48 protein-coding genes and 1 tRNA gene (1 of these 49 running past the window's edge) are annotated in these 57,671 nt (G+C 66.1%); 10 read left to right on the plus strand and 39 right to left on the minus strand.

Annotated elements, in window-relative coordinates; all coding sequences use genetic code 11:
* From nrfD to LB310_RS13235, 4 genes are all read right to left on the minus strand, one after another.
* Positions 1 to 783, minus strand: a 783-nt coding sequence (nrfD, locus tag LB310_RS13220; protein WP_301155169.1) for an NrfD/PsrC family molybdoenzyme membrane anchor subunit, incomplete at its 3' end; no start/stop codon positions are given.
* Between the two features lie 5 nt (positions 784 to 788).
* Positions 789 to 1,412, minus strand: a complete 624-nt coding sequence (locus LB310_RS13225; RefSeq protein WP_301155170.1) for a 4Fe-4S dicluster domain-containing protein — start codon at positions 1,410 to 1,412, stop codon at positions 789 to 791.
* Between the two features lie 15 nt (positions 1,413 to 1,427).
* Complete coding sequence (locus LB310_RS13230; protein ID WP_157006835.1) at positions 1,428 to 3,659, minus strand: molybdopterin dinucleotide binding domain-containing protein; 2,232 nt, start codon at positions 3,657 to 3,659, stop codon at positions 1,428 to 1,430.
* Between the two features lie 111 nt (positions 3,660 to 3,770).
* Entirely contained in the window at positions 3,771 to 4,544 is a 774-nt protein-coding gene (locus tag LB310_RS13235; RefSeq protein ID WP_087189707.1) for a hypothetical protein, read from the minus strand.
* 245 nt (positions 4,545 to 4,789) lie between these two features.
* On the opposite strand from LB310_RS13235, the gene LB310_RS13240 reads away from it, so the two are divergent.
* The 5 genes from LB310_RS13240 to LB310_RS13260 all read left to right on the plus strand — a co-directional run bounded on the left by LB310_RS13240 (position 4,790) and on the right by LB310_RS13260 (position 11,469).
* Entirely contained in the window at positions 4,790 to 6,298 is a 1,509-nt protein-coding gene (locus tag LB310_RS13240) for a response regulator transcription factor (RefSeq protein WP_301155171.1), read from the plus strand.
* A gap of 129 nt (positions 6,299 to 6,427) precedes the next feature.
* Positions 6,428 to 8,614, plus strand: a complete 2,187-nt coding sequence (locus LB310_RS13245; protein WP_301155172.1) for a lectin like domain-containing protein — start codon at positions 6,428 to 6,430, stop codon at positions 8,612 to 8,614.
* Positions 8,615 to 8,712: 98 nt separating this feature from the next.
* Positions 8,713 to 10,014, plus strand: a complete 1,302-nt coding sequence (locus tag LB310_RS13250) for a sensor histidine kinase (RefSeq protein ID WP_301155173.1) — start codon at positions 8,713 to 8,715, stop codon at positions 10,012 to 10,014.
* A gap of 2 nt (positions 10,015 to 10,016) precedes the next feature.
* Positions 10,017 to 10,805, plus strand: a complete 789-nt coding sequence (locus LB310_RS13255) for a response regulator (protein WP_301155232.1) — start codon at positions 10,017 to 10,019, stop codon at positions 10,803 to 10,805.
* Between the two features lie 418 nt (positions 10,806 to 11,223).
* A complete protein-coding gene (locus LB310_RS13260; RefSeq protein WP_301155174.1) occupies positions 11,224 to 11,469 on the plus strand; it encodes a hypothetical protein in 246 nt (81 codons plus the stop codon).
* Positions 11,470 to 11,733: 264 nt separating this feature from the next.
* On the opposite strand, the gene LB310_RS13265 is transcribed toward LB310_RS13260, so the two are convergent.
* The 14 genes from LB310_RS13265 to LB310_RS13330 form a co-directional block, all read right to left on the minus strand.
* The gene (locus LB310_RS13265) at positions 11,734 to 12,723 is read right to left on the minus strand and encodes a DUF559 domain-containing protein (protein WP_301155175.1); all 990 of its coding nucleotides are present in this window, start codon (positions 12,721 to 12,723) and stop codon (positions 11,734 to 11,736) included.
* Between the two features lie 434 nt (positions 12,724 to 13,157).
* Entirely contained in the window at positions 13,158 to 14,450 is a 1,293-nt protein-coding gene (locus LB310_RS13270) for a dihydroorotase (RefSeq protein WP_278806193.1), read from the minus strand.
* On the minus strand, positions 14,434 to 15,378 hold the full coding sequence (locus LB310_RS13275; RefSeq protein WP_087189704.1) for an aspartate carbamoyltransferase catalytic subunit: 945 nt from the start codon (positions 15,376 to 15,378) through the stop codon (positions 14,434 to 14,436). Before LB310_RS13275 ends, LB310_RS13270 begins: the two co-directional genes overlap by 17 nt.
* A 3-nt stretch (positions 15,379 to 15,381) precedes the next feature.
* Positions 15,382 to 15,969, minus strand: a complete 588-nt coding sequence (pyrR, locus tag LB310_RS13280) for a bifunctional pyr operon transcriptional regulator/uracil phosphoribosyltransferase PyrR (protein ID WP_301155176.1) — start codon at positions 15,967 to 15,969, stop codon at positions 15,382 to 15,384.
* Positions 15,970 to 16,328: 359 nt separating this feature from the next.
* Positions 16,329 to 17,036, minus strand: coding sequence for a hypothetical protein (locus tag LB310_RS13285; protein ID WP_301155177.1), 708 nt, complete (start codon positions 17,034 to 17,036; stop codon positions 16,329 to 16,331).
* 182 nt (positions 17,037 to 17,218) lie between these two features.
* The gene (locus LB310_RS13290) at positions 17,219 to 18,013 is read right to left on the minus strand and encodes a class B sortase (protein WP_301155178.1); all 795 of its coding nucleotides are present in this window, start codon (positions 18,011 to 18,013) and stop codon (positions 17,219 to 17,221) included.
* A gap of 534 nt (positions 18,014 to 18,547) precedes the next feature.
* Entirely contained in the window at positions 18,548 to 19,372 is an 825-nt protein-coding gene (locus LB310_RS13295) for a hypothetical protein (RefSeq protein WP_301155179.1), read from the minus strand.
* Between the two features lie 64 nt (positions 19,373 to 19,436).
* Positions 19,437 to 20,360, minus strand: coding sequence for an AmmeMemoRadiSam system radical SAM enzyme (amrS, locus tag LB310_RS13300; RefSeq protein ID WP_301155180.1), 924 nt, complete (start codon positions 20,358 to 20,360; stop codon positions 19,437 to 19,439).
* The gene (gene amrA, locus LB310_RS13305) at positions 20,353 to 21,780 is read right to left on the minus strand and encodes an AmmeMemoRadiSam system protein A (RefSeq protein WP_301155181.1); all 1,428 of its coding nucleotides are present in this window, start codon (positions 21,778 to 21,780) and stop codon (positions 20,353 to 20,355) included. The genes amrS and amrA overlap by 8 nt, the downstream gene beginning before the upstream one ends.
* A gap of 170 nt (positions 21,781 to 21,950) precedes the next feature.
* Positions 21,951 to 22,703 carry a formate dehydrogenase accessory sulfurtransferase FdhD gene (locus LB310_RS13310; protein ID WP_096226586.1) on the minus strand — a complete coding sequence of 251 codons (753 nt, stop codon included), beginning with the start codon at positions 22,701 to 22,703 and terminating at the stop codon, positions 21,951 to 21,953.
* A gap of 18 nt (positions 22,704 to 22,721) precedes the next feature.
* Positions 22,722 to 23,600 carry a formate dehydrogenase accessory protein FdhE gene (locus tag LB310_RS13315; RefSeq protein ID WP_301155182.1) on the minus strand — a complete coding sequence of 293 codons (879 nt, stop codon included), beginning with the start codon at positions 23,598 to 23,600 and terminating at the stop codon, positions 22,722 to 22,724.
* A 198-nt stretch (positions 23,601 to 23,798) separates the two neighbouring features.
* Positions 23,799 to 24,563 (minus strand): cytochrome b/b6 domain-containing protein, encoded by a 765-nt coding sequence (locus tag LB310_RS13320; RefSeq protein WP_301155183.1) that lies wholly within the window; start codon positions 24,561 to 24,563, stop codon positions 23,799 to 23,801.
* Positions 24,563 to 25,489, minus strand: a complete 927-nt coding sequence (locus LB310_RS13325) for a 4Fe-4S dicluster domain-containing protein (protein WP_224768066.1) — start codon at positions 25,487 to 25,489, stop codon at positions 24,563 to 24,565. The genes LB310_RS13320 and LB310_RS13325 overlap by 1 nt, the downstream gene beginning before the upstream one ends.
* 11 nt (positions 25,490 to 25,500) lie before the next feature.
* On the minus strand, positions 25,501 to 28,650 hold the full coding sequence (locus LB310_RS13330) for a molybdopterin-dependent oxidoreductase (protein WP_367316816.1): 3,150 nt from the start codon (positions 28,648 to 28,650) through the stop codon (positions 25,501 to 25,503).
* Between the two features lie 419 nt (positions 28,651 to 29,069).
* Between LB310_RS13330 and LB310_RS13340 the strand changes: the two genes are divergently transcribed.
* Both LB310_RS13340 and selD read left to right on the plus strand, forming a co-directional pair.
* Positions 29,070 to 30,398 (plus strand): Na+/H+ antiporter NhaC family protein, encoded by a 1,329-nt coding sequence (locus LB310_RS13340; RefSeq protein WP_087189693.1) that lies wholly within the window; start codon positions 29,070 to 29,072, stop codon positions 30,396 to 30,398.
* A gap of 232 nt (positions 30,399 to 30,630) precedes the next feature.
* Positions 30,631 to 31,746 carry a selenide, water dikinase SelD gene (selD, locus tag LB310_RS13345; RefSeq protein ID WP_301155185.1) on the plus strand — a complete coding sequence of 372 codons (1,116 nt, stop codon included), beginning with the start codon at positions 30,631 to 30,633 and terminating at the stop codon, positions 31,744 to 31,746.
* A gap of 259 nt (positions 31,747 to 32,005) precedes the next feature.
* Here selD and LB310_RS13350 read toward each other — a convergent pair whose 3' ends face one another.
* From LB310_RS13350 to LB310_RS13380, 7 genes are all read right to left on the minus strand, one after another.
* Positions 32,006 to 32,257 carry a putative Se/S carrier-like protein gene (locus LB310_RS13350; protein ID WP_157007517.1) on the minus strand — a complete coding sequence of 84 codons (252 nt, stop codon included), beginning with the start codon at positions 32,255 to 32,257 and terminating at the stop codon, positions 32,006 to 32,008.
* 11 nt (positions 32,258 to 32,268) lie between these two features.
* A complete protein-coding gene (yedF, locus tag LB310_RS13355; RefSeq protein WP_301155186.1) occupies positions 32,269 to 32,892 on the minus strand; it encodes a sulfurtransferase-like selenium metabolism protein YedF in 624 nt (207 codons plus the stop codon).
* Between the two features lie 199 nt (positions 32,893 to 33,091).
* Positions 33,092 to 34,237 carry an aminotransferase class V-fold PLP-dependent enzyme gene (locus LB310_RS13360; protein ID WP_301155187.1) on the minus strand — a complete coding sequence of 382 codons (1,146 nt, stop codon included), beginning with the start codon at positions 34,235 to 34,237 and terminating at the stop codon, positions 33,092 to 33,094.
* Between the two features lie 177 nt (positions 34,238 to 34,414).
* Entirely contained in the window at positions 34,415 to 35,197 is a 783-nt protein-coding gene (locus LB310_RS13365) for an acyl-CoA dehydratase activase (protein ID WP_301155188.1), read from the minus strand.
* 106 nt (positions 35,198 to 35,303) lie between these two features.
* Positions 35,304 to 35,687 carry a DUF3343 domain-containing protein gene (locus tag LB310_RS13370; RefSeq protein WP_301155189.1) on the minus strand — a complete coding sequence of 128 codons (384 nt, stop codon included), beginning with the start codon at positions 35,685 to 35,687 and terminating at the stop codon, positions 35,304 to 35,306.
* A gap of 4 nt (positions 35,688 to 35,691) precedes the next feature.
* A complete protein-coding gene (locus tag LB310_RS13375; RefSeq protein WP_301155190.1) occupies positions 35,692 to 36,969 on the minus strand; it encodes a double-cubane-cluster-containing anaerobic reductase in 1,278 nt (425 codons plus the stop codon).
* Between the two features lie 413 nt (positions 36,970 to 37,382).
* Complete coding sequence (locus LB310_RS13380) at positions 37,383 to 38,204, minus strand: formate/nitrite transporter family protein (RefSeq protein ID WP_301155233.1); 822 nt, start codon at positions 38,202 to 38,204, stop codon at positions 37,383 to 37,385.
* A gap of 467 nt (positions 38,205 to 38,671) precedes the next feature.
* On the opposite strand from LB310_RS13380, the gene selA reads away from it, so the two are divergent.
* The 3 genes from selA to LB310_RS13395 all read left to right on the plus strand — a co-directional run bounded on the left by selA (position 38,672) and on the right by LB310_RS13395 (position 42,702).
* Positions 38,672 to 40,216 (plus strand): L-seryl-tRNA(Sec) selenium transferase, encoded by a 1,545-nt coding sequence (selA, locus tag LB310_RS13385; RefSeq protein ID WP_301155191.1) that lies wholly within the window; start codon positions 38,672 to 38,674, stop codon positions 40,214 to 40,216.
* Positions 40,213 to 42,153 (plus strand): selenocysteine-specific translation elongation factor, encoded by a 1,941-nt coding sequence (gene selB, locus LB310_RS13390; RefSeq protein ID WP_301155192.1) that lies wholly within the window; start codon positions 40,213 to 40,215, stop codon positions 42,151 to 42,153. Before selA ends, selB begins: the two co-directional genes overlap by 4 nt.
* 452 nt (positions 42,154 to 42,605) lie before the next feature.
* Positions 42,606 to 42,702, plus strand: a tRNA-Sec gene (locus LB310_RS13395).
* Between the two features lie 158 nt (positions 42,703 to 42,860).
* Here LB310_RS13395 and LB310_RS13400 read toward each other — a convergent pair.
* The 14 genes from LB310_RS13400 to LB310_RS13465 form a co-directional block, all read right to left on the minus strand.
* On the minus strand, positions 42,861 to 44,102 hold the full coding sequence (locus LB310_RS13400) for a Coenzyme F420 hydrogenase/dehydrogenase, beta subunit C-terminal domain (protein WP_301155193.1): 1,242 nt from the start codon (positions 44,100 to 44,102) through the stop codon (positions 42,861 to 42,863).
* Between the two features lie 5 nt (positions 44,103 to 44,107).
* Positions 44,108 to 45,511 carry a lipopolysaccharide biosynthesis protein gene (locus tag LB310_RS13405; protein WP_301155194.1) on the minus strand — a complete coding sequence of 468 codons (1,404 nt, stop codon included), beginning with the start codon at positions 45,509 to 45,511 and terminating at the stop codon, positions 44,108 to 44,110.
* Positions 45,512 to 45,554: 43 nt separating this feature from the next.
* Positions 45,555 to 46,697, minus strand: a complete 1,143-nt coding sequence (locus LB310_RS13410) for a polysaccharide pyruvyl transferase family protein (protein ID WP_301155195.1) — start codon at positions 46,695 to 46,697, stop codon at positions 45,555 to 45,557.
* Between the two features lie 31 nt (positions 46,698 to 46,728).
* Complete coding sequence (locus LB310_RS13415; RefSeq protein ID WP_301155196.1) at positions 46,729 to 47,829, minus strand: EpsG family protein; 1,101 nt, start codon at positions 47,827 to 47,829, stop codon at positions 46,729 to 46,731.
* Between the two features lie 11 nt (positions 47,830 to 47,840).
* Positions 47,841 to 49,196 (minus strand): DUF362 domain-containing protein, encoded by a 1,356-nt coding sequence (locus LB310_RS13420; RefSeq protein ID WP_301155197.1) that lies wholly within the window; start codon positions 49,194 to 49,196, stop codon positions 47,841 to 47,843.
* 14 nt (positions 49,197 to 49,210) lie between these two features.
* Positions 49,211 to 50,260, minus strand: coding sequence for a glycosyltransferase (locus LB310_RS13425; protein ID WP_231897413.1), 1,050 nt, complete (start codon positions 50,258 to 50,260; stop codon positions 49,211 to 49,213).
* A 62-nt stretch (positions 50,261 to 50,322) separates the two neighbouring features.
* Entirely contained in the window at positions 50,323 to 51,258 is a 936-nt protein-coding gene (locus LB310_RS13430) for an ATP-grasp fold amidoligase family protein (RefSeq protein WP_301155198.1), read from the minus strand.
* Complete coding sequence (locus LB310_RS13435) at positions 51,259 to 52,524, minus strand: UDP binding domain-containing protein (RefSeq protein ID WP_096226606.1); 1,266 nt, start codon at positions 52,522 to 52,524, stop codon at positions 51,259 to 51,261.
* Positions 52,525 to 52,575: 51 nt separating this feature from the next.
* Complete coding sequence (locus LB310_RS13440) at positions 52,576 to 53,490, minus strand: glycosyltransferase (protein WP_301155199.1); 915 nt, start codon at positions 53,488 to 53,490, stop codon at positions 52,576 to 52,578.
* Between the two features lie 2 nt (positions 53,491 to 53,492).
* Complete coding sequence (locus tag LB310_RS13445; RefSeq protein ID WP_301155200.1) at positions 53,493 to 54,227, minus strand: sugar transferase; 735 nt, start codon at positions 54,225 to 54,227, stop codon at positions 53,493 to 53,495.
* A 6-nt stretch (positions 54,228 to 54,233) separates the two neighbouring features.
* Positions 54,234 to 55,103: a sugar transferase gene (locus tag LB310_RS13450; RefSeq protein ID WP_301155201.1), complete on the minus strand. Its 870-nt coding sequence runs from the start codon at positions 55,101 to 55,103 to the stop codon at positions 54,234 to 54,236.
* 11 nt (positions 55,104 to 55,114) lie between these two features.
* Entirely contained in the window at positions 55,115 to 55,558 is a 444-nt protein-coding gene (locus tag LB310_RS13455) for a hypothetical protein (protein WP_301155202.1), read from the minus strand.
* Positions 55,559 to 55,962: 404 nt separating this feature from the next.
* Positions 55,963 to 56,583: a recombinase family protein gene (locus tag LB310_RS13460; protein WP_301155203.1), complete on the minus strand. Its 621-nt coding sequence runs from the start codon at positions 56,581 to 56,583 to the stop codon at positions 55,963 to 55,965.
* A gap of 250 nt (positions 56,584 to 56,833) precedes the next feature.
* A protein-coding gene (locus LB310_RS13465) for a putative ABC transporter permease (RefSeq protein ID WP_301155204.1) crosses the window boundary here: on the minus strand, positions 56,834 to 57,671 show its 3' portion. The gene runs 341 nt beyond the window's last position; only the last 838 of its 1,179 coding nucleotides appear in the window; its start codon lies beyond the right edge, outside the window; the stop codon is at positions 56,834 to 56,836.

Consider the following 57,671-nt stretch of genomic DNA (forward strand, 5'->3'; position numbering starts at 1 on the left):
GGCGGCCGCGGCTGCCTTCGGCGCCCGGGCGCCGCGGTGCGCCGCGAGCTCCAGCGCGAACGGCAGCACCAGGCCCACTCCCACGAACCCGAGCCAGAACGGCACGGCGTAGGCGCCGGACACGAGGCTCGCCACCGAGGCGGCGCCGGCGGCGGCGCCCGATCCCGACGTGCCGGCCGTCACGCCCAGCAGCACCGCCACCAGCACCAGCTCGAGCACCGGCAGGACAAGCCCGGCCTTGGAGAGCAGCGGCAGCGCCCCGGCCTCCTCGGGGGCCGCGAGGCGCGTGGCCAGCAGCACCGCGGCGATGCCCGTCGAGGCGGCCGACACCACGAACAGCACCGGCAGCACGGCCATGTTCCACAGCGGGAACGCGAGGCCCGCGTCGCCCAGCAGCACGCCGGTGTAGGCGGCCACGCACACGGCCAGCACCATGCCTGCGATGTCGAGCGCCTTCGGGGTGCGCTTCTTCACCAGCAGCAGCACCAAGTCGACGATGCTCACCGCCAAGAACACGCTCAAGATGATGACGCCCCAGGCCATGACGGAGTTCAGGTTGGACACCAGCATGAAGAAGCGCAACGGGTTGGCGAACCCGGCCTTCGCGTCGATCACCAGCACGAGCGTGCCCACGGCCACGGCCACCGGCGCGATGATGAACGCGATCCTCTTCATGCGCGCCGCCGGCTTCTTCGCCCAGTTCGTAAGCGCGCCTAAGACGAACGCCCCCGCGCCCAAACCGGCCAGGAACAGGTAAATTGCTATGAATGCATCCCAAACCATCTCGATCACCCCTCGTACGGCTTCATGACGTTGCCGCCGCGGTGGATGGCGGACGCGACCGGCATGGCCTCGGTTTCCTTGAGTCCGATATAGTACAGCGAGGGGTTGAGCCCCAGGTCCTCGTACAGGACGTCGCCGCCGTCCGCCTCGGCCAGGCGCTTCGCGATGTCGCTCTCCGGGTCGTTCAGGTCGCCGAAGGTGCGGGCGTAGCCCACGCACGTGCCCACGCAGGCCGGCAGCAGGCCGACGCTCGTGCGGTGGTGGCAGAACGTGCACTTCTGCACCTCGCCGGACTCCACCTGGTAGCGCACCTGGTACGGGCACGCCGCCATGCAGTACTTGCACCCTATGCACTTGTCCTGGTCGATCTGCACCGTGCCGTCCTCGGCGCGGTAGCTCGCGCCCGTGGGGCACACCTGCACGCAGGGCGCGTCGGCGCAGTGGTTGCACTGCTTGGGAACGTTCGCCCGGGCGATGCGCCCGTCGGGCCGCTCCACGTCGAAGCTCTCGATCCAGGTGTTGAACGCGCCCAGGGGCACGTCGTTCTCGCGCTTGCAGGCCACGGTGCACGCGTTGCAGCCGATGCACAGGGATAGGTCAATCAGCATGCCAAGCTTTCTCTCACTCATGATCGCTTACCCCCTTCATGCCTTCTCGATTTTGAACATGCCGCCGCAACGGCCGGGCGAGGCCGCGTCGTTCTCCGCGATGATGCTGATGACGTCGTCGCCGGTGACGCCCGTGACCGTGGGATCGAGCATCTGGTGGATGCGCACGCCCGCGGCGATGGCCGGGTCGCCCTTGGTGGTTTGGCCGTCCACCTCGATATCCTGGGCGCCGTAGTTCTGGTGCTCGTAGCCGAACGCGAGCGCGAACGCGCCTTTCGTCTGTCCGGCGCGCACCATGGCGATGCCCTCGCTCACGTCGCCGAGCGGCGTGATGGCGCGCACCTTGTCGCCGTCCTTGATGCCCAGCTCGGCCGCGTCCTCACGGTTGAGCTCGATGTAGTTGTGGCTGCAGAGGTCGCGCATGACCGGGCTGTTCGACAGCATGGAGATGGAGCGGAAGCGCGGCTTGTGCTCCGAGGCGCCGAACGGGTACTCCTCGCGCGAGAAGTGGTCCTCCATGGGAGAGAGGTCGGTGAACGTCTCGGGGTTGTAGCGCAGCGTGCCGGGCAGCTGCTTGCCCGAGTAGCAGTTCTTGTTCGTCGCGCGCTTCTCGCTGTAGAAATATGCCTGGTTCTCGTCCTTGTACCCGCGGCTGCGACGGCCGTCGGCGTCGTGCACGTAGGACATGGGCCAGTAGCGCCCGCCGCGCGACAGCACGTTCTGCACCTTGGGCCACTCCTCGTCGGACACGGCCGCCTTGAAGCTGTCGGGCAGCTCGTCGAGGCCCTGGAGCTGCGCTTCCCGTGCGTCGATGTCGGCCACCGGCTCCTCGGCGTAGGCCAGGTTCGCAACCGCCTTCAGATAGAAGTCGGCGGCGTCGCGCAGCGGCCACGCCTTGCCATCCACGTCCTTGATGGCGCCCTCGCCCCATCCGGGCAGCCCGCACGCCTCGGCCACGTCGGCCAGGAAGGTTTCCCAGCTGGCATGGCGGCCGTCGTCCAGCTTCATGCTCTCCGGCTCCTTCACCTGCCAGCGCACGGTGGTGCCGTAGCCGGTGAACGTGGTGCCCGTAGTAGGCAGGCCGAAGCTCTCGTAGGGGGTGACGTCGGGCACGATGTAGTCGGCGTACTGGGCGTGCTCGCCCACGAACACGTCGCACACGATATGCAGCGGCAGCACCTCGGGGTCGCACAGGCGCTCCACGACCTCGTCGCGCATGGCGCCCGGCGTGGCCTGGATCGTGTTGCACATGAAGGAGGTGAGTATCTTAGCCTGGTAGGGATACTTGTTCACGATGGAGAGCAGCGCCTGGCTGTCAGAGGCCGCGCCGTTGGCGAACCAGGGCATGAGCGGCTTGGGGTCCTTCTCGCCGGCCGCCACGCGGTTCTTGTACTCGTCGGTCTTCTCCCAGGCCTTCACCGTGCGCGAGATGTAGCACGCGTTCTTCGTGGAGACGTCGGGCTTGCCCTCGATGGCGCCCAGCTTGTAGCGCGCTCCGTTGCCGGCAGTGGCGGGAGCCGGGCTGTTGGGCGCGTTGCCGCCGATCATCTGGTTCGCACCCACGATGGCATGGAGCACCGCGGCGCCCATGACCGTGTCGATGCCGTTGACCGAGGCGGCCGAGCCGCCCTTGTGGCAGATGCCCACGCGGGTGCCGTGAGAGGTGTACTCCTTGGCAATGCGCTCCAGGTCCTCCACGGGCACGCCGGTGATCTCGGCGTACTCGTCCATGGTGTACTCGTTCACCGTCTCCGTGAGGAGCGAGAAGCCCGTGCGCACCTTCACGCCGTTCACCTCGCCCTCGTACTCGAGCGTGCCCTTGCTGCACGCGGAGTGCAGCGCCGGCTGCCCGGTGGCGGCGTCGATGACCACGTACTGCTCGACGGCCTTGCCGTCCTTGTCCTTCTCCTCGGGCGCATCGATGCCGGCGTCGGCCGCGCGCATGAGCTTGCGGTAGTTCGGATGGTTCTCGTCGACGATGACCAGGTACGTGGCGTTCGTATAGGCGCCGTACCCTCCCTCGACAGCCGCCTTCTGGGTGGTGAAGGAGATGGCGTCGGCGTTGTAGGTCTTGTCGGCGATGATCTTCTGCACGAGCGCAGCGCAGAACGCAGCGTTCGTTGCGGGCTTGATGGGGATCCAGTTGATGCCCGGGATGGTGGGCGTCACGGAACCGTTGGCGAGCGTGCAGTCGAGCACGTCGATCTTGAGCTTCCCGGCTGCGAGGTTCTTGAGCGTGCGCTTGCCGGAGCTCTGGAAGTTGATCATGCTGCCGCCTGGGAAGGCGCCCAGCCAGATTGCGTACTCGGCCTCCTCCGGCTCGGGGGTGAGGCCGTTCTTACCTGCTTGTGCCAGCGAACTCGCTGAATTGGCGACCGCTCAACTGCTGGCGTGCCCGTAGGCGTTGATCGTGCCGAACGTCGAGGCGAAGCGGCTGGAGAAGTTGCCGCGGCCGTCCGAGCGGCTGCCCAGCATAACCAGCTGGTTGGACACGGGGCCGAGGCCCGGCTCGTCGGGGTTCATCGGCGTTTTCGTGTCATGCAGCTCTTTGAAGCCCATGATCTCGCGGTCCTCGCCGATCTCGGCGAACAGCTTGCCGCCCTCCGTGACCTCCTTGATGAGCTGGTCCCAGCCGATGGCCTTCCACTTGCCCTCGCCGCGCTTGCCGGCGCGCTTGAGCGGCACGGTGATGCGGTCGGGCTGGGTATAGCCGTCCAACGTGCCGTTGCCGCGGCCGCATACGGTGCCGCGCAGCTGGTTGCCCTTGCCGTTGGCGTAGCTCAAGGACTGGTACGCCTCGGTGAGGGGCGCCTCGAAGTCCAGGAACGGGTACGCGTCGGCGGGGTTGTAGGGGTTGCCGCCCACGCCCAGCACGCTGCCCGTCTCGCGGTCGAGCTTCACGCGGTTGCCGCACGAGCAGTAGCACCCCACGCAGCCCGAATAGCGCACGACCACGTCCTCGTTGACGGTCACGTCCCCGGTCTTCGGGTCGACGCTCGCCTCGACGGGCTTGCCCTTGCCCGGCGCCGGGAACGCCGACTCGGCCGCGACGGCCGCGGTCGGCTGGCCGCCGAGCGCGGCGCCGGCTACCGACAGCGCGCCCAGGGCGCCCATCGCGCCGACGAACGTGCGTCGGTCGATGCTCTTTCCCATACTCTCCTCCTCCTTATGCCAGAGAACGAACACAACAGCCTTCGAGTCTAGGCGGGAGGGCGGCGCGCTTCATCACCTGATCGAGGCGTTTTGGCGGGACAATCCCGCATAAACCCCTCACCTGATCCAGGTGAAGTTTGCATTTTACCTGTTCATACTCTAGTTAGGTGGAGTGGCAGTCGGTAGGTTGCACGCAGGGCGCAGGCGCACCTATACTATAATCAGCCGCTGGGAGGTGAGGGCGTTTGAGAGAGTACTATCGGCGGAACCTTCCGCTGTACCGGCGCGAGACCATCGGCTTCGCGCTTTTTCTGGGATGGGTGTTCTGCACGCTGTTCGGCTGCGGGCTGGCCACCCACGATGCCGCCATCGACGGCACGCTGACGAACTACAACCTGGAGCGCATCTGGATGGTGAGCGGCCTGTTCGAGGGACTCGGCGGGCTGGGCGGCATCGTGGCGGCGAGGTTCGCGGCCGATCCCGCGCGGTTCGTGCGGCGGCGCGCCTTCGGGGCCATGGCTCTTGCATGCGCCGTGGCCGGCAACGTGCTCACCTGGCTCGCCTGGACCGACCGCTTCGGCGCCGTGTGGGCATTCCACGTGCCGGGCGGCGCTCTCACGGGCATCGCCGTGGCGCTGTTCGCCATGCTGTGGAGCGACCGCCTGGGATCCTACGACGAGGCGCACGTCGAATTCGCCATACCCCTCTCGTTCACGGTGGCCTTCGCGCTGTACTTCGTGTTGCTGCTGACGAAGCGGGGGTCCATCCCCTTCCTCGTGCTGTTGCTGGCCATGATAGCCCTCTCGTTCTGGCTCGCCTGCCGCCACGGCGGCGAGGGACGCCCTCCTGCCGCCGCGTCGCGGCCGGGGCCGCGCACGCACCGCGGGCTGCTGTCGTTCGGCGTGCTCGCATGCGTGTCGTGGGTGCAGGTGGCGTTCTTCCGCGTGGTGGCCACGCCGGAGATCATGGGCGACCGCATCGCCCACTTCCTCATACCGTTCACGTGCGCCTGCGTGCTTTCCCTGGTCATGTTGGCGCTCTGCCTGCGCTTGTCGCGCTACCTGAACATATCGCTCGCCTACCGGTGGAGCCTGCCGCTGTTCATGTTGAGCTACGTGCCCATCTTCATCGACTACGGCAACCCCACGCTGCGCCTCGCCGCCTACGCCATCAACTTCCTCGGCATGTTCGGCGTGCAGTTCGGCTGCTGGCTCGGCGCGTGCAAGTACCTGCGGCGCACCGGCTCGCCTGCGCTCACCGTGTTCGGCGTGTACGCGCTCGGGGAGGGGCTCGGCGTCTTCGCAGGCTGCCTCGTGGGGCTCTACGCCGTGCTGTCGCTTGACGTGAAGGGACTCATGGTGTTGTCATCGGTGCTGCTCACGGCCGTGGCGTTCGCCATCATGGTCACGGGCTTCAACCCGCAGTGGGTGTTCAACCGCACCCGCGACCGCAGCGAGCGGGACACGCCGGGCAGGCCGGGCGCGAACGGCGGCGGGCCCGACCTGGACGCCCTGTTCGAGCAGGAGGCCCGCGCGCTCCAGGCGACCTTCGACCTGACGAGCCGCGAGACGGATGTGGCGGCGCTGCTGTTGGCGGGCCGCAGCCGTCCATACATCCGCGACGAGCTCACCGTGTCCATCAACACGGTGAGCTCGCATGTGCGCAGCATCTTCTCCAAATGCGGCGTGCACTCCCAGCAGGAGCTCATCGACCTCGCCCGCAAGGGCGCCGGTACGACCTGCGAGAAGGTGTAGCGGCGTTCCGCGTGCACTACGGCGAAAGGGGCCGGAGGGCGCATGCCCGGCGCGTCTTGTTGCACTTTTGTTGTTGAGTAGCGGTTACGCTGGTTCGATGGTATAAACCAATCGAACCAGGAGGCTTCCGTGAGAAGAACGCTCTTTGTGCGGCTCGCCTGCTGCGCTGTCGCCTGTGCGCTGGCGATGGGCCTCGTCCCCGCCGTCGCCTTTGCCAACGAGGCGCCGGCCGAGCGCGGCGTCGTCGAGCTATTCGCCGACAAGGCCGCCGAGGCGTCAGCGCGCTACGCGGCCACCGGCAACCGCGACGACCTGCACGACGCCTCGGCCTACGAAAGCGGCGCGGATAGCGTCGCGGCGCTCGCGAACAAGGCGTTTCCCAAGACGTACGACTTGCGCGACGAAGGCGTGGTCACGCCCGTGAAATCCCAGAACCCCTGGGGCACGTGCTGGAGCTTCGGCGCCATCGCCGCCTGCGAGACCAGCATCATGTCGGATTTGGGCTGGACCGTGGACGCCGGCCAGACGGTGGATCTCTCCGAACTGCAGGTAGCTTGGTTCGCCTACCGGCCTCTGCCCGACGGATCTGGATCGCAAGCGGGCGAAGGCCGGCACTCGACCGATCCCAACCCCAACGCCATACTCGATCTGGGGGCTATGCCGTACACGGTCACCTCGGTGCTGTCCTCCGGCATCGGCCCTGTAGCGGAGTCCGATGCTCCCTATCGCAACAAAGAGGGCATCATCGCGAAAGACCAGTCCGGCAACCCGGTATGCTACGCGCCTGTGGGCGATTGGTCGGTCGACGAGCGCCTGCGGTTCCGTCAGGCCGTCGAGCTGGAGGAAAGCTCCGTCTTACCCTCTCCCGCGGGCAAGGACGAGGATGGATCGTATCACTACCAGCAAGCCGGCACCGACGCCATCAAGGAGAATCTCCTCGCCGGCCGCGCCGTCGAGATCGGCTTCGCGGCCGACACTTCGCGCCCCGGCCAGACCGGCCCCGCGAAGTACATCAACACCGATACGTGGGCGCACTACACCTACGACGAGGACGCCGAAGTCACCCATGCGGTGGCCATCGTCGGCTGGGACGACTCCTACTCCAAGGACAACTTTCTTGAAGGCCACCGACCCGAACGCGACGGCGCCTGGATCGTGAAGAACAGCTGGGGCTCCGTCACCGAGGAGTTCCCGAACAAGTTCGCGTGGGGAGAGAACGGCGAGGGGTACTTCCACCTCTCCTACGAGGACAAGAGCCTCTCCCTGCCCGAGTCGTTCGACTTCTACACCGAAACCTACGGTCAAACCGCCGACTACTACCTCATCAACCAATACGACTATCTGCCATCCGACGGCGTGACCTCCGTGCAGAAGAACAAAGAGGCCGCGATGGCGAACGTGTTCGAGGCCGAGGAGGGCCAGCGCGTGCGCTCGCTTTCCTGCGAGACGTCGAAGCCGAACACCACGGCGACCTACGAGCTGTACCGGCTGCGCGATGGGTTCGCGAACCCGCGCGACGGCGAGCTGCTGGCCGCCGCGACCAAGACCTATGAATACGGCGGCTACCACCGCATCGAGCTGGACGAAGGCTTCCCGATGGAGCAAGGAGAGCGCTTCTCGGTCGTGGTGACCGAGCGCTGCGGCGACGCCTACGAGGTGCTCACCGACAAGGCGGTCAACAAGAACGGCATGGTGGAAGGCGATACCATCTACTCCATCGGTGTGGTGAACCCTGGCGAGAGCTATCTTCTTGAGAATGGCGAGTGGTCTGATTGGTCCGATGACGTCGCGGCTATCAAGGAGGCAGCCGCCGCGACCCCGGAGGGCGACATCTTCGATTACGACAACTTCGCGATCAAGGCTTATTCCGATCCTATGGGCGCTCCGCCCATCCACGAGGCGACGAGCGTGCCCGATCTAGCCGGACTGACCGAGACCGATGCCTTGGCCGCCCTCGAGCGGGCCGGGCTGCGCGGAGAGGCCGGCGAAGCCGAGCACTCCGACGTGGTCGAAGCCGGGCGCGTCGCGCGCCAGGACACCGAGGCTGGCACGGAAGTGGACCGGGGCTACCTCGTGACCTACTTCCTGTCGCTCGGCAAAGATCCCGCGACCGTCGTGCCCGACAAGCCAGACAAGCCCGCAAGCGACGGGGAGCCGAGCGACGCCGCACCCAACCCGAAGCGCCTCGTGCCCACCGGCGACGATGCGATACCGGCCACCGCGGGGCTGGCGACCGTCGCTGCGCTGGGCGCGTGCATCGCGGCAGCAGCCTTCGCAGCGCGTCGCCGAAAGCGACGAAACGAGCCTTTGCGCTAACCGCCGAGGCATGCGCGCGAACGCACCGCGCGCATGCTGCTACAATGATTATCGGCCCCTCCTGGCGGGGACCGATAATCTCTTGCAAGGGAAACGACATGCACCAATTTAACATCGCGCTCGATCTGTACAGCGCCCTCCTGTGCCTGGTGCTAGGAACCTACGTGCTGATCAGCGGCGATCGACGAGACCGCGCGAACCTGTGCTTCGTCGGAATCTGCGCCTGCAACGCCGTCATGGCGCTCGGCGACCTTGCGGCGTGGGCGCTTTCGGCGCCGCTCGATCCTGCGGGACATGCGATCATGCTCGCGGGCACCTTCGCGTTCTACGCCGCCCCCGCTCCCCTTTTCATATGCTTCACCGGCTACATCGTCGCCTTCCTCTCCAAGCGGGCCCCCGTCCGGCGCGGCTATTTCCGCCTGTCGGTCGTCCTCTTCTCGCTCTACATGGTCGGATGCGTCGTCTCCCTGTTCAACGGCATGTTCTTCTCGGTGGACCCCGCAACCGGCTACGCGCGCGGCCCGCTGTTCTGGCTGGCCCAGGTAGTTCCCGTCATTCTGCATCTACGCAACGCCGCCATCGTGGTGCGCTACCGCGCCCGCCTCGAGCGCAAGGAGCTGCTGGGCTTCGCGAGCTACATCGCGCTGCCCATCGTCGCGGAGGCGATCCAGGTGGCCTTCTTCGGCATCGCGCTCATGAACACCGCTGTGGCCTTCGCCATCCTGCTGGTGTTCCTAAGCATCCAGTCCGAGCGCAAGGCGCTGCTGGCCCAGCGCGAGCAGGAGCTGGCCGAGGCGCGCTCTGACATCATGCTGAGCCAGATCCAGCCGCACTTCCTGTACAACACGCTGGCCGCCATCCGCGAGCTGTGCGCGAGCGACCCTGGCGAGGCGGCGCGCGCGGTGGGCGACTTCTCGATGTTCCTGCGCGAGAACATGGCCTCGCTCACTAGCAGGGAGCCCATCGCCTTCGAGCGGGAGCTGCGCCACACGATGACCTACCTCAATCTGGAGCAGCGCCGGTTCGGGACGAGGCTGCACGTGGAGTTCGACGTCGCCCATCGCGATTTCGAGCTGCCGCCGCTCACCGTGCAGGCGCTCGCCGAGAACGCCGTGCGCCACGGCGTGTCTGCGCGCGAGGAGGGTGGGCGCGTGCGCGTCTCGTCCTACGACGACGGCGAGAACAGCGTGGTAGAGGTGAGCGATGACGGCGTGGGATTCGCCGAGAACGCATCCACGAGCGGCGACGGGCGCGTCCACGTGGGCATCCAGAACGTTCGCGTGCGGCTGGCCGAGGGATGCCGGGGCACGCTCGAAGTGGAGAGCGCGCCAGGCGCGGGCACGTCGGCCACCATCCGCATCCCGCACGCGCAAGACGACCGGAAAGGAGCACGGCCGTGAACATGATCATCGTCGACGACGAGCCCCTCGCGCTCAAAGACCTCGTGCGCGCCCTGCGAGTCGTGCGGCCCGGCTGCGATCCAGCCGAGTTCCCCACGCCGCGCGCCGCGCTCGCCCACGCGAAGGGCAATCCGGTTGACGTGGCGTTCCTCGACATCGAGATGCCGGGCATGAGCGGCCTCACTCTGGCGAAGAAGCTCAAAGACCTGCAGCCCGAGGCGCGCATCGTGTTCGTGACCAGCTACGAGCAGTACGCGGTGGACGCCTTCGCCCTGCACGCCACCGGCTACCTGCTCAAACCGGTGCAGGAAAGCGAGCTCGAGCGGGAGCTGACCTTCATCTACGAGCAACGCCCCCGAAACGAGCGCGGTCGCATGCGCGTCCAGACCTTCGGCGGGTTCGCCGCGTTCGTCGACGAGGCGCCGCTCGCCTTCAAGCGCTCGAAGACCAAGGAGCTGCTGGCGCTGTTGGTGGACCGGCGCGGTGCGGGCGTGACCGCGCGCGAAGCCTGCGCGGTGCTGTGGGAGGACGAGCCCTGCACCGCCTCGCAGCGCAGCTACTATCAATCGCTCGTAGCCGACCTGCGCTCCACGCTCGCGGCGGCCGGCGCGGGCAGCGTCCTCGCGAAGACATGGAACAGCCTGGCCATCGACCCAAGCGCCATCGATTGCGACAGCTACCGCTTCCTCGACGGCGACCCCGCGGCCGTCAATGCCTACTGCGGCGCCTACCTGCCCTCGTACTCGTGGGCGGAGTTCTCGGCGGGGGCGTTCCACCCGCACCTGCGGTGAGCCCCCGCCCTGCGGGCGAACAGCGGAGGCAAAGGCGCGGTCGTGCGGCAGCACCTCGTCGGGCTCCGCTTCCAGTCCAGCCGAGGGAACGGAGCCCGTCGCCGACGCGAAGGAGCTGGCCGCCACAGGCGATAGCTCCGCAGCGTTCGTCTCCGCCGCATCCGCCGCTGCAGCGCTCGCCTGCGCTGGGGGCGCTTGCCTCATCGCAAGGCGCCCGCGCAATGGGCGGCTTGAGCATCGGTAGAGGCTTCGCAACAGGTTCCCCATCGAAAGGAGGTTGATGGCTTTTTCGATGGGGAGGGTCGCGCCGCTCCCTCCCTCCTCGGTGCCGGCCGTCGCACCCCTTGTTGTACTTTTGTTGCTTTGCCCTGGTTATGGTGTTTTCCGTGCAGAATAATACTGCGAGAAAGGATGCACCATGAAAGAGCTTCCCAGTTTGGCCAAGGCGGGATACTTCCTCATCGGACTGTTCGGCGGATTCCCCGGAGTCCTGCTGCTGTGGTTCGTCGGAAAGGACGGTTGGGGCTGGAGCGAGGGCGGCAAGAAGTTCGCTTGGATCGGCTGCCTGTTCTTCGTGATCCTGGCAGCCATCATGACAGCCACGGGTGGGCTGTTGGCCATTCTGGCTGCGCTGACCGGCAACGCGACCGTGACCGTTTCGTAGGGGACACGACGCGCATCGCTTCCGGCGCAGGCGATGCGCCGAGGGCGCCCAGGTCGGCAGCAGCGACACTCTCGCGAAGGCGGATGTCGGCCAAGCTGGCATTGGCAGCGCCCTCGCGAAGGCGGGCGACGACGCCCTCCCGTCCGTCCTGCTCGCCCTCGGCGCCACGGCGCGCGCCGCAGGCGCGCTTGAGCCTGCATCTGCGAAGCGCCGCCCGGAGCGGTAGCCACCGCAGGCGGGCAGAACCTTCCCCCGCCCCGCTTCTCACTCCCACCCCGTGGGGAGCCCGAGCCGCCGTCTGAGGTGCAGCTTGCGCGCATGGAGGTCATCGATGCGAAACTGCGAGCGTTTGCCGAGATGCCGCCGGATCGTGCGGGCGATCGTCTCGGTCGCCGCGGGACTGTCGAGCTCGTCGTTGGTGACGCCGACCACCGTCCATCCCATGGCCATGAGGGCATTCGTCCTGCGAGAGTCCCGCAGCCGACTCGCCTCGCCCTCATGCGCGAAGCGGCTCTGGTACTCCACGTCGAGCTTGGCCTCCGGCCAGCACAGGTCGCACCGAAAGCTCGACCTCCCCGCGATGGCCCGCGCCGCCGGGCTCGCGCGCACCACGAAGTTCATGCGAGGGATGCCCAGGCCCTCGCCGCCCTGGCGCAACGGAAGGCCCAGCACGAGCGCCTGCTTCGTCTCGCGCGGCGAGGCAGAGCGGTCCGCCGCGTAGCGCAGGACGCGGCCGAGCTTGCCTGCGCCGGCGAGCGAGGGGTTGCGCGCGACGAAGGCGCGCAGGTCGTCCACGCAGGCGAGCGGGGGCACGTCGTAGGCCGACCCGACACCCGTGCGCCGCGTCTGGTACGTTCCGCACGCCTCGTACACCAGCTCGAGCAGGGCGATCGGGCTCTTCTCGTCCACAGCGATCTGAACGAGGGCGAGGGCGGCGCCCGCCGAGAACGCACCCTCCGCCAGACGGCAAAACTCCCTGCCCGCCAGAGGCGCCGCGCACACATGCTCGCGGCAATCGGGCGCCAAGCGTCGGTGCGCGGCCGTGCCCACGAGAACATGGACGGGCTGGTCGATGCGGACGCCGTGATGAGCCGCCCTCAGACGCTCGACGATCTCGGCAAGCTCCGCCGTGCTCGGCGCACGGTCCGGCAGCGCACGCGAGGGACCTTGCAGCGGCGCGCGCTTGGTCGGACTCGACGTCCGCAGCAGCTGGAGCGATGTTCGATGACTGAAATAGACCCGTGTGCCCGCCATAGGCGCACTACCCCCTCCAAACGCCCTGTTCTGAGGAGGATCTTGCAGGCGTGGCGAGGGAAACGAGGGCATCGCCGCTTCCGCATGGGCGGCCTCCATAGAAGGGGCGCGCCTGCACTGGCTCTTTGATGCGCTCATCATACCACGCGAAATCATGCGTTCATCATACCGCTTGAAAAACGGACGCACGAGTCACCGTTTTGGCCGCTGTGAAGCTTTCGCACGCCTTCCACGGCTATCTCGCGACACTGCACACTCGTCATGGGGAAAGAGCGCTCGCTCGACCTGCGGTTTCTTCGAGAGCACATTCAAGCATCAGCTCGAGAGTCCCGGCCGGGCTTCACAGCGGCCAAAACCGTGACTTCGGAGCCCCGAAAAAGCGAAGGACCGCACCGGACGTGCCCGGTGCGGTCCTTCGGCTGCTTGCAGACGGGTTACTCGACGATCGCGCCGTCCTCGAGGGTGGCGTAGCCGCCCACGTAGACATCGGTGGCGCGACCCGTGAGCTCGGTGCCGATGAAGCCCGAGTTCACGGCCTTCGAGAGGAAGTCGGCCGCGTCCACCGTCCAGGCGGCGTCCGGGTCGATGACCGTGAGGTCCGCCGTCGCGCCCGGCTCGAGGGCCACGCGCTCGACGCGCAGGATCTCGCGGGGCTTCGCGGCCATGAGCTCGATGGCGCGCTCCCAGCTGATGATGCCGGGCGCGACCAGGTTCGTGATGACGAGCGCGAGCGACGTCTCCAGGCCGATCATGCCGAAGGGCGCCAGCTCGAACTCGGCGTTCTTCTCGAAGTCGTTGTGCGGCGCGTGGTCGGTGACGATGGCGTCCACCGTGCCGTCCTTCACGCCCTCGACGAGCGCGGCGGCGTCGTCGGCCGTGCGCAGCGGCGGGTTCACCTTGAGGAAGGTGTTGTAGTCGTCGCCGATGGCGTCCTCGGTGAGGAACAGGTGGTGCGGCGTGACCTCGCAGGTGACTGCTAGGCCCTCGGCCTTCGCAGCGCGCACGAGCTCGAGCCCGCGGGCGGTGGTGAGGTGCTGCACGTGCAGCGGGCAGCCCGTGAGGCGGCAGATGGCGATGTCGCGGGCGATCTGGATCTCCTCGCCCTCCGCCGGCCAGCCCAGCATCCCGAGGCGCGTGGACACGACGCCTTCGTTCACCTGGCCGGCGCCGACGAGGTCCTCGTCCTGGCAGTGGCTCATCACCACGCGGTCGAACTGCGCGGCGTAGTCCATGACGCGGCGCATCATGCCCGCGCCCTGCACGCCGCGGCCGTCGTCGGTGAAGGCGACGGCGCCGTGGGCCACCATGTCGCCCATCTCGGACAGCGTGTCGCCCGCGAGGCCCTGCGAGCAGGAGCCGGCCACGTGCACGCGGCACTTGCCGACGGCCGCGGCACGGGCCTTGACGTACTCGACGCCCACCGCGTTGTCGATGACGGGCTTCGTGTTCGGCATGCAGCACACCGCCGTGAAGCCGCCGTGGGCCGCGGCGCGCGTGCCGGACGCGATGTCTTCCTTCGTCTCGTAGCCGGGCTCGCGCAGGTGCACGTGGATGTCCACGAGGCCGGGGACGACGATCTTGCCGCCCAGGTCGCGCTCGACGCCCTTCTCCATCGCGAGGTTCTGGCCGATCTCGACGACACGTCCGTCGCGCACGAGGATGTCGGCCGTTTCGTTCAGACCGACCTGCGGGTCGATCACGTGGGCGTTCTTAAGCAGTAAGGCCATCTTCGCTCCCTCCCAGAAGAAGATACATTTCCGCCATGCGCGTGAGGATGCCGGCGTAGACTTGATCGAGAATGACCGAACGCTTCGGATGGTCGGCCATGTAGCTGTCCAGCTCGACGCCGCGGTTGATGGGGCCGGGATGGCAGATGAGGGCGTCGGGCTTCATGAGGGGCTCGCGCTCCTTCGTGAGGCCGTACAGCATGTTGTACTCGCGCAGCGACGGGTACGGCGCGCCTTCGAGGCGCTCGCGCTGGATGCGCAGCATGTACACCACGTCCAGGTCGGGCAGCACCTCGTCGAGCTTCGTGGTGACGTGGTCGGCGCCGAGGATGTCGGGACGCGCCGGCAGCAGCGTCGGCGGGGCAACCACCGTCACCTCGCAGCCCATGATCTTGAGCGCGGGGATGAGCGAGCCGCACACGCGGGAGTGGCCGATGTCGCCCACGACGCCCACCTTGAGGCCGGCCAGGTCGCCCTTGACCTCCCAGATGGAGTACAGGTCCAACAGCGCCTGCGTCGGATGCTGGTGCTTGCCGTCGCCCGCGTCGATGACGTGCGCGCCGGAGACGTCGGCGATCTTGCGGGGCACGCCCGCGTGCTTGTCGCGGACGATGATCATGTCGATCTTGTAGGCGCACAGCGTCTCCACCGTGTCCACGAGGCTCTCGCCCTTCACCGTGGAGGTGGAGCTGCCGCCGAAGTTCAGGCTGTTGGCGGAGAGGCGCTTCTCGGCGATCTCGAACGAGGAGCGCGTGCGGGTGGACGGCTCGTTGAACATGTTCACGACCGTGACGCCCTTGAGCGTGGGGACCTGCTTGATGCGGCGCTCGTTGACTTCCTTGAAGCGCGTGGCCGTCTCGAGGACGGTCATGATATCCTCGGCGGAGTACTCCGTGATATCGATCAGATGCTTGTGATTGAAGGCCATGCCCTATTCACCTCCCAGCGGTGCCGAACCCGCGCGGGAGCCCGGTGCGATTTCCAGAATCTCGACCTCGGACTTGCCGTCCGTCTCCTCCAGGAAGAGGCGCACGTTCTCGTCCGCCGAGGACGGCACGTTCTTGCCCACGAAGTCGGCGCGGATGGGCAGCTGACGGTGCCCGCGGTCCACCAGCACGGCCAGCTGCACCGTGGCCGGGCGGCCGATGTCCATGAGCGCGTCGAGTGCGGCGCGGATGGTGCGGCCCGTGTACAGCACGTCGTCCACGAGGACGATGTCCTTGCCGTCGAGATCGAAGAAGATGTCGGTGGAGTGCACCTCGGGAGCGAGATGCGTCGCGAAGTCGTCGCGGTAGAAGCTGATGTCGAGCTTGCCGAGCGGCACCTTCGTGCCCTCGATCTGCTCGATCTTCTCGGCCAGGCGCTTGGCGAGCAGGTCGCCGCGCGTCACGATGCCGACGAGCGCGATGTTGTCCGCGCCCTTGTTCGCCTCGAGGATCTGATGCGCAATGCGCGTCAACGACCGCTCGATCTCGTCCGCGTCCATGCAGACGGTCTTGACTGTGCCGGTGTCGGTCATGCACCCACCCCTTCCGTTCGGGATGGTACAGGCGACCCTGCCCCGCCGGCCGGTTCGCGCCTTCGCGCTCCCCCGCCTCGCAGGCGCCTGTCGCCGGACATGAAAAAAGCCTCCGCGACAGACAAAGGCTTCGACTCCGCGCGCTCTTTTCCGGGCGAGCGCTTGGTGGCTGTTACCTTGTCGGTCTCTCTGTACCGCTTTTAAAGGACTGCTCGCAGTATATGCGGTTTACCCGCGATATGTAACCCCTTTTATGCAGAAATTTACGAGAACGTGCATAATCGAGTTTCCGGTTGCAGCGCGAACGGCGGCTCGCGCGAGCCGCCGTTCAGATGGCACACCTGATGTTCGAAGCGCTTCTACGCGAGCTTGCGGCGCAACGCGAAGGCCACGACTCCGGCGGCGGCCAGCATGCCGAAAGAGGCGCCCGCCACCGCACCGGCGCCCATGCCGGTCTTCGGCGAGGTCGCGCCCGTGTCGGTGCCGGACGGCAGCGCGGCTGGGTCGTCGACGGCCGGTTCGTCCGTATCCACCTTCGAGGGAACGAGCGTCATGATGAAGTCGGCGTTGTAGGAGGCATCGCCCGTCTGGTCGCCGAGGTTGAACATCTCGGACGTGAAGTTGAAGCTGCTCTGGCTGGCGGCCCTCGTCACCTCGAACGTCTTGGCGACGCCAGCGCTGCCCGCGCTCGGCTTCACGTGCACCTCGAGCTTGTTGCAACCGGCGTATTTACCACCTGCGATAAGCGCCGCGCCGAAATCGATCTTCTTGGTCGCGTTCTCGGCAACGACCCTGAACGAGGGCATGCCGTCCAGAGCGTCATCGGCCGTCTCGCTCGTAGCGATGACGGCAAACGAGGCTGCCCTCGTCTCGCCAGAGAGGACGAACGAGCCGTCCTCGTTCGACGCGCTCTCCTGCCACGGCCCGATCGAGCGGGTCGCTGCTCCCGTCTCCTGCGCGGTCGCCTGATCCACCGTCGGCCCAGCCGCTTCCTCGGCCCATGCGAGCGCAGGGAGCGCGCACGCGAGCATTGCGGCGCACAGAAGCGCCGTCAGTTTCTTCCTCATCTCACACCTCTCTCATTGGCGCGCCCCCACAAGAAGGCGCGTGCGAACCACAGCTTCCTCATGCTAAAGCACAACCGCACGCCAATCGACCCGTAAGACGAAAGCAGGCTTCTCCTCTGCGAAATCGGAAAAGTTTCAGCGATAGCAGCAGCACGGCGAACGACGTTTTGGCAGAAAACCCCCTATGCAGCCGCAGTTGTTTGGTCGTCCACCAGCACACCGGTAACGAGGTAGCGCACAGGATCACTCGTGAAGGCCGATCGGCACGTGCTCAGCTGGACGAGCTTGCTCTCGGCGTTAAGGGCGATGCCCTCGCGCACGTTGGCTTGCGGGTCGTCGGGGGCGAGCACGGAAGCGAAATAGTTCTCGCGCACCACCGGATCGGCGAAGTCGAATGAATTCAGGATATGGCGGTCATCGTATTCGTAGGCCGCCACCACGCGATACGTGAGGATATGCCCAGGGATGTAGACATAGAATGCCTCGTTCGCCGCAAAGAAGGCGGGGTCTTCGAAGCTATGCAGCGTGGCGAACATGCCATCGTTCACGATGTTGTGACCATAGAGCACCGTGACCGGGTCGGTGAAGTCCTTGGCATTCGCCATCTGAGAGAACACGGCGCCCTCTACGGCGCAGTTGCCGCGGTAGTCGTGGTCCAGGTAGAAGAAGTCGTCCCCGGCGCGCTGCGCCACCGGCAGGTTGACGTTCGTGTTCGGCACGTAGATCCACGCGTACAGGTCGGGATTCTCCGCCTTTAGGGCGGCGAAGTCGATGGGGTTCTGCGGTGCGACCTCCTGCGCCTCCACCGTGGGTTCCACGGCAGGCAGCGGCGTCTGGGCGACCTCCGCCACGGCGCGGTCTATCTGCCGCTGCTGCCACACCAGGTAGCCGAAACCGGATGCCGCCGCCCCCAGCAGCACGACGAGCAAGACGGCCAGGACAACGGCGGCCCGTGGCCGCGCTGAGCGCTTCTCCACCGAACATCCTCCCACTCGGCACGCCGCGGACGGGCGCGTATCGGACACGATCCGACCTATCCTAGACGCCGCCGGCCACCGCCGTCAACGAGCCGGGCGAAACCGGGGCACTGCACCGCGAAAAGGGCGGGGAGGCATCTGCCCGGCAAAGGCGCAGCAGGCGAAAGTGCAGGGCGCGGAGGCGCAGGAAGCGAACGGGAGAGCCTACGGATCGCGTAGCTGGAACGCAGGACACGGCGCTGGCAGGAACGCAGAGCAGTGCAGCGGGATCGCCCGGCCGAAGCGCGGCCGCGGCAGGGTCGGCGGCGCGCGCCGCCGGCAGCTCAGCCCGTTCACGTTGAGACGCAGGCCGGGATGCCGGCGTACCATGAGCACGCCGTCTGCCAGCGCTTGCTCCATTATCCAATTGCCCAGGTCGTAGAAGCATGTCCTGCTCGAGCCACGGCACGAAACGCCCGGGCAGCACCTCGCCGTAGGGCTCGCCGCAATTCCGGACGGCTTTACGTGGCTATCCGACCGTGCGCCGCACGGTCGTCACTCGCCGAGCTCCGCGAGGCGTGCGCGGGCTTCGGGCACGGCGGGCAGGCGATTGCCGTTCTCGACGACGAAACGAAGGCACTCCCGCTCGCGCGCCCCGTCGCCCTGGCGCCGGCGGACGGCCGCCTCGTCCGCGGCGGCCAGCACGCGCATGCGCAGCGGGTAGCCGTCGGTCTCCCTCACGTGCGCGAGCTTCGGGGCCAGCACGCCGTCGTCGCCGGACAGGCGGGCTTCCAGCACGCCGCGCTCCCAGGCAAGGAAGTTACGGCGCTGGGAGGTCTCGGCGGACGAGTCGCCCTCCAGCAGGCGCTCGGCCTCCTCCACGGCCTCGAGCGCCGGTCGGGCGCCCAACAGCCTCTGCACGACCGGCTCCATGTTCACGAGCAGCGCCGCACGCTCGCGCTCGTCCTGCGCCTGCGCGGCGCTCTTACGCAGGCCCTCGCCGATGCGCGCCGCCTCCTCAATCTGGCCGCCATCGGCAAGCGCCAGCGCATAGAACGACAGGAACCACGAGCCCGCCTCCGTGTACGGCTCCCCGATGGCGCGGGCGGGCGCGGCGGCCTGGGCGCGGAAGGCGTCAGGGTCGCATCCATCGTTGTAGAGCGAGACGAGCTGCTCGGCCTTGCGGTCGGCCAGCTGCCCCATGAGGCGCGGCATGACGTACAGGCACGCGAAGAACAGCATGAGCGACGAGAACAGCCCCGGCAGCGTCTTGACCACGTTGCCGCCCATCACCAGGGAGAAGGCGGCGAGCGATGCCGCGGGTATCAGCACCGACAGCGCGTAGGCGGCCCAGACGTACTTCTTGAAATAGCGCAGCATGGCTCTCCTCGGTTCGCGGGTTAGGAGCCAGTATAGCGGAACCGCGGGAACGGAGGGAGGGCGCTCAGCAGTTGCCCAGCAGCACGTCGTCCAGGTGGCGCCGGGCAACGTCGGCCAGGCGGCGCAGATCGGCCACGGGCGTGGGCGGGCGGTCGGTCAGGCGGTGGCAGGGGAAGAAGCGCGTGAGATGGTACGGGATGGTGGTGTCGAGCGAGGCGAGCCAGGCGGCGGCCGCGTCGATGGTCGCCTCGTCGTCGTTCAGGCCGGGGACGACGAGCGTCGTCACCTCCAGGTGGCAGCCGGGTGCCGCGGCCAGCGCGGCGATGGTGCGCCTCACGGCCTCGAAGTCGCCGCCCGCCACGTCGTAGAATTCCTGCGAGAATCCCTTGAGGTCGATGTTGGCGGCGTCCAGGAGCGGCACGAGCCCGGCGAGCGGGCCCGCGTTCACCATGCCGTTGCTCACGAGCACGTTCGCCATCCCCCGCCTGCGCACGAGGCGCGCGGTGTCGGCGACGAACTCGATGCCCACGAGCGGCTCGTTGTAGGTGTAGGCCACGCCCACACAGCCGCGGTCCCGCGCCTCCAGAGCGAGGTCCGCCAACTCGGCGGGCGCCATCGGGCGCCACGGCACGTCGTCCGACCCGGCGCAGGCGATGGAGGCGTTCTGGCAGAACGGGCAGCGCAGGTTGCAGCCGTAGGAGCCTGCCGACAGCACGAGCGAGCCGGGGCGCCAGCGCGCGAGCGGCTTCTTCTCCACGGGGTCCAGCGCAAGCGACGTCACGCGGCCGTAGCTCTCGCAGACCACCTGCCCGCCGCGGGCGACGCGGGCGCGGCAGAGGCCCCGCCGGCCCTCGGCGGGCGCGCAGGCGTGCGGGCACACGCCGCAGACGGCCCGGCCGCCGTGCGGCGCATCCTCGGCTGAGGCCCGGGGCGCGCCGCCGCACCCCTCGGGCACGGCCCCCGGCTCCGCTGCTCCCGGCTCAGCCACGGCGGGCCTCCCCGCCGCGGTCGTGGCGCACGACCTCGAAGCGCTCGAGCCGCACACCGCCCTCGTCGGGCGCGATGCCCGCCTTCGCGCGAGCGATGGCAACCTGCTGGGCCGCCGTGTCCACGCCCTCCAGGTTCGGCAGCAGGAGGCCGCGCCGGCGCCCGAGCGTCACGATGACGCCGTAGCGCACCGGGTCGAGCGCGGCCTCCGAGTCCACAGGCTCCGGCGGGAACAGCACGTCCACCGAGTACGACAGCGCGTCGAGCTCGCCGGCGCCCACCGGCGGGAAGCGCGGGTCCTCGCTCGCGGCAGCCACGCCGTTGCGGATGATCTCGTCGGCGATCGAGCCGGTGACGGGCTCGACGGTGCCGATGCAGCCGCGCAGGTCGCCGCCCTCGTGCAGCGACACGAACACGCCGGCGCGCGCGTCGGCGAGCTCCGGCGGCAGTCCGTCGGGGCACGCGAGGGGCCTTCCCGTGCGCACGAAGCCCTCCACCGCGGCGCGCGCGAGCGCGACGAACGGGTCGGCCCCGTCCCGCTCCGCGGCGGCCGCGTCCTCGGCCCCGCGCGCGTCGGCTTCCGCGTCCACGCCCGCGGCAACCGCTCCGTCGCCTGTCGGCCCCTGCACCTCGAAGGCGGCCACGGCGTAGCCAACGCCGAACGGCCCCTCGTAGCTCAGCAGCTCGTGGGTAGCCGGCACGCCGTCCAGCGCGCCGGCCATGATCTGGAACGAGCCGAGGCCGCACTCGGCCGCCGCCTCGCGGAACGCCGCATCGATCGAGAAGAGCCCCTCAAGGTCGCCCTCGTCGAAGAGGCCCGTGACCGTGCGGTCGAACACGGGGCCTTCGGGCGCAAAGCCGTAGGGGCCGTCCTCCTTCAGCTTGTGGGACAGGTCGCCCGAAGCCACGAGCACGCAGGTGCGGTCCAAGTCGCAAGCCGCCTCGGCAACGCAGCGCCCGACCTCGCGGTGATCGGCGGGGGTCAGGCCCGAGAGCCCCACGCGCACCAGGCGATAGCCGGCATAGCGCTCGTTCACGAAGTGGAGCGGCACGAACGTGGCGTGGTCGAGCTCGCCGTCGCGCATGCCGCTGCCGCAGATGGGCACGCCGCGCGCGCGGGCGCAGGCCGATACCGCTGCGGCGAAGGAGGGGTCGTACGGCACGTTCATGGCGGCCTCCCACGCGTCGAACCGCCCCATGTCGCCGTGGGCGGCGTCGCCGGTGGAGATATGGAAGCAGTCGTAGTAGAGCGGCGCATGCGGCGAGACCACGACGATGGTGTCGGGCTCATGCGCGGCGATGCGGCGGGCCACCTCCTCGTAAGCGTCGACGGTGGCCTGGATGGCGCGCTCCTGGCCGTGCCCCACCGCCGGCACGATGAGCGGGGGATGCGGTACGACGTAGGCGGCGACGATGCTCATGGGCGGCTCCTAACCTTGCAGGCTCGGCCCGCCGCACGGCACGTCCGGCTCGGGAGGCTGGCGGGCGCTTTTCCGCCATTGTACAACGCCGGGCCGCGCCCTGCGAGCCTTGCGCGCGCCCGCAGGGAATCCGGCACGCAAGCGTTGCCGGGCGCCCCGTCCGCCGAAGCCTAGCCCGCGATGCGGTCGGGGCAGGACAGGACGCGCAGGCGGCCGTCGCGACAGTGGGATACCAGCGTCACGCCCAGCTCCTCGGCACGCCGGGCCGCCTCGTCGGTGGCGGACTTGCGGCTCACGAGCACGGGGCAGCCGGCGCGGTGGGCCTTGAGGGCCATCTCGCAGCTGATGCGTCCCGTGATGAACAGGGCCTTGTCGTCCAACGGCACGCGGTCGAGCCACGCCTGGCCGATGAGCTTGTCCATGGCGTTGTGCCGCCCGATGTCCTCGCGCACGAGCAGAAGGCCCCCCGTGCGGCCGTCGCCCAGGCCGCAGCCGTGCACGCACTCGCCGGTGTTGCGTCGCGGGCTGCGCTCGCAGAGCTCGTCCATCTGGGCGAGCAGGGCATCGGCGTCGAAGCGTGCGGCGGTCTCCAGGCGCCGGGGGCTCGGCACGCCCCCGCCGTCGGCCAGGAGCGCCGAGCGGGCGCAGCCGGCCGAGGTCACGCGGTGCAGCGGCACGTAGCCCTCCGCGGCGCGCTCGCCGCTGGCCACGTACACGGCCGCCGCCTCGGGGTCGGCCGTCACCTCCACGAAGCGCTCGCGGTCGGCGATGAGGCCCTCGGACAGGAGGTAGCCCACGGCCAGCTCGGCCAGGTCGTACGGGCTGCCCTGGCTCACCGCCACGGGCGCGTCGTTCAAGAATATGCGGATGGGCCGCTCGGCCGTCGTGCGCGGCGCGGACGGGCGGTACTCGATGACGGCCATGCGCCCCCCTTCCCTTCTCTAGCCCCGCTCGGCCGCGATGGCGTCGAGCCGGGCCATGACCACGTCCTCCACCTCGAACGAGAACGGCGCGAGCGCGTCGTCCGCGTAGACGGTGCGCAGGTAGCCGCCGCACTCGTCGCAGGTGGCGATGCGGTGGGCGTCGTCGCCCTCCACGTTGTAGTAATGCAGGTGCGCCTGGTTCTGCGTGCCGCAGCGGGCGCAGCGCACGCGCTCGATCTCCCACGACGTGCCGCACTGCGCGCACCAGAGCGTCTTGCCGCGCCCCTGCGTCGAGTTCTCGCCGCCCACGCGACCCGCGGCCGGGGCGCCGCCGCACACCGGGCACGCAAGGGGGTGCGGCGCGTCGCAGCCTGCCTGCCCGAGCGCGCGAGCCGCCGCACGGGCAGGCTCCTCCAGCTGCGAGCGCAGCGCAAGCGCCGCCACCAGCGCGGCCGTGCGTGCCTGGTCCTCGGTCATGCCATCGTCTGCCAGCAGCTCGGCCAGGGCATCCAGATAGGCTGCCGGGTCGCTGCCGGCCAGCCCGAGCGGGCTCGCGGCAACGATGCGGTCCCACCTCGTGCGGCCGAGCGCCTCGGCCGTGCCCGCGGCGAAGCCGCCGTGCTCGGCCGCGCAGGCAGCCGCGCGCCCGAGCGCCGCGGCGAACGGGGCAGCCCCCACCGTTGCCGGCGCGTGCGCGAGCACCGGCTCGCCCGCCGCGAACCAGGTGCGCAGGTCCTCCGCGCACGGCGCGTCCCAGCCCTCCACGGCGGGCGCGTCGGCCGCCGCCTCGTCCAGGGCGCCCCACAGCTTGCGGAAGAACGCGAGGCGCGCCATCTCGCCCTCGTCGAGCTTCTCGCGGTAAGCGGCCAAAGCCGCATCGATCGCTTTCAAATTCATGCCGTATCCTTGTCAGTCAGTTGCGTCGATCCGTACCGTCCGGGCCGTCGGCGTCGCTTCCTCCGCCCGTGCCCGGCCTTTCCTCGGCGCGCCCTTGGCGCTGGCCGTTCGCAGGGGCTCTCCCCCGAGCGCCCCTGCGAACGGCCAGCGGAGCAGCCGGGGCACGTCCGCCCCGGCAGCCCCGCAAAAGCGGCTCCCTTAAGCCTTCTTCTCTATCACGTTCTCGCCGGAGGCGATTTCCTTGCGAGCCCAGTGGCCCCAGTGGTACAGGGCGTCGGACTCGGAGACCGTGCCGTCGCCGAACATCAGCTTGGCCGTGCCCCGGTAAGGCTGGAAGATGCCCGCGCCCAGGAAGATGTGCGCCAGCCCGAACACCGCGATCAGCAAAAAGCCGATGTCGTGCAGGAACAGCGCCACACCGTAGGCGCCGCCCACGTCGACCACCGTCGTGCCCAAAAGCAGGATGACGCCCGTGATGCCCATGAGCGCGCCCGCGAACCACAGCATGCCGTCGGCGAAGCGCTGGCCGCTCTTGACCTCGCGCTGGTCGGGCATGTGGATCCACTTGGCCATGAACAGGTAGGGGAAGAACAGCATCATCCACTTCTTGTCGTCCGAATCCCACCGGTCGAACAGGTTCTTGAAGATGTGCTTCACACCCTTGGGCGCCATGATGGCGCTGATCAGGGGCACGATCACGAAGATGACGCCGATCACGCGGTGCGACATGCGGATGGCGAACACCGTGTCCGCCCCCGCCGCGGCCGCCAAGGCCGGAACGAACACGAACAAGCCCGAGATGCACAGCAGGATGCACGCGATGATGGTGATGCCGTGCGTCCAGCGCGCCTGCTTGGAGTGGCGGCGGATGTAGCGTTCCGTGCCGCTTGCCGCCATCTGCTCCAAGAACGCCTTGTTCTTGGCGGTTTCCTCGGCGGAAACCATAACGGGTCCCTTGCTCATCAGTTGCCTCCCTTCTTGCCCGGGAGGTTCTCGGTAATGTGCTCCATCACCGTCTCCTCGTCCTGGCCGTCGCCATGCTTGACGACCTGGCCGGTGTCGACGGAGATCGTGTCCTCCGTCTCGGGGTTGTACGCCAGCTTGTCGCGCTTGTAGCCGACGCCGAGCGCGAACATGGCGGCGAGGCCCGCCACGGTGAGCCCCGTGACGGCGCCCGTGATCGGCTTCATGATCTGCGTGAGGCCCACCACCGGGTTAGCCTGCGGGTTCTCCACCTGGCCATGTGCGGCCACGCCGTACTTCAGCACCTGGATGACATGCAGGCCGCCCATCTCGTCCTCGCCGTAGACCACCGCGTCCTCGTAGCCACGGGCCTTGAGGAAGTCGGCACGCTCGTGCGCCAGCGCTATCATCTCGTCGCGGTCGCCGAACACGAGGGCGTCCGGCTGGCACGTGGTGACGCAGGCGGGCTCCCTGCCCTGCTCGATGCGGTCGACGCAGCCCGTGCACTTGTTGACGGTCGTGCGCAGGCCCTCCTGGTAGCGGGGGACGTCGAACGGGCACGCCGTGGAGCAGTACTGGCAGCCGATGCACTTGGACTCGTCCACCGTCACCAGGCCCGTGGCCTCGTGCTTGGCAATGGCTCCGGCCGGGCAGATGGTGGCGCACGCGGCGTCGGTGCAGTGCTGGCACGAGCGGCGCCCGAAGGCCCACTTCACGCCCTTGTCGCCACCTGCCTCCTCGTTGAAGGAGATCAGGATGCGGGTGGTGCCGTTCAGGTCCATCGGGCTCTGGTACGAGCCGGTGGACGGGTTGCCGTTCTTCTCGAGCGTCGACGGCAGGTCGTTCCAGCATTTGCAGGCCACCTGGCAGCCGCGGCATGCGCTGCAGCGCGAGGTGTCGAACAGTATGGCTTTGTCACTCATCATTCAACACCTCCCTAGATCTTCTCGATGTCGACGAGGAACGCCTTGTACTCGGGCACCCAGCAGTTCGGGTCGCCCACGTTCGGCGGCAGGTCGTTCACGATGTCGCCGGTGGCGTACTCGCCCGCCCAGCCGAAGTGGTGCGTCATGCCCACCTGGTGCACGGTCTCGCCGTTAACCGTGAACGGCTTGAAGCGCGGCGTGACGAGGGCCATCACCTCGACGGAGCCGCGGTTGTTGCGCACGCGGACCTTCTCGCCGTTCTTGATGCCCTTCTCCTCGGCCAGCTCCAGCGACATCTCCACGAACTGCTCGGGCATGGCCTCGTTGAGGGCCGGGCACGTGCGGGTCTGCCCGCCGGTCTGCCAGTGCTCGGTGACGGAGTACGTGGTCACCGCGATGGGGAACTCGGAGCGGTCGCCGCGCTTGACCGACTCGAACTCGGCGAAGCGGACGCACGGCGAGTTCTGCCGGCCGTTCATCTGGTTGTCCGCCGGGCTCTCGAAGGGCTCGTAGTGCTCGGGCAGGGGCCCGTCTCCCATGCTGTAGCTCTCCAGGCGCGCGTTCTGCTCCCAGAGCATCATGAACGCCTTGTCGTTGGGGGGCACGGGCTTGCCGTTGGACACGGCCACGAAGTCGCCCACGTCGTTCTGCACCCACTTCTCGCCCGTCCACTCCACGAGCGTGCGCTCGGGGTTCCACGGCTTGCCGTTCAGGTCGGCCGAGGCGCGGTTGTAGATGATGCGGCGGTTGAGCGGCCAGGCGAACGACCACTTAGGATGCAGGCCGAGGCCGGTTGGGTCGTCGGCCACGCGGCTGCCGATGGCCTGCTCGGCCGGATCGAGGGGTGCCTCGTTGTTGGCCCAGAAGCCGGTGTAGATCCACATGCCGCAGGCCGTGGAGCCGTCGGCCTTGAGGTTCGCGAAGGTGGAGAGCAGCTCGGTCTTCGGGGCCGCCGAGGTGGTGTTGCACTCGGTGCCGTCGTACACGTAGCCGTTGAGGGCCCAGGCCACGGGACGCGGGTCGATCTTGCCGTCCACGTAGTAGTCCCACTTCGTGTTCACGATGGGCTCCGGCGCGACGCCGCCCTCCTTCTTGTAGAGGTCGACGATTGCCGTCCACAGCACGTCGCAGATCTCGTAGTCGGGCTTGGCCTCGTCCCACGGCTCGACGGCCTGGTAGCGCCACTGCAGCCAGCGGCCGGAGTTCAGGATGATGCCGGGCTTCTCGTAGATGAGCGCGGCCGGCAGGAAGTACACCGTGGTGTCGATATCGGCCGGGTTCATGTCGGGGGCCTTCCAGAAGGTGGCGGACTCCGTCTCCACCCAGTCGGCCACCACGAGCCAGTCGAGGTTCGCCATGGCGCGGCGCACGTTGCTCGCGTTCGGCGCGGAGTGGCAGGGGTTCATGCCCCAGCTGAAGTAGCCCTTGATGACGCCCTGGCTCATGAGCTCGAACGAGCCGATGATGGAGTAGTCGGGGCTCTTCGGCACCTTCGGCCACCAGTCGTAGCCGTAGTCGTTGTCCACCGTGGCCGCGTCGCCGAACCACTCCTTGAGCGCGGAGACAACGAACTTGGGCTTGTTGGTGTAGTAGCCGTCGGAGTAGGTCTCCTTCTCGCACCATTTGCGCAAAGACGGCGTGCCGTATTCGGTGGGCCAGTTCAGGTAGCCGGGCTGGTTCGCCACGAGCATGCCCATGTCGGTGGCGCCCTGGACGTTGGGCTCGCCGCGCAGCGCGTTCACGCCGCCGCCGGCCACGCCCACGTTGCCCAGCAGCAGCTGCAGGATGCCCATGGAACGGCAGTTCTGCGCGCCGTAGGTGTGCTGAGTCTGGCCGAGGGCGTAGAGGATCGTGCCGGACTTGTCGGGAGCGCCCGTGGAGGCGTAGGTGGCGTACACCTTCTCCAGCAGGTCCTTGTCCATGCCGCACACGCTGGACACGGTGTCCAGGTCGTAGCGGGAGTAGTGCTTTTTCATCTGCTGGAACACGCACATCGGGTCCTGAAGCGTCATGTCGCGCTTGGGCACCTCGAGCGTCGGGGGCGTGAACTCCGGCACGCCGGGCGCTGCGGCCCACGCGTAGGCGCCGCCCTCGGAGGTGTCCCAGGTCTTCGTCGTCTCAACCTGGTAGTGCCAGGTCTTGGCGTCGTAGGCGGCCGTGTCCTCGTCGAAGCCGGAGAAGATGCCCTCGTTCACGTCGAAGGAGTACTGCTCGTCCAGCAGGTAGGAGGCGTTCGTATAGTTCAGCACGTACTCGTGCTGCCACAGGTCGTGCTCGATGATGTAGTTGAACAGGCCGCCGTAGAAGGCGATGTCGGTGCCCGAGCGGATGGGGCAGTAGATGTCCGCCATCTCGGCCGAGCGCGTGTAGCGGGGGTCGACCACGATCCACGTGGCGCCGCGGTCGAGGGCCTTCTGCACCCACTTCGACGACACGGGATGGTTCTCGACGTTGTTGGAGCCGATGGTCATGATGACGTCGGCGTTCTGCATGTCGCAATAGTGGTTCGTCATGGAACCGCGACCGAATGTTGCTGCCAGACCGGCAACCGTGGGGCTGTGTCAAACACGAGCCTGGTTGTCGATGGCTATCACCCCTAACGACCTCATCATCTTGTTGATGAGGTACTCCTCCTCGGAGTTCTGCTGGCTGCCGCCCAGGCTGGCAATGCCGTGGCAGCGGTTTACCGTGATGCCGTCGTGCACGGTCTCGAAGGTCTCGTCGCGGGTCTTCTTGACCCACTGCGCTATCTCGGCGACGGCGTCGTCCCAGGTGATGTTCTCCCACTCGGAGGCGCCGGGGCGGCGGACCATCGGCTTGGTCTTGCGGTTGGTGTTCTTGATGATCTCGCGCGTCTCGGGATCGACCACGTTGCGCAGCTGGAACATCGTCGCGCCCTTCGGGCACAGGCCTCCCTGGTTGATGGGGTGGTCGGGATCGCCTTCGAGGTTGACCAGCTCGCCGTCGCGCGTCGAGCAGATGACGCCGCATCCGCCCGAGCAGTAACAGCAGATGTTCGTGTACTCCTCGGTGTTCACGAGCTTCCAATCGGGCGACGTCTCAACGGCAAACGCCTCCGACTTCGAGGACAGCTCGAACGCCATGGACGTGGCGAACGCAGCACCGGCGGCTTTGAAGAAGCCCCTGCGTGACAGGTTCATGTCCTCTCTCTCCTTCCTTCTCGTCCTATGGGAACGTGCAGTGGGTCGCGCGGCAGGGCGGGGAGCCTGAGGGCATGGGAGGGCGCCCGGCCCTGCTGCGTGATCCCGGTGGTGACACCGGGGAAATGCCCTCGTCACCCGGCGAACTGATCGTACCATAGGGGGCGCGCCGGGCCCGTCCTGCGCACTGCGGCTCCTTTGCAGGCCTTTCGGCGAACGGTGCATGAGCCTATTCCCACCAGGGCGAACGGCGGTCAAGCCAGGGCGAGCGGCTCCAACCGGGCAGGTAAAGGGAGCCGGTTCCGCGGCAAGCGGAAACACGCGGGCGGCGCGAAACGTCGATGAGCGGGCTCGGGGACGCACGCACGCCGCATTGCGCTACAATAGGCGGGTTGCTGGTTCGGAGGAAGGGGAAGTTCATGGAGAAGGGCAACGTCAAGGCGCTCCTGCCCATCGGGGTGTTCTTGGTGCTGTATCTAGGGCTGGGCGTGTTGTTCGAATACGGGATGGGCATCCCCATGGGTTTCTACAACATACCCATCGTGGTGATCTTCCTGGTGGCGCTTCTGGTGGCGTGCGTTCAGAACCGCAAGCTGCCCTTCGATGACAAGCTGGTCGTCATGGGTCGCGGCATAGGCGACAAGACCATCGTCACCATGGTGCTCATCTTCATGGCGGCCGGCATCTTCGTGGGCACGGTGGGCCGCGACAGCGCCGAGAGCGTGGCCTACCTCATGCTCTCCGTCATTCCCGCGGAGTTCTCCGTGCTGGTGCTGTTCGTGGTGAGCTGCTTCGTGTCGCTGGCCATGGGCACGTCGGTGGGCACCATCACGCTCATCACGCCCATAGCCGTGGCGGTGTCGACGGCCTCGGGCTTCGACCTGCCGCTGTGCGTGGCCAGCGTCATGGGCGGCGCGATGTTCGGCGACAACCTGTCGTTCATCTCCGACACCACGATCGCGGCGTGCCAGGGCCAGGGCTGCCAGATGAAGGACAAGTTCCGCGAGAACTTCAAGATAGCCGTGCCGGCCGCCTTGGCGACGCTCGCCATCATCCTGGCGCTGTCGCTCGGCTCGGACATCAGCGGCACCGTGAGCCATGACTACGACCTGATCCAGCTCGTGCCGTACCTTATCGTGCTCGTGGGCGGCATCGTGGGCGTGAACGTGTTCGTCGTGCTTTTGCTGGGCATCCTTTCCGGCTCCCTCATCATGGTGGCCACCGGCGCCACCGCGGCCACCGACCTACTGGCCAGCATGGGCTCGGGCGCGGCCGGCATGTTCGAGACCACGATGGTGGCGGTGCTCGTGAGCGCCATCTGCGCGCTCATCCGCGAGTACGGCGGCTTCACCGCGCTTCTGAACGGCATCAAGAGCCTGTTCAAGAGCAAGAAGGGCGGGCAGCTGGGCATGGGCCTGCTGGTAGGCGCCATGGACATCGCAACGGCCAACAACACCGTGGCCATCGTCATCGCGAACCCCATCGCCGCCGACATGGCCGAGACCTACGATATATCGCGGCGCAAGACGGCGTCTATCCTCGACACGTTCTCCTGCGTGTTCCAGGGCGTCATCCCCTACGGCGCGCAGATGCTCGTGGCCATATCGGCGGCGGCGGAGCTGGGGTATGCGGTGTCCGCGTTCCAGATCATGCCCTTCCTGTTCTACCCGTTCCTGCTGCTGGCAAGCTCGCTCGTGTTCATCTTCCTCGTGCCCGACAAGCGCGGCCACGAGAGCGAGAAGGCGTAGCCGGCGTGCGGCTCGGGCTGCTTGCCGCTCCCACGTTGCGCAACGCAAACCCCCGCGCGACGCGGCGCCCGGAGCCGGGAAGGCGATAGCCCGTCGCATGCCGACGGGGCACGTGACGGGCGGCTGACCGCTGGCAGGCGCGGCATGCGGAGGCGCGGCGGGCTGCTATACTGTCCGACGACGAAAGAGGCCCGCCCGAGGCGGCGAGGCGCGGCATGCGGAAGGAGGCACCGTGGACGAGATCGAGCGCATCAGGTTGACGAAGCTCACGTCGAAGGGCGGTTGAGCGGCAAAGTGGGGTCCGGGCGACCTCGACGACATGCTGGGCGCGCTTGCGGCCGCTGCCGGCGGCGGCGCGTCGGGCACAGGCGGGCAGGACGCTGCCGGCGACGCGGGCAGCGGGGCCGGACGGCTGCTGCTCGGCTTCAACACGTGCGACGATGCCGCCGTGTGGCAGCTCTCGGACGACTCGGCAGCCGTGCTCACCGTGGACTTCTTCACGCCCATCGTGGACGATCCCTACGAGTTCGGGCGCATCGCGGCGGCCAATGCGCTCTCCGACGTGTTCGCCATGGGGGCCGAGCCGCACGTGGCGCTGAACCTGCTGGCGCTCGACTGCGCGCTGGGCGCGGACGTGGCCGGCGCCATCCTGCGCGGCGGCGCGGACGCCGTGCGCGAGGCGGGCGCGCTCGTGGCCGGGGGCCACACCATCGACGACGCGGAGCCCAAGTACGGCCTCGCGGTGTTCGGCACCGTGCGCCCCGACCGCATCGTGCGCAACGCCGGGGCGGTGCCGGGCGACGCGCTGTACCTGACCAAGCCGCTGGGAACCGGCATCATGGTGGCGGCGCGCGCCTGCGACCTCGTGGACGACGCGGGCCTGCGCCCGGCCGTGGAGTCCATGATGGAGCTGAACGCCGCCGGCGCCGCCGCGCTCGCGGAATCCGGCGTGCACGCGGCCACGGACGTGACCGGCTTCGGGCTTGCCGGGCACCTGCACGAGCTCTTGGAGGCGAGCGGCTGCGCCGCCGCGCTCGACTTCGAGGCGCTGCCGCTGTTCGAGGGCGTGTGGGACCACGCGCGCGCCTACTGCCGGCCGAACCGCCTGTTCACCATCATGGACCAGGCCGAGCGCTACGTGGCGCAGGGCGCGCTTTCCGACGAGGAGTACGACAACCGCCTGGCCGTGGTCTGCGACCCGCAGACCTCCGGCGGCCTGCTGGCCGCCGTGCCGCCCGAGGCGGCCGGCGCCTTCGAGCGCGCCTTCGAGGCACGCGCCGGCCGGCTGCCCGCACGCGTCGGTCGCGTGGAAGCCGGCGAGCCGGGGACGATCCGCTTCGCAGGGTGAGGCTGGGGGGCGACGCCGGCGCCCCCCTCTTGCCACAATTCGCGCCCTACCTTCTCTCCGAGCCGGCGCCCCCTTCCCCTTCTCGAGAAGCACAGTTTTCACCGATTCCTGCATTCTCGGAGACAAGATCGCGCCTCTCGTTCGCCATGGATGGCCTATGCGGGACGTTCTGCCCGTTCGTCGGAAGCGAGTCCGGCCATACGCGGGGCAAGCATGTCAAAAAGCGGTGATTACTGTGCCGGACGCCGGCATCACCCACCTACAGCTTTTCCAGCAACACGTACTCCCCCGCCTGGTCGGCGTAGAGGGCAGCCAGGCCGCGGGCTTCGGGCACGGCGACGGCGAGGGCGCGGGCCGCGGCTGCGCCCTCGGCCTCGAAGCGCAGCGTCATGCCGCAGCTCGCGGTGATGGCGCGCGGCGTGGGGATGACGGCGGGGTTCACGGCGGCGAGCGCCTTGTTGGCGGCCATGGCCGCATGGGTGGACTCGAAGGCCAGCAGGTAGCGGGGCACGTCCGTCCTCCCTACAGCGTGATGACCTTGGCCGCCTCCTGCATGCGGCCCAGGATGTCGTACATGTTGGAAACCTCGCCCACGGCCAGCTGGTCCTTGTACCCGTAGAAGTCGAGGCACGTGCCGCATACGAGCACCTCGGTGCCCTTCTCGGCGAGCGCGCGCACGCTGTCGACCACCTGCTGCTCGCCGCCGGCCACGAGCTTCACGCCCGCGTTCATAAACAGGAGCGAAGCCGGCACGTCGTCGGATTCGGAGAGCGTGTACAGCGCCATCTTCATGAGGTTGTACCCGAGCTCCCCGTCGCCCGCGCCCACATGGTCCTTGCCGACGAACACGGCATAGCCGCACCCGCCGCCCGCCGCGCACGACGCGCCTGCGGCGACGGGAGCCGCCTCGGGAGCCGGGGCCGGGGCCGCCGAGCCGTCTCCCTCGGCGAACGACACGAGCCAGCCGCCCTCGATCTCGTCCACGGACACGGCCAGGCCCGTCTTGCCGCCCAGGCGCGTGAGGTTCTTCACGGCCGTCTCGTTGTCCACCTGCACGGACAGCTCGCGGCAGCCCGCGTCGATCTCCTTCTTGGCCAGCACGAGCGGCTTGGGGCACTGCATGCCGAAGGCGTCGATTATCTTCATGGTAGGTTCCTTTCCGTCTCTCTTCCCTTTTTCCCGCCCGCCCTGCGCGCAGGACGGGCCGTTGCGCGGCCGCGCGAGGCCAGCCGGCCGCGGCTCGCTCGGCACGACTCGCGCGCCACAGCTTGCCCGGCGCGAAACAGGGCCGCGGTGCAGGCGACCTCGTGGCCCGGCGGCGGCCCTGCGCGCGGCCCGCCGGCCGTCAGCCTGCGTCGCGCGCGACGGCCGCAAGGGCCGCGAGGCCCGCGTCGATCTCCTCTTCCGTGGTGAAGCTGGAGAAGCTGAAGCGCACGGCGCCGCGCTCCTCGGTGCCGAGCGCGCGGTGCATGAGCGAAGCGCAATGGGCGCCTGCGCGCGTGCAGATGCCGAAGTCGCTGGACAGCCGGTCGGCCACGAGGGCGGAGTCGGCGCCCGCCACGTCCACCGCCACGATGCCGCACCGGTCGATGCCGCCGTGCCCGCCCAGCACGCGCACGCCGGGCACGGCGGCGGCGCCGGCCTCGAAGCGCTCCGTGAGCGCCCGCAGGCGCGCGGCCACGTTGCCCACGCCCGTGCGCTCCAGGTAGGCCACGCCGGCCGCCAGGCCCGCCAGCCCGTGGGCGTTCACCGTTCCGGCCTCCAGCGCCTCGGGCATGAAGCGCGGATGCCGTTCGTCGAAGCTGTGCGTGCCGGAGCCGCCCTCCAGAAGCGGCGGCACGTCCACGCCCTCCGCCACGGCCAAGCCGCCCGTTCCCTGCGGCCCGTACAGGCTCTTGTGGCCGGTAAAGCACACGATGTCGGCGCCGAGCGCGCCCATGTCCATCGGCAGCGCGCCCGCCGTCTGCGCGGCGTCGAGCACGAACAGCGCGCCGGCCTCGTGCGCGAGGCGCGCCATGCGGGCCACGTCGTACACGTCGCCCGTGAGGTTCGACGCGTGGGTGGCCGCCACGAGGTCGGCGCCCTCTTCCAGCAAGCGCCCGTAGGCGGCGAAGTCGAGGGCGCCGTCCGGGCCGACGGGCGCCACGCCCACCGCGCACCCGCGCTCGTCGCGCGACTTGAACAGCGGCCGCAGCACCGAGTTGTGCGAGGCAGCCGTCGTCACGGCGCGGCCGCCGGCGGGCAAAAGCCCCGCGATGGCGATGTTGAGCGCCATGGTGGCGTTGGCCGCGAACGACACGCGGGCCGCCGAGGGCGCGCCCAGGAGCCGCGCCATCTTGTCGCGCGCGTCGTACACGGCCATGCCGGCGTCGATGGACGCCTCGTGCACGCCGCGCCCCACGCCGCCGAACGAGCCGATGGCGCGCGCCACGGCCTCGGCCACCTCGGGCGGCTTGCGCCGGGTCGTGGCCGCGTTGTCGAAGTAGATCATGGGAGAGCCTTTCCGTCATTCTTCTTCCCGCATCATACCAGTTCCCCGCCTTGTGCCGAAAACGCATCCGCACCTGCTACGGAACCGACAGGAAAAACGGGTCTCCGCCGCGCCGCCGAGCCTCCGCCGCGGAATCCTTCCGTCGCGCCGGCGCCGACCCGAACGCGCGCAGGGCGCTCACCGTATTCCAGCGCCCCCCTGTGCCGCCAGCTCCAGCGCGCAGAGCGCCGCGCCCAGGGCGCCGGCATAGCGGGCCTCGGGACAGGTTTCCACCGGCTTGCCCAAGCGGGCGGCAAGGCGCTCCACCACGTAGCCGTTGTCGCACAGGCCGCCTGTGAGGAAGTAGGCCTCGCCCGGCATCTGCGCCGCGAGCGCGGCCACGCGGGCCACCACGGACTCGATGACGCCGTTGGCGATGTTCTCGCGCGGCTCGCCCTTTCCCACGAGCGAGATGACCTCGGACTCGGCGAACACGGTGCACATGCTGGAGATGACGGTGGGGGTGCCGGCACGCGCGAGGCGCGCAAGCTCGTCCTGGTCAACCGCCAGGCGGTCGGCCATGATCTCCAGGAAGCGCCCCGTGCCGGCGGAGCACTTGTCGTTCATGACGAACTTTTTCACCGCGCCCCCCGCCAGCGCGATGACCTTCGTGTCCTGGCCGCCCACGTCCACCACCGTGCCGTCGCGCCCGAACAGGCGAGCGGCGCCGCGGCCGTGGCAGGTGATCTCCGTGACCACCTTGTCGGCATAGGGCACGGCAACCCGGCCGTAGCCGGTGGCCACGACCGCGCTCCCGTCCGCGTCGATGCCCGCCTCGTCCAAGAGGGAGCGCACCCGCCGCGCGGCGTCCACGCTGCTGAACCCCGTGGGGCACAGGAACGTGCGCGCGAGCGCGCCGTCCCCGTCCAGCACGGCGACCTTCGTGGCGGTGGACCCCACGTCGATGCCCACGTAATGCATGGCCTTCCTTTCCTGGTACGGTCTCGATGCCCCGAAACCGGGGCGCTCCGGGGGTCGCCCGTAGGGCAAGGGCTCTGTCCTACGGGCGACCCGCGAGGGCGGTGCCTCAGCAGTAGCGGTCCCGGTCGGGACGTATCTGGCGCGGCAGGCGCGCCACGCCCTCGATGTGCGCGCCGCATTCCAGCGCGACGGCGCGGATGCGCTCCTCGTCGTCGCACGACACGAGCAGGCTCATGCCGCACTCGGCGCGCGCGGCGCGCGGCGTGGGCGAGATGCGCGCGTCCACGCCGGTGCCCTTCAGCGCGCCGAATAGGGCCAGCCCGTCGGTGTGCCCGCGGAACAGCACGTAGCAGTCCACGGGCGCCCCGGACTGCGCGTCGCCGTCCGGGGCGCCGGGGGAACCGGGGCCGTTGCCGGGAGCCTCCGGCGCATCGGCAGCACCCGGGCCTCCCGCCCCCTGCGCGGCGGGCTCGCCGCCGACGGGCTCCACGGGCCTACTCCCCCAGCATTTCCACGAACGCGCCCACGCGCGTGCGCAGCTGCTCGGCATCGTTGTCGGTGTAGTCGGTCTCCAGCGCCAGGCAGGGGATTCCCTCGGCCTCGAGCGCTGCGGCCAGGCTCGGCTTCTCCACGTCGTAGAGCGTGCAGAACTTCAGGTTCGCATCGATCACGCCGTCCACGTGGTACTCGCGTGCCATGCGCACCACGTCGGCGATACGGCCGGGGTTCGGCGTGAAGCAGGCGCAGTTGTTCTTCATGTAGCGCTCGGACAAGGCCTGGTACTGGCCTTCCAACGTATCGGCGGACTCGTCCACCAGGTTCTCGAAGTAGCGCGTGCCCGTGCACATCTCCTCGCATACCACGGCCGCGCCGCTCGTCTCGATGATGTGGTGCAGCTTCCAGTTGGGGATGGCCAGCGGCGTGCCCGTGACCAGGATGCGCTTCGTGCCCGCCGGGAACACGCTCACGCCGTCGGCGATGCGCTGCTCCAGCTCGTCGGCCAGCTTGTTCGCCATCTCGGCGCAGCGGGCCGGGTCGTCGAAGAATGCGATCTGCATCATGAGCAGGGCGTCCTTGCCGCTGATGGGGATGCAGCCCTCCGCCTTGCGCGCCTCGAACACGCGCGCGAGCGCACGGCGTTTCTCGTTGATCAGCCCGATGGCCGCGCCCAGCGCCTCGGGCGTGAGCGTGCGGCCGGTGACGTCCTCCACCTCGCGCGCGAACTCGGCGATCTCGCCCGTCCACTTCTCGATGTCCTTGGGGCGCTTCATCTGCGGCATGTCCATGACGTAGGTGCGCTTGTCGGCGCCGAGTATCTCGTAGGCCTTCTTCTTGCCGTCGCACGTGGTCTCGCCCACGTACATATCCGCCACGCTGAAGTAAGGGCAGGTCTTGCCGAAGTGCGCGCCGAGCGACGCCTTCACCAGCGGGCACAGGTCGCTCGGCAGCACCTTCTCGCCCTCGGGCACCCAGAACTGCGAGCCGCCGCAGAGCCCGGTGACGGCGCCGCCGCAGGCCACCACCACCTCGTCGGGCACGAACACGCAGAACGTGCCGAACACCTTGCCGCCCTTTTTCTGTAGCTCGATGAGCTCGGCGGGGCGCACGCCGTGGATCTCGGACACGACGAAGTCATAGAAGGCCATGTTCTCGGGACGGTTCTCTTGGGATAGGTACGTGTCGCCGAAGGCGGCGGGCAGGACGGCGCACAGCTGGTCGTGCGTCTCCAGGTCCATGTCCAAATCGGTCCACATCTGGCGGTAGTCAGTCATAGGGGCATCCTCCTCGCAGGGGTCTGCGTCTCGTCTTCTCGTCTGTCATCGGGGCCGTGCCCGGGCAGGCGGAAACGCCGCCGGGGACGGCGGTGCAGAACAAGCGGGCGCGGGGGCAGAGGCGCGCCCGCCGGCTTCCCTTGAAGCGCGGTGGGTGAACGGCGATGCGGCCCCGATGCAGAAGGGGGACGCGCCTTTGGCAGAAGGTGCGCGTCCGGAGGGCAGGCTGCCGTCGGAAACCAGTATAGCGCAGGGGGCCGCCCCGCGCGGGACGATCATGATCCGCTCGGTCAGGTGACGCCCGAGCGGCCGTTAGCGGCGCGGAGGCGCGGCGGCGGGGCGCAGTAGGTGCTCGCGCTTGACGCGATGCCACCGCGGGGGGGCTGCGCTGCAAGCGGGATCGGGCTCGCCGCCTAGCGCGCTTCCCTGCCCCGGTAGGCGTACCAGTACGCAAGCCCCACCAGAACGCCGCCCGCCACGTTGCCGAGCGTGGCCAGCACGAGGTTCGCCGCCGCGCCGCCCAGCGACACGGCCCCGGCGGCCCCCACTCCGCCCAGAACGTTCAGCAGAATGCCCGTGGAGAGGAAGAACATGTTCGCCACGCAGTGCTCGAAGCCGCACGCCACGAAGGCGGCGATGGGCAGCAGGATGCCCACGACCTTGTCCGTCACCGAGCGCGACGCGAACCCTATCCACACCGCCAGGCACACCAGCACGTTGCACATGACGGCCTTGAAGAACAGCTCCACGGGGCCGAGCGACGCCTTGGCCGAGGCAACCGACACGAACGTCGCGCCCACCTCGCCGCCGTTCATGCCCTGCACGTTCGCCAGCAGCACGAGCGCCATCGCCGCAAGCGAGCCGGCCAGGTTCCCCAGCCACACCAGGCCCCAGTTTCCCAGCACCGCGCGCCATCGCACGCGCCCCGAGGCCCTCGAGCACACCATGAGCACGTTGCCGGTGAACAGCTCGGCGCCGCAGCAGAGGACGAGCACGAGTCCCAGGCAGAAGCACACGCCGCCCACGAGCCGCTGCACGGCGAAGGGCAGCGTGGCATCGGAGAGGAACGTGCAGAAGAACATGCCGCCGAACGCGACGAACGCCCCGGCGAGCATTGCCGAGACGAAGCACCTGCCCATCGGCAGGGCAGCCTTCGCGCACGCCGCGTCCTCGACCCGCTTTTCCACCTCGGTCGGCGAAAAGGCCTCCAACCCGAGCCCCGCGCCTTCTTGCATCGCCGCCACGTCGAATCCCCTTCTCCCTGCTCTTCCCTTGCTGCGGCAAAACGCCCGCCGGGCCTCACCCGGCGGGCGTTTTGGCCCGCGAACGCATCATTATCGCAGATTCGGGCCCGGTTCGCCCCAGGAATTCCCACCATCTTCCTTCCCGCCTTCCAGCCCCCGAGCGCATGCGCCCGGCTGGCTGTTCGGAATGCACCCCGGGAAGCCCTCCCCCACCGAAACAGCCTCCGGGACGCATCGTCTCCGAATGCGCCCCCACGTCATCGGAACGCACCCCGCGACACCCCTTCCGCGCGCCCCTTCCATCCGCCGGCCCCTCCCGCGCAACCCTCGCCGCCTTTCCCCTCCCCGCCCTGCGGGGATTAGCCGCACGCCGCCGTTTCGGGCCGGCGGCCCGGTCCGACATTGGTATACTGCTCGGGAAACCTTGCGTCCGGCCCGCTTATCGAGAAAGGCACCCCATGGCACCCACGCCCGCCCGCGACTTGCTGCGATCCCTGCCCCCCGTGGAGGAGGTGCTGCGCTCCCCCCAGGTGAGCGCGCTCGCACCGCTGCTGCCGCATGACATCCTGGTCGACTGCGTGCGCGACGCCGTCGACGCCGTGCGCGGGGCCATATTGGCCGGGAGCCGGGAGCCGGTGGACAGCGCCGCCCTCGCCGACGACGCGTGCGCCCGGGCGCTGGCCTGCCTGCGCCCCTCGCTTAGGCGCGTGGTGAACGCCACGGGCGTGGTGGTGCACACGAACCTAGGGCGCAGCCCGCTGGCCGACGAGGCCGTGCATGCCGTGACAGAGGCGGCGCGGGGCTATTCCACGCTGGAGTACGACACGGACGCGCTGGCCCGCGGCAGCCGCCACGACCACGTGGAAGGCCTGCTCTGCGCGCTCACCGGCGCCGAGGCCGCCATCGCGGTGAACAACAACGCCGCGGCCGTGGTCATGGTGCTGGCCGAGTTCGCCCAAGGGCGCGAGGCCGTGGTGTCGCGCGGCGAGCTCGTGGAGATCGGCGGGTCGTTCCGCATCCCGGACATCATGGCGTTCTCGCGCGCCCGCATGGTGGAGGTGGGCGCCACGAACAAGACGCACGCAGCCGACTACGAGCGGGCCCTCACCCCGGACACGGCCATGCTGCTGAAGGTGCACCCCTCCAACTACCGCATCGTCGGGTTCTCGGAGCAGGTGGGCATGCGCGAGCTGCGCGCCTTGGCCGACGCCGAGAACGAGCGCCGCTGCGCCGCGGGCGTGGAGGACGAGGTGCTGGTGTACGAGGACCAGGGCTCGGGCGCGTTCATCAACCTGGCCTGCTTCGGCGCCTACGCCGAGCCCACCGTGGCCGAGTCGCTGCGCGGGGGATGCGACCTGGTATCGTTCTCGGGCGACAAGCTGCTCGGCGGGCCGCAGGCGGGCATCGTGGTGGGGTCGAAGCAGCTTATCGACCGCCTGAAGAAGAACCCGCTCGCGCGCGCCATGCGCCTGGACAAGATGACGCTGGCCGCGCTCGAGGCCACGCTGCGCCTGTACCTGGACCCCGAGCGCGCGCTCGCGGCCATCCCCACGCTGCGCATGCTCTCGGAGCCCGACGGAGCCGTGCGCGAGCGCGCCGAGCGCCTGGCCGACGCGCTGCGCCGGGCCGTGCCCGCGGACTGCGCGTGCATCGAGGTGGTGCCCGAGGTGGCGCGGGCCGGCGGCGGGGCGCTGCCGCTGTGCGACATCCCCACGTTCGCGGCGAGCATCTCCTTCGAGCGCGGCGACGCGCAAGGATGCGAGGCCTTCCTCGTGTCGAAGCGCGCGGTGCCCGTCATCGGGCGCATCAAGCGCGAGGCCGTGCTGCTGGACGCGCGCACCATCGGGGAGGACGACATCGCCGAGATCGCCGAGGCGGTGCGCGCCTACTTCGAGGGGCCGGGCGCTGCGGCGGCGTCGGCCGGGATAGCGGAAGGGGCAGCGGAAGGCTCCCCTGCCCCGGCAGCGCCCGCGGCCGGCCGCTCGGCGGGAGCGGGCGCATGAGCGCCGCCGCGGGCGGCCGCCGCGTCGTGCTGGGCACGGCGGGCCACATCGACCACGGCAAGTCCACGCTCGTGCAGGCGCTCACCGGGGAGAACCCCGACCGCCTGGCCGAGGAGAAGCGCCGCGGCATCACCATCGAGCTGGGCTTCGCGCAGCTGGAGCTGCCCGACGGCACCGCGCTCGGCGTGGTGGACGTGCCGGGCCACGAGCGCTTCGTGCGCCAGATGATCGCGGGCTCCACGGGCATCGACCTGGCGCTTCTGTGCATCGCAGCCGACGACGGCGTCATGCCGCAGACCGAGGAGCACCTGGCCGTGCTGGAGCTGCTGGGCATCGCGCGCTGCGTGGTGGCCCTTACGAAGCGCGACCTGGTGGACGAGGAGTGGTCAGCGTTCATGGCCGACGAGGTGCGCGGGCGCCTGGCGGGCGGCCCATATGCCGACGCGGCCGTGGTGCCGGTGTCGGCGCGCACGGGCGAGGGCCTGGACGAATTGCGCGCAACGCTGGCGGAGGCCGCGCGCGGCCTCGTGCGCGCGAAGGACGGCTCGTCCGCGCGCCTGCCCGTGGACCGCGCGTTCACCATCAAGGGCTCGGGCACCGTGGTCACGGGCACGCTCTGGAGCGGGCAGGTGGCGCCGGGCGACGAGCTGGAGGTGCTGCCCGGCGGCACGCGGGCGCGCGTGCGCTCCGCGCAGATCCACGGCCAGCCGGTCGAGCGCGCCGAGGCCGGCAACCGCGTGGCGCTCAACCTGGCGGGCGTGGACACCGGCGAGGTGCGCCCCGGCATGCTGCTGGCAGCCCCCGGCACGGTGGAGCCCACCGACCGCTTCGACGCCTGGCTCACGTACCTGGGTGCGCCCGGCGCGCCGGAGGCGCTGGAGACGGGCACGCGCGTGCGCGTGGCCCACGGCACCGCCGAAGTGCCGGGGCGCGTGCTGCTCATGGACGCCCGCGCGGCGCTCGGCGCGCGCGAGAGCGCCTACGCGCAGATCCGCCTGGACGAGCCGCTGCCGGTGTCCCGCGGCGACCGCTTCGTCGTGCGTTCCCTGACGCCCGTGCACGTAGTGGGCGGCGGCCAGGTGCTGCACGCGCACCCGCGCCGCCGCACGAACCTGAAGCCCGGCGAGGAGGCGCTGCTCGACGCCCTGCGCGCCGGCGACGAGGACGGTGCCTGCGATGCGGCGCTCGCGCTGGCGGCCGCGCCCGTCACGGCGGCCGAGCTGGCCGCGGCGGCGGGCATCCCGGCCGCAGCGGCGGGGCGGCGCCTCGGAGAGCGCTGCAAGCAGGGTCTCGTGCGCCTGGGCGACGGGGCGGGCGCTCACTTCGCCGAGCGCGCCGTGCTGCAGAAGCTGGACAGCGCGCTGGAGAACGCGCTTCTGCGCTTCCACGCCGAGCAGCCGGCGGCCACGGGCATCTCGAAGGGCGCGCTCGCCGCGCGGCTCCCCGGCGCGCTGTCCGATGCCTGCATCGACGCGCTCGTGGAGCGCGCCCGCACGGACGGGCGCGTGGTGGTGGACGGCGGCCTCATCGGCCACCCGCGCGCCGGCGGCGGGGCGCGCAAGCTCGAAGAGCAGGCGGCCGAGGCGCTCGCGTCGGTGCTTGCCGCAGCCGCAGCCGCCCCGCCTGCCGTGACCGAGCTCGTGGCGCAGGCGGGCGTCGACGCCTCTGTCGCGCACCGCGCGCTCGGCGCGCTCGAGAAGGCCGGGCGCATCCGCCGCGTGAGCGGCGAGCTGGCCTTCGACGCGGCCGCCTACGAGGCGCTCGAGCAGGCGGCCGTCGCGCTGCTGCGCGACCAGGGCGGCGCCACGGCTGCCGAGCTACGCGACGCCATGGGCACCACGCGCAAGTACGCCATCCCGCTGCTGGAGCACTTCGACGCCCAGGGCGTCACGCGCCGCGACGGCGACCTGCGCGTGCTGGGCCCCAAGCGCGCGTAAGCCCCCGCCCTCCGGCCACCATCCTCCCGACCCCAACCCTGCAACGGTGCCGCATCCTGTCGCAGGGTTGGGCGCCCGGGTTCCCTGCAGGAGGAAGCGCCTCTCCCCACCGGCCTTTCTGCACAGAAATCACCGGTTTTTTACGCATTGTCGGCCCTTGGTCGGCAAATTGGGCACCCATCATTTCGCCATCAGGGAAAACGTTGGGCGCAAACGTCCAGGTCCGTACAACATCAGCATGCTGCACCCGCGAATCCGCAATAATCGGTGATTTCTGTGCAAGTTCCCCCCGCTGCGACAACGCACAGGTCGCCTCGGCCAAGTCGGGAAGGAAGCGTTTGCGTCAAGCCCCTGCGGAAACGGTCCCCTTTCGGCAAGATGCCACTTTTTTTGCATTTTGCAGCGTTTTCGGCCGTTTTGCCTTATTATAGTCAACGTTGTCTTTTGCTCTTGGAGATGGATGGGTCCTGGTGGGCCCCGCGGCCTTCAAAGCCGTTGTGAGGCGCGCAGAACGTCTCGGGTGTGTTCGATTCGCACGCATCTCCGCCAAAAACCACGAGCGCCCGCGCCTCACCGAGACGCGGGCGCTTTTCCATTGCGGAAAATACGGGCACGAAAGGCAAGGGGGATTTCTGCTCCGTATCGTACGCCACACTTGGCGACAGTTGCCTCGAAGCCGCTACTGCCCACATTGCCTCACACATAATTTATTTCTTCGATGCCCCACCAGTTAGCATCGTTTTAATCGATATCAACGGTCTCCTGATGACAGCAGGGATGAGATACGCGTGGTTGTTAAAGAACAGGCTGGCAGAATGTTTTGCACTCCCATACCTGGGTCTCAAGAAGTCGTCGGCAACTGCCTCAATCCCGCCCTTGCGAAAAATCGACCAAAACTCATCCCTTCGAGAGTTCGCTCTAAAGGGCAAGCGCAATGGGCCGTTTCCTTCGATCGCTTCCTGGAGCTTTTTTTGAACCATCACAAGACTCTCGCTGATCGCAGCAAGCTCCTTGGCCCCTTGCTGGGTATCAACAAGCACCAGACTGATTCCACGCTCGTCGTTTCTGTGGCGACGCGATTCCGAGACGTAACCCCAGAAATCTGCGAGCGTCAGGTCTCCCAACCGCCGCGTCCCGGCATAGGGGCATTCGCAACAACTGGAACGGGATATGAAGTCGCCAAGAAACGCCCTCAGGTACAAATCATCCGTGGTTGGCCAGCTTCTCGTCGAACCGTCCAGAAAACGCATTTCCATACTGAAGATCGTCCATGATGGGTCTTTCTTTCGGAAACTGGCCCCCGTAATCTTCGAACCCGACTCTTTCTCTCTAAACCAACGGTACTCCCGCCAAAACAGAGGAGACGGCGCTCCATGGCAGAGAACGTCGACAGTGATAAGATTTCCTGTCGGTATTTTCTCCGACAATTTCCGCATCGCCGCAACCTGGCACGGCGTTCCGGTAAACAAGACGAGCTCGCCCGCGCGCAATCTGTCCGCGCACACCGAGAGCGCAGTTGCGACATCGCTCTGCACGTACTTCGATCCACGCATGGATTCGACGATTGCACGATCACGCGTCGCGATATGACGGACATCGAACGCATCATCGAATACCGCGCCACATACCCAGCCGCCCCTTCCAAGAACGGCATCGGCAAGCAGCATGAAAACCCCTCCGGAGGTCGCCGAAGCTCGACGCTCGCCATCCTTGTCCCAGCACGCCAGCGCCTCGATCGGAATATCCGAACGAGATACGGGATAAAGCTCCGGACAAGCTGTCGAGCACGCTCCGCAGCCGACGCACCTACTGATCACAATAGAGGGATGCAAGAACCCCTCGTCGTCAGACACCATGGCGATGGCGCCGAAACGGCAGGATGCGGTGCACGCCGAGCACCCTGTGCACCGCTCGGGATCTGCCAGCCTCGGCTTGACAGCGTCTTTCATATCACTCACCCCTTCCTTTTGAAGATTGCTGTAGCACCGCCCAAGAGGCCTCGATACCTCACGATAGTGAACGCCACGAGTGCGACCGACAAACCCAAGGAGATCACCGTGGCATGCACGATGCCTATACTTAGGAGGGCCACCTCTGCGAGCAGCATGGAAAGGCCAACAACCTGGTACGGCAAGTCCATCTCTATCCTTACAAACTTTCGCGTGTCGAATGCTCTGGAGATTGAGATGATCGAATATGCGACAACCGAACCGACAATGGGGCCCCATACGCCGATTTCGGTGGCGAGAAGAACACTCAGCACAACGTTGGATAGAGCCCCTACGACGGTCGTTACGAAGATCATCCTGTTTTGCTTTGCAGCGTTGTACAGCACGCCAAAATACGTCGAGTAGCCGTTTACCACCGCACCGAACATGAGCAACGGCACGAACAGCCGCGCCTCGTAGAACCCGCTGCTCAGCATGACGCGCGACAGCGGTTCGATGATAGCGATGGCAAGTGAGCCAGCACATAGCAGAAGAGCTGAATAAACGCGAAACACAATGCTGAACGACCGGCTACGATCTGCGGCAGAATATTCCCGTGCCGAGAATATCTGCCATGCCTGTTGAAAAACAGACACCAGCATGTTCATCACGGCCGGGAGCTTCGATGCCGCTGTGTACAAGCCTGCAACCGCAATGCCGCTGGAAAGCAGAACGATATAACGCCCCGACAGGTTTACGAACCACCATGCGAGCGCATTAGGAACCATGGGAATGCTGTAGCGAAGTAGTCTACGCATGAGATCCCCATCGATGCTCCCTAGGGAGAAGTAGCGCCACATCCTCGCACCAATCGTCACGAGCAGGAGCTGCGTTGCCTGACATAGTATGAGGGCGAGCAAGTAACCGATGATTCCGGCACGGAGAACACCGAGAAGCAGGTAACCGGCCCCGCAAAGCACAAGTGTGCTGATTACTCCAGACGCCGCATAGAGCTTCGTCTTTCCAAGCCCCTTCGCGAACTGCATGCACACCGTCTTGAACGAAGTAACAAGGCAAAGGGCAACGAGGTACCACGTGTAGTCAAACCCAGTGAAGGCATAGCCAGCAATACCGACCACTGCGACTACAGGTGCAAGAGCGAAGGCGACGGACACACCCGTAGATAGCACTTTCCGTGGGTCAGAGTCCCGATCTATCGAGTAGCGAAAAACTCCCTCGTATATCCCAAGACAGCAGAGGGGGTAAAGCAACTCCGACATGTTGTTAACAAGCTCACCGATACCGTATTGCTCAGTAGAAAGCAGCGCGGTGTACATAGGCAATAGAAGGAACTGCATGAGCTTTGTAAGCATGTTGCCTACCGCAAAAACCATGGTATCGCTGACAAGACGCTTGTAGGCTCGCTTCATGAAATCGCTCCTCCCCCAACCTGAGCACGCTTCAGCGCCACTTTCACATCGCCTCGATCAAATCATGTAGTTCTTCGTAATATGGGGCGGCGAACGGCGGGGCGGCTGCGCCCTCGGGAAACCTCGTCATCAAGCCTCGCGCAAGGTCTGGCACGGACGCAAGATCACCTGCGACCGCTATCGCCTCATCGCCCGCATCCTCAAACCATTGAGCACCCGAGGTCACCTTGTGGTCAGCGGTCCTGAGCACAACCACGGGCGTTCCGGCAATACGGGCGAAGATAGTGCCGTGATAGCGATCAGTCACTACGACTCTATAATGGGCATACGACTCGATCACCTTCTCGATTCGACTCCACGCCTCCTTCGAATCAAGATCAATCCCGCCGAGATCAACCGTTGTGTCCGTCTGGGCAAGGGAGCCGATCTGCCGCTCAAGCTCGTCGGCAAGCGCATCGATTTCGCCATACGAATAGAACTTCTCCCCGTCGTTCCTCGTGCAAAGTAGCGCGCCCGAACGATGTCCGTCGAATTCGTATTTACCGATGAGCGTAGTGACCACATCGGGGTAAAGCCTGACATCGACCTTGGGGTAGATGGATCGGGCCTTTTCGGCGGACACTGCATCCCGCGCCAAGAAGAGGGTGCGAGGATGCGCGTTTATCGCCCTTATATCGCGGCGCATGCCTCGCTTGCTCAGGAACTTTATGCTCGTTGGAAAGAACACGATCCTGTTCCCAGGAAAGGAGTCAGGAATCATGCGATGCGCCGTCTCGTCCGGATGCAGCCCATCCATAGTGTGGCCGCTCTGCATGATTATGACGTCGTCGGGTCGAACCAGCCGCTTCAAAAGCACCGCCGTCCTCGCCGTCCCTCCGTTGAAATCCCTGCTCGAAATTTTCACTATCTCGGCACCGGGGCAATTAGCCTCGACCCAAGCAAGAATGCAGAACTTCTGCGCCTGATCGCCCAAGTTGTTGTGGGTGGGAACGCCAAAATACCAAACCCTTGGACGCTCGGCACCCTGCAGGCCATTGAGCATCTTCAACAACGCTTTGTTGTCTTTGCGCGCCAAAGGGTGGCGGAGAGCAAGCCGAATAGGACGCACGATCTCCCTATTGACCATCACGGCGAAGGCGGACAAGCCGGGTATCGACTTAACCTTCATCTTGAATTCGTTGTTCATCGTTTGTCCTTCATAAACGGTTTTCCCACTCTCACCAACCCAATATTGCCAACACGTTCGAAAAATCGACCGCATAAGGGATGACGCCCTGCCATTCAGGTCGGAGCAGTCCTACGGCAAAAAAGTACGCGAAGGACATCGAGCACAGAAAAACAAGGGAGAACGTCCGCTCTTTCTGTTTCGGGGCGGTCAAAGCAATGGGAATTGAGATGACTGCGAATATCGAGAAGTAATACGCGAGCCGCGCAAAGATCTCAGCTTGAACGCCCGTCACTTGGAAGAGAACGGCGAGCATCATGGCGTGCTGATAAAAGGACAGCATCCCACGATCATCCAAGTTCGTTCGCTTAAGAACTTCGATATAGTTCACAACAAAAAACGCAAGCACGGCAACGAATGCGAGCTGAATGACAGCACCGAAATAATTTGAAGCCATGAAATCGCTACTGTACACATCTTCACGACCGAGAACCCATTGCGCAAGCGCAAGAACAACGTTAAAGGCAAGCAGGCAGATCGCGTATAGCGCAAGGTACACGAACACGTAGCCTTTGCGAAAACCTATTCTCGTCAGAGGCAAGATGACGAGAGCGATCAATGCATAAACGTGAAACATGGAAGCGGCAACGACGCAAGCCACAAAACCAACATTGCTCCGCTTTAGAAGAAAGACGAATGCAACCACCAGCAAGGCGGCGGCAATTCCCTGCCTCATGACGTTCATATAGGCCGTATAAATGTTGAGCGTGATAAAAAGAAAGCAACTCAACAGGGGGTTCTCCGAATATTTGTATATCGCATAGCCGATGGGAGCATACATTACAATCGCCGTGAATACGAGAAGCAATTGGTAGTTGCTGGACAGCTGGTTCAAGAGAAGGCACATAGCAGTAAAACCCGGCTCGTATCGCTCCAAAGCAAACGCCGACCAACCCTCGGCCCCAATCCTCGTGTACGCGCGAACGAACTGCTCCGTGTCAACGCCAACCGTGTAGCTTCTGCATGCAGCGATACAAATGAGCAGGGCGAAGACCAAGGCGACGTACAATCTTTTCGCCTTGGTTGAGCGTTTTGGCCTGATGACAATCGCCAAAAGTAGGAGGGTTAGCAGAACGAGGCTGTAGAAAAACATTTGCGCTCGCCTTAATCTAAAGAGTCGAGTTCGACATGGCCCACCCATCCGGACGGAGGGGTGAAGCGGCGTACAGGGGAAATATGATTGAAGGACACGGGGTTCCGCCCATCCATACTGCACATCACATCATCCGGCAATCCGGAGACCAAAGGAAGACGCTCCACCTTGAATGCATGCGCCAATGAAGGTATTTTCTGGAAATCAAATCCCATAATCCTGGAAGCCACCATGTCAACGACGACGGGATTACCCCCGCATAGCAGAACTCCGGCATCGACCGGATCAGGCTCAAGCGGGCCCTCGCCTTCGCCCGCTACGATCCCGTCCACAATCGCAACGTATTCCATCCGAACGGATCGGCTCAAAGTCCCATCGGGATTTCCGTACAGGAGGATTTTGTTGAGATCGAGAATCGTCCTCCAAAGCGTATCGTTACCGAACCAACTGCCGTTTCTGGCAACCGCCCTGTTGTCGCCCCACACCTTTTTCGCAATCCATTTCAAGGGGACGAGTACGCGAGCGATGGGCCGCGCCAGATTAGCAATGCTTTTCGCCCGTGCCGTCAGCACTCCCTCGGCCTTCCTAGCCATGCCGCTCTCCGCAAATTGATCGCCGCCATCAGCCGGCGCGCCAACGGTATGATGAGGGAGTAGATTCTTGTTCGTGCTGACTCCCACAAGGTTTTTCAGACAGCAGGTCATACCTGCCTTTTTATGAGTCTTCAACTTCGGCAGATTGACGAAGATATCGGCTTCCATAACAGACCCGCCCATCTCGTACAGATTGGTTTGTCCGTCGTGCGCCCTATTCGTCTCCTCGATGTCGTAGCTCGCTCCGTAGTAGCCTCCCAAAGAGGTCTCCTTGGTGAAAAACTCGCTCAGATCGCCTTCAACGTTGTAAAGGGTCTTTCCATACGGATCGCCTGGCAGCTCGACGGAAGAAAGGATTATCCCGTCACCAGAGACGTTCCAGCGCTCGTTTCTCATGTCGACGAGAGAAAAGGCGATTCCACCTTCTTCGCACTTACGTCTCCATTCTTCAACCGGCATGAGCGCCACGATCTCGTCGAAATTGGCAGGCGTCATCGGGCTGTCACCGACGATGATAGTTCCGGATTCGGCCATGTTCTCGACCAAGATATCGATCACCGCCGTAATGACGGAAGGATGGGTGATCATCTGGACCCATTCATCCCTGCGCAAATGCCTCTCCTGAACCCAGTTGGGTTTGACGAAAACCCTGTCGCCAGGATGCACGCAGCTCAGAACGCCAGTGCTCGATATGAGCCGACCGATCTTCTCCGCATCATATTCGCAACCCGTGAAGCAATGGCAGGTTAGATTTGATATAACGCTTTCCGTCATAGCTGATCCCATCGTTACGCAATATTTGTATAGAAATCTGCCAGCAGCAACGCTGCAGCTCTTTGCGAGTATCCGGCATCGTCGATGCGCATCGCGGGATCCTGGAACCTGCCCTCGAGCGCCGCATTTGCAATCGCATCGCTCCAATCCGACAGTCGTTCCTTTCTTCCAAGGAATGTAGCGACACCGGTAATATCCACCTCAGACGGGACGTCTTTGGAGAACACGCACCTCAGCCCAGATGCTTGGGCCTCAACTGCGGCCACGGGCAATCCTTCACACAAAGACGGCATAGCCAGCACGTCGAATACGGAATACAGCTTGCCCACGTCCTCGCGAAGTCCCAAAAGATGTACTTTGCCCTCCAGCCCGAATTCGGCTATCAAACCGGACAACGCTTCTTCTTCAGGCCCGCTGCCGACGATGAGGAGCTCGGCCCGATGCTCGGTCTTGAGAAGCTCTCGAAACACATCGAACATGAAGGGGTAGTTCTTCTGCTTTGCAAGCCTGCCGACGCATCCAACGACGGGGAAGGCATCGGGGCCGATCGGCAGCTTCCGTTTGAGCTCGGAGGCGGCGGCTTCATCGAAACGAAACGCCTCCACGTCGATACCGTTACGGAAGATGCGATAGGACTGATCGCCGAAAAGATAGTCTCCGGCCTCCTGCGAGCAAGCGAGCCGTTCCGTTGCAAATCTTTTTCCGTATCGGATAAGCGGATAGTTTCTTATTCGATGGCTCAAATGCTCCGAACTCGCCGCAAGATGGCTGTGAATAAGCCTGTTTTTCACCCCAGCATACGATGCGGCGCGAAGGACGCAGAAAGCGGTATTCGGAACGTGGCAATGAACTATGGAATAAGCGATTCCTTCGCTTTTTAGCAATTCGTTCACGTACCTGACATATCGAAGCGGCTCTTTCGAAGCGTCCGGAGCACAGTAAATTCTGGAACCAGATGCCATGCACTCCTTCTCGAACGTTATGGATGAAGGAATGTGGTAGAGGTAGTCGAAAGCAATTCTGTTCTGGTCGATCTCCCGCATCATGTTCCAGACATAGCGCATCACGCCCGACTCTTTGCTCATCGCAGGCACGACTTGGAGAACCTTGATTCCCTCACGCGATGTCACCTTATCTCACCTCTATCTGCGGCATCGTCAAACGGCTTATGCGATCTGGACTCTCGCATCCCGCGCACATGCAAGACCTCTCCCCATCGGAAAATGAAGTCATCGGTGAAATAGGGAAGAACGCCTCCCGCGGGAGAAAACGTCAGCTCGCCGAAGTAGACTTTCCCTTCAGCCTCATAGAGGTCGACGCGGACGAAATCGAAGTCCGCCGATAAGGACTTCGCTATTTCGAGCATCGAGTCGAACCCGCTGGGTTTCGGAATTTCGCGCTCGTTTTTCATCGAACCCCGAAGGCCCTCGATTGGCTTCCATTCGAGATCGTAAAGGTTGAGCTTCAGCGATTCTTCCCGATTTGAACAGGTGAGGACGAACGAAGGAACACCATTCAGGCAATGGAATTTATAGTCTATAACGTCATCTAAACCGCCGACGTATTCCTCTGCGTAAATACGACGCGGAATCAGCTTGTAGTGTGGCTCCACGCAAGCGCGAGGGTAGTCGGCAGCCATCCACTGGTGAGCATGCGAGATCATATCGTCGACATCAAGTCTCGTCCTATCCATGCAAATGTAATTCATTTCGCAGCCATGTGTGGCCTTGAGGACGAATTTGTCCGGGAAAGCCGAGATGTCGATCTCCTCGACGCTACTCCAAGGCCCCCCGCACAGCGGTATAAGGATGTTTTCGGCACCCAAATTTGCAACGTAGTCCCTTACGGCGTATTTGTCTGTACAGCGAGCCATAAGCTCCTCGTCGGCATTCAGCTCAATCCACGAGATCTTGTCAGCCAATGTTCTCGGTTTTTCGATGTCGAGCCGTCGGCCGTATCTGAATCGGGCATCGAAGAGCTTGGCGTTCTTCGACCCGAAGAAACGCGCAAAACCGTTGAGGAAAGCCCTGTACGTGCTTTTCCCAATCCCATTCGACGTCATCTAGTCCCTCCTGAACAGGTCTCGCGTGTACACCTTGCCGACCACGTCAGCCAGCTCGTCACTCCAGCGATTGGCAATTATCACGTCGCAACGCCGCTTGAAGGCATCCAGATCATGCGTCGCCTCGTTACCGAAAAACTCGTTCTCGTCCAAAGTTGGCTCATACACCAGCATGGGGATGCCCTTGGCCTTGATGCGCTTCATGACGCCCTGCACGGAAGATGCCCGGAAATTGTCCGAACCGGCCTTCATGGTCAGGCGGTATACGCCCACCATGGGCATCGCGTCCCAGTCGGCAAATTTTTCCGCAAGCTCCTCCACCTGTGCCGCCACGAAATCCTTGCGTGTTCGGTTGGCGTCAACGATGGCGCCTATCAGGTTCTGCGGCACGTCCTGATAGTTCGCCAAGAGCTGCTTCGTGTCTTTGGGCAGGCAGTAGCCGCCATATCCGAAAGAGGGGTTGTTGTAGTGCGAGCCAATGCGCGGTTCCAGGCACACGCCCTCGATGATCTGGGTAGCGTCCAGCCCGTGCACGCACGCGTAGGTATCGAGCTCGTTGAAGTACGCCACGCGCAGAGCCAAGTACGTGTTGGAAAAGAGCTTCACGGCCTCCGCCTCTGTGGCGTGCATAACGAGCTTCGGGATGCCGGCAGTCCCATCGGCGTTCTCGCGCTCCCGCTCGGCGGGGTCGGCCCCCTCCTCCAGCAGCGCCGCAAATCGCTCGGCGTACTCACTTAGAAGGTCGGCTTCAGCATGATTACTCGGCACGCCCACTACGATGCGACTGGGATGCAGGTTGTCGTAAAGAGCATGCCCCTCGCGCAAGAACTCCGGGCTGAACAGGAAACGTCCCTGCGGGTAGCGCTCGCAGAGCGTCTTAGTGTAGCCTACGGGCACGGTCGACTTCACCACCATGACTGTATCAGGGCTCACGCTCAGTACCAGTTCCACCACCTGTTCCACAAGGCTCGTATCGAAATAGTCTTTCTCAGGATCGTAGTTGGTGGGCGTGGCTATGACCACCAACTCGGCCGCCGCGTAGGCCGCATATCCGTCAAGCGTCGCTGCAAGCGCAAGCTCGCGCACACCGGCTTTCGCCTCTGTCAGGAACCGCTCGATCTCCGCGTCCCGGATGGGGCTCGCCCAACGGTTGATCGCATCCACCTTCTCGGGCACCACGTCCACGGCCGCAACCTCGTTGCGCTGCGCGAGCAGCACAGCGAGCGAGAGCCCGACGTATCCTGTGCCCGCTATAGCTATCCTCATATCAGAAACCTCATGTCCATAGTCGAACTCGCATACGTGACGCGTCGCAGGTCATTGCTTTCCTCTCGTGAAGAACTCGAGCCCCTTCGCGAAACATGCCCCTGGGGACGTGGCAAACGCCCGCACCCCGTACCCCATAGATTTCAGAAGCATGCCGCTACGTAGGCACGCGAACGCAAGCACCGCGTTATGTCTGAACTCTACGAATCGGATGTCCCGCTTGCTCAGGCGCGAGTAGAAAACCTTCGCCGCCTCGTGACGCGCCATCTCGCCTTCGATCTTGTTCTGCCCGAGCGAGAGCCTCTCTCCCTTGTGGAGGTACTGGTGCACGTGAACCTCCGGCATATAGCCGATGCGTGCACCGGCCTCGATGCACCGCAGCATAAGCCACCAGTCCTGCCCGGTCGCCACCTCGCCGAAGCCCTCGGTCCTGTCGAAAAGCTCTTTCTTGAGCAGGTAGATAGACGTGGGGCAGATAGGGGTCAGCAGGTGGGCGCGCAGCAGTCCGTCTCGTGAAAAGTCCTTGCAATGGTTCAGATAGCGATGCTCTACAAGCTTGCCGTCTTCGTTGTACCAAGCCACGTCCTGCCAGCTCATATCCAAGTCGTTTTCCATAGTGAAAACGACTTGGGTCTCGATCTTGTCGGGCAGGAACTCGTCGTCGTCGTCCAGAAAGGCGAGCCACTCGCCGCAAGCCTGCCTGCAAGCGACGTTGCGTGCTGCTCCACCGCCGGTCTTTCCGCCCGTCTCCACCTCGCGTAGGCGTCCGTCGGCCACATAGCACGCCAGTCGCCGCTTCGTCGCCTCGTCCTCAGGAGAACCGGGTACGTTGTCGTTTGCAATTAGCACCTCGATGTTGCGGTAGTTCTGTCCCAGCACGGAGTCGATCGCGCGCGGCAGCTTATCGGCGCGCCTGTACGTAGGGATCACCACAGTCACCAACGGGGTTTCGCTCAAGTTGCGCATCGCTACCGCCCCGTCTTTCGCGCCATGGCGCCGAGGGTGCCGACGACTATCCCGGCGTCCATCCGCAAGCAGCACCGCCGCACATACTCGAGTTCTATACGCTGACGATCTCCGTTCTCCCATGTGACTTCGTTGCGTTCCGTCACCTGCCACAGCCCCGTCACTCCTGGGCGCACCGAGAGCGCCAAGTCGCGATGTTCTCCGAACTCGTGCGTCTCGGCCTCGGTCACGGGCCGCGGCCCCACGACCGACATGTCGCCCATCAGCACGTTCACGAACTGCGGAAACTCGTCTATCGAGGTCTTGCGTATGAAGCGCCCTAGGCGGGTCACGCGGGGGTCGCCCTCCACCTTTTGCTCGCGTCTCCACGCGGCCAGCTGCGCCTCGTCCAAGTAGCGCTCGGGGTGCTCGTGCGCGTCGGCCCTCATGCTGCGGAATTTGAATATGCGCATGGGCCTCCCGCCCCGGCCCACCCGCTCCTGCCTAAACACGGGGCCTCCGGGCGAGTCCAAGCTGATAGCCAAAGCCAAAACCAAACCAGGTACCATTAGCGCCGCGAGCACGACAGCCGAGAACGCGATGTCGAACGCCCTCTTGGCGGCGCGGTAGCCCAAACGCGCACGGTTGCGCTCCATGACCTCGGCATCCGAGAGTTCGGGAAGCGGCGCAAACGTCTCCTCGCATGCGAGAGCGACCGATCCCTCGTTCGAGCTCGACGTGGTTCTTTGCTGCGTCATGCGGCATCACCGACCGCATACGAACACGGGCTGCAAGAGAGCAAGCTGCGGCGACGTAACTGGCGGGCACGAGTGCGAAGCGCATCTAGAACGCCCCCCCCCGGTCACGACAACGCGAACCGTCTGGGCTATCAGCCTTAGATCGGTCATGATGCCGCGCTCGGCGATGTAGCCCAGGTCCAACCGAACCATGTCGTCGAAATCCAGGTTGGAGCGGCCTCCCACCTGCCACGGTCCCGTGAGTCCCGGCTTCACAGCCAAACGCTGCATGGCCCAGGCGTCATAGAGCTCGACCTCCCTGGGCAACGGCGGGCGCGGGCCCACCACGGACATCTGCCCGAGAAACACGTTGATGAATTGGGGGAACTCGTCGATGGAGTGCCTGCGTATGAAGCGGCCGATCCTCGTCACCCGCGGATCGGCCGCGATCTTAAACATGGGTCCTTTCACTTCATTTTTCTCGCGTAGCTGTTCCAGGCAAGCATCGGCGTCCTCGACCATCGACCGGAACTTCCACATGCGGAAGTACGACGGCTTGCCGTCTGCGCCGAGCCCTCCCACACGCACCTGCCCATAGAACGGGTTGCCGGGGGACTCTATGCGTATCGCCAGCGCCAACAACATTGCAGGGATGAACCCAACCATGATCACCACAGCGGAAAACGCAATGTCGAACGCCCGTTTCACGAAACGGTAGCCGTGTCTCCCACGACCCCATTCCTCCTTGCGCACGTCTTCAGCAGGCATCTCGACGAGGTCCGAGACCGTTGCTCTAGCCTCATGAGCTTCGTGGCGCCCGAAGCCGTCCCAGCTCTCGCAGGGCGTCACCGGTGCTCCCTCCCCAAGATCGAGGGCGCTGTTTGTGTCCGTTGCCATCGTTGTCCCCTTCAGCTCTTGAAAGGGATATCGAGGGGCATCTGCTCAACGAAGCCGCCGTCGGCGTCGCATACGTCCACCAGGCAGCGCCTGCGGTGGCGGTCGATCTTTCGCACGCGGCGCTCCTGGCCCATGAGGGGGCCGGCAAGGACCCGAAGCTCGCCTTCCACGATGTGGGCCATCGAGCTGCGAAGCACGTGGTCTGCATCCATGGAGGCCTCGAACCACTCCTGAGCCTCGAAGGCCAATGGCAAGAACCCGCGTCCGCTCTCGCTCGCGATGCGCGCAGGGAAGCTCAGGCGAGAAAGCTCCCTGTCCAAAGCCGTCACGTCGCCGGTCGCCACGAAGAAGTACTCGTGGTACATCTGCACGAGGTTGAGCGACCAGACGCCGGCGCGCTTGAACCAGCGCTCCTTGCGCAGCACGAACGCATCGGCCAAGAGGTCTGAGGGCACGATCTTTCGGATTTTCTCGCAGGTCGCCTGCTCGCGCCCTTCGGGCACATGCACCAGATACCAGCGCGTTTTGCCTCGCGGCGTCCTCCTGCCGCGAGGCAGCCCCATAGGCAGAGCGCTTGTCGATATCGAAGCCGTCCCCATCGGATGACCCCGCCTCCCTCTCTCAAGGCGACTCCGACAAAGCCTTGGCCTGCGAGAATGCGGGGCAGCTGCGTCGGAAAGGTACACCTTTTGGCAGCTGTGACGCCAAAAGGGCCGTTTATGACATCCGAACGCGTCATTTGGGGTTTCTCAATAAAGAGCCCGCAAGGGGTCGTGTATAATGGTGAAATTCAACTACGGTAAAAAGGTGTACTTTTGTGATGGGCTAAACATACCGTCTACCTGCAGCTATGCCGCTTCTATGAAGACTCCCTGAGACATCTTTCATCCTCGCGCGCCCATCGCGCGAAGGTTGTCTCGCTCACCTTGCAGCGCGCGGCGGCCTCTTTCCGCGTTATGCGTCCGCCCCAGAAGGCCTCCCGCGTCTCCTGGTAGTTCGCAGGGCGCTTCTTCCTCGGACGCCCGAAGCTCACCCCGCGGGCTTTGGCGGCCGCTATGCCCTCGGCCTGCCGCTGCCTTATGTTCTCACGCTCGATTTGGGCAACGTAGCTTAGAAGCTGCAGCACGATGTCCGCTATCAGCACCCCCGTTATGCCGTCGCGCTCCTCGCGCGTGTCCAATACCGGCATGTCGAGCACCACGACAAACACGCCGCGCGCCTTCGTGACGTCGCGCCATACGTCCAAGATCTCGGCATAGTCGCGCCCCAGCCGGTCGATGCTCTTAACTGCCAGCACGTCGCCCGGCCGCAGCTCGCCCATCAGCCGATGCCACGCAGGCCGTTCGAAGTCCTTGCCGCTCGCCTTGTCGGCGTACACCGCCCCGTCCTCTACGCCGAATGCGCGCAGCGCGTCCAACTGCCTGTCCAGATTCTGCTCGCGCGAGCTCACCCGCGCGTAGCCGTACATCGTCGATGCCATGGCCCCTCCGATTCTCCCGTCGCTTGCATCACGGGAAACAGGCTAAGAGGTGTCCGTGCAATACCGAGGACAGATCGACCCTCGGGTTCGATTTCATGCTGTTGAAAAATGGATTTTGGCACCTCGAAAAGAACGCCAGGGAATGCAAGAGGAGCGAGGCCGCCAAGCAGCTTCGCTCCTCTTCTGGCAAGTCGAGGCAGTTTGTTTGCACTTCCCCCGAGGCGCAAGCGGCCCCGGCCCCGCCCCGCCCCTAACGGTCGGCGCGGGTGGCGTCGTCCACGTCCATGGTCATGGTCTGGAAGCGGTTCTGCATGTAGTCGTTGTCGAAATGCTCGGCGTAGAACCGCTCGATGGGCGTGTCGGGCGCCTTGCCCGCCATACGGCCGTACCAGCAGTCTATGGACTGCACGGTCATCACGCCGTCCAGCAGCATGAGCGCCGCGCACGCCGCCGTCACGCCGTAGCGCCAGTTCCACGGGATGAGGTTGATGAGCTTCAGCAGCTGCGGCAGCAGGAGCTTGATCCACGCCACGCCCAGCACGCCCCACATCACCATGAACACGAAGTTCGTGCGCCCGTCGATGGAGAGGAACGTGCCCGAGTAATCCCACGCGCGGATGCCGAACGCGAACTCCATGATCCAGCTCGTGAAGTACTCGAACGCCCCGCCGATGACGGCGCTCACGAGGAAGATCACCCACACGGGCTTGTCGTGGAAGCGGTTGAGCGCGATGGTCATGAGCAGCGCGCCGAAGCCGTAGATAGGCGAGAACGGCCCGAACAGCAGGCCCGCGCGGTCCTGGTACTCGTGGTACAGCGCGAAGTGGAACAGCACCTCGATGATGAGCCCCAGCACGCAGCACACCACGAAGATCCAGAACAGGTTGAAGAAGTTCAGCGTGATGAAGCCGCGCTTCGGCTTAGCCTCGACGGCCCGGCGCCGCTCTTCGCGGCGCTGCTCCTTGCCCATCTTGCGCAGCTTGCGCTGCAGCGCGCGCTCCTCGGCAAGCGACGAGTCCAGATAGCTCGTGACCGCGATGAGGATGACGAGCTGCACCAGGTAGCCGATATGGTGCGCCGACAGGCCG

Origin of the sequence: Gordonibacter sp. RACS_AR49, from assembly GCF_030418435.1 — a bacterium.
In the GTDB taxonomy this organism is placed as follows: Bacteria; Actinomycetota; Coriobacteriia; order Coriobacteriales; family Eggerthellaceae; genus Gordonibacter; species Gordonibacter urolithinfaciens.

Excerpts from the sequence above, each read along its gene's own strand:
- pyrR (WP_301155176.1), bottom strand. The coding sequence starts at position 15,969 with ATGACCGACACCGGCACAGTCAAGACCGTCTGCATGGACGCGGACGAG.
- LB310_RS13435 (WP_096226606.1), bottom strand. The coding sequence starts at position 52,524 with ATGAGGATAGCTATAGCGGGCACAGGATACGTCGGGCTCTCGCTCGCT.
- LB310_RS13405 (WP_301155194.1), bottom strand. The coding sequence starts at position 45,511 with ATGAAGCGAGCCTACAAGCGTCTTGTCAGCGATACCATGGTTTTTGCG.
- LB310_RS13325 (WP_224768066.1), bottom strand. The coding sequence starts at position 25,489 with ATGATGAGTGACAAAGCCATACTGTTCGACACCTCGCGCTGCAGCGCA.
- selB (WP_301155192.1), top strand. The coding sequence starts at position 40,213 with ATGAGCGCCGCCGCGGGCGGCCGCCGCGTCGTGCTGGGCACGGCGGGC.
- LB310_RS13420 (WP_301155197.1), bottom strand. The coding sequence starts at position 49,196 with ATGACGGAAAGCGTTATATCAAATCTAACCTGCCATTGCTTCACGGGT.
- LB310_RS13360 (WP_301155187.1), bottom strand. The coding sequence starts at position 34,237 with ATGATCTACTTCGACAACGCGGCCACGACCCGGCGCAAGCCGCCCGAG.
- amrA (WP_301155181.1), bottom strand. The coding sequence starts at position 21,780 with ATGAGCATCGTCGCCGCCTACGTCGTACCGCATCCCCCGCTCATCGTG.
- LB310_RS13460 (WP_301155203.1), bottom strand. The coding sequence starts at position 56,583 with ATGGCATCGACGATGTACGGCTACGCGCGGGTGAGCTCGCGCGAGCAG.
- LB310_RS13415 (WP_301155196.1), bottom strand. The coding sequence starts at position 47,829 with ATGTTTTTCTACAGCCTCGTTCTGCTAACCCTCCTACTTTTGGCGATT.
- LB310_RS13225 (WP_301155170.1), bottom strand. The coding sequence starts at position 1,412 with ATGAGTGAGAGAAAGCTTGGCATGCTGATTGACCTATCCCTGTGCATC.
- selA (WP_301155191.1), top strand. The coding sequence starts at position 38,672 with ATGGCACCCACGCCCGCCCGCGACTTGCTGCGATCCCTGCCCCCCGTG.
- LB310_RS13380 (WP_301155233.1), bottom strand. The coding sequence starts at position 38,204 with ATGCAAGAAGGCGCGGGGCTCGGGTTGGAGGCCTTTTCGCCGACCGAG.
- yedF (WP_301155186.1), bottom strand. The coding sequence starts at position 32,892 with ATGAAGATAATCGACGCCTTCGGCATGCAGTGCCCCAAGCCGCTCGTG.
- LB310_RS13260 (WP_301155174.1), top strand. The coding sequence starts at position 11,224 with ATGAAAGAGCTTCCCAGTTTGGCCAAGGCGGGATACTTCCTCATCGGA.
- LB310_RS13265 (WP_301155175.1), bottom strand. The coding sequence starts at position 12,723 with ATGGCGGGCACACGGGTCTATTTCAGTCATCGAACATCGCTCCAGCTG.
- LB310_RS13255 (WP_301155232.1), top strand. The coding sequence starts at position 10,017 with ATGATCATCGTCGACGACGAGCCCCTCGCGCTCAAAGACCTCGTGCGC.
- LB310_RS13275 (WP_087189704.1), bottom strand. The coding sequence starts at position 15,378 with ATGGCCTTCAATCACAAGCATCTGATCGATATCACGGAGTACTCCGCC.
- LB310_RS13410 (WP_301155195.1), bottom strand. The coding sequence starts at position 46,697 with ATGAACAACGAATTCAAGATGAAGGTTAAGTCGATACCCGGCTTGTCC.
- LB310_RS13440 (WP_301155199.1), bottom strand. The coding sequence starts at position 53,490 with ATGCGCAACTTGAGCGAAACCCCGTTGGTGACTGTGGTGATCCCTACG.
- LB310_RS13235 (WP_087189707.1), bottom strand. The coding sequence starts at position 4,544 with ATGGGAAAGAGCATCGACCGACGCACGTTCGTCGGCGCGATGGGCGCC.
- LB310_RS13430 (WP_301155198.1), bottom strand. The coding sequence starts at position 51,258 with ATGACGTCGAATGGGATTGGGAAAAGCACGTACAGGGCTTTCCTCAAC.
- LB310_RS13340 (WP_087189693.1), top strand. The coding sequence starts at position 29,070 with ATGGAGAAGGGCAACGTCAAGGCGCTCCTGCCCATCGGGGTGTTCTTG.
- LB310_RS13295 (WP_301155179.1), bottom strand. The coding sequence starts at position 19,372 with ATGCTGCGCTATTTCAAGAAGTACGTCTGGGCCGCCTACGCGCTGTCG.
- LB310_RS13310 (WP_096226586.1), bottom strand. The coding sequence starts at position 22,703 with ATGGCCGTCATCGAGTACCGCCCGTCCGCGCCGCGCACGACGGCCGAG.
- LB310_RS13270 (WP_278806193.1), bottom strand. The coding sequence starts at position 14,450 with ATGGCCTTACTGCTTAAGAACGCCCACGTGATCGACCCGCAGGTCGGT.
- LB310_RS13320 (WP_301155183.1), bottom strand. The coding sequence starts at position 24,563 with ATGAGCAAGGGACCCGTTATGGTTTCCGCCGAGGAAACCGCCAAGAAC.
- LB310_RS13315 (WP_301155182.1), bottom strand. The coding sequence starts at position 23,600 with ATGAATTTGAAAGCGATCGATGCGGCTTTGGCCGCTTACCGCGAGAAG.
- LB310_RS13375 (WP_301155190.1), bottom strand. The coding sequence starts at position 36,969 with ATGACTGACTACCGCCAGATGTGGACCGATTTGGACATGGACCTGGAG.
- LB310_RS13425 (WP_231897413.1), bottom strand. The coding sequence starts at position 50,260 with ATGCGCTATGTCTGGAACATGATGCGGGAGATCGACCAGAACAGAATT.
- LB310_RS13445 (WP_301155200.1), bottom strand. The coding sequence starts at position 54,227 with ATGACGCAGCAAAGAACCACGTCGAGCTCGAACGAGGGATCGGTCGCT.
- LB310_RS13230 (WP_157006835.1), bottom strand. The coding sequence starts at position 3,659 with ATGATCAACTTCCAGAGCTCCGGCAAGCGCACGCTCAAGAACCTCGCA.
- LB310_RS13285 (WP_301155177.1), bottom strand. The coding sequence starts at position 17,036 with ATGAGGAAGAAACTGACGGCGCTTCTGTGCGCCGCAATGCTCGCGTGC.
- LB310_RS13450 (WP_301155201.1), bottom strand. The coding sequence starts at position 55,103 with ATGGCAACGGACACAAACAGCGCCCTCGATCTTGGGGAGGGAGCACCG.
- LB310_RS13250 (WP_301155173.1), top strand. The coding sequence starts at position 8,713 with ATGCACCAATTTAACATCGCGCTCGATCTGTACAGCGCCCTCCTGTGC.
- LB310_RS13400 (WP_301155193.1), bottom strand. The coding sequence starts at position 44,102 with ATGAAAGACGCTGTCAAGCCGAGGCTGGCAGATCCCGAGCGGTGCACA.
- LB310_RS13365 (WP_301155188.1), bottom strand. The coding sequence starts at position 35,197 with ATGCATTACGTGGGCATCGACGTGGGGTCCACCGCCACGAAGGTCGCC.